Origin of the sequence: Campylobacter sp. IFREMER_LSEM_CL1890, assembly GCF_025772045.1 — a bacterium.
Lineage (GTDB): Bacteria > Campylobacterota > Campylobacteria > Campylobacterales > Campylobacteraceae > Campylobacter_D > Campylobacter_D lari_D.
This window is the reverse complement of sequence record NZ_JAKMRK010000010.1, coordinates 1-57671: the sequence shown is the minus strand read 5'-3', so window position 1 is coordinate 57671 and position 57671 is coordinate 1. Positions and strand designations below refer to the sequence as shown.

Below are 57671 nucleotides of genomic sequence, written 5' to 3'. Positions count from 1 at the left end.
TGCATTGAAGCAGTGAATAATGCCATAGACGGTTTAATTTGTAAAAGCAAAGATAGCAAGGATTTAGCTGAAAAAATAGCAGTTTTACTAGAAGATGAAAAACTAAAAAATACTTTAGCACAAAATGCTTTTCTTAGAGCGCAAAATTATGATGAAAATATCATAGCTTTGAAATATCTTGACTTTTATAGGGGTTTTATAAATGTATAAAAATGGTTTAAAGCGTGTTTTTGACTTTTTTTTGGCTTTGATTTTATTGATTATTTTTTTACCCTTTATAGTGCTTATAGGTATTGTTTTAAAAATCGTTCAAGGAAGTGTGCTTTTTAAACAAGCAAGACCAGGATTAAATGAAAAAATTTTTTATATTTATAAATTTAAAACTATGAGTGATGAAACCGATGAAAATGGAGAATTACTTCCTGATGAATTACGCTTAAAGCCTTTTGGTAAGCTAGTTAGAAGCTTGAGTTTAGATGAATTACCGCAGCTTTTTAATGTATTAAAAGGCGATATGAGCTTCATAGGCCCAAGACCTTTACTTGTAGAATACTTGCCCTTATACAATCAAGAGCAAAAAAAACGCCACGATGTAAGACCAGGCATTACAGGTTGGGCACAGATTAATGGACGCAATGCTATTTCTTGGGAGCAAAAATTTAAATATGATGTAGAATATGTGCAAAATTGCTCTTTTTTATTTGATCTTAAAATCTTTTTTATGACCATTGTTAAAGTTTTAAAAAGAAGCGGGGTTAATAAAAAAGGAGTAGCTACAACGGATAAATTCAATGGACACAACTAAAAGTATTTATATATATGGTTCTAGTGGGCATGGTTTAGTCTGTGCTGATGTAGCTAGAAATTTAGGATATGAAAAAATCATCTTTTTAGATGATAATAAAGGCTTAAAATATCACTCCAATTTAGAAAAACACGATATGTTTATTGCTATTGGCGCAAACTCTATTAGAGAAAAACTTTTCAAAAAAGCAAAAGATGATGGATTTAGATTAGTTAATTTGATACACAAAAGTGCTATTATTAGCCCAAGTGTTTTTTTAGATGATGAGGGTATTCTAATCATGCCAAATGTCGTAGTTAATGCTAAAGCTAGTATTGCAAAAGGTGTGATTTTAAATACTGCTTGTGTGATTGAGCATGAGTGTTTTGTAGATGAGTTTAGCCATATTAGCGTTGGAGCTAAACTAACAGGAAATGTAAAAATAGGAAAGCGTTGTTTTTTAGGAGTTAATTCAAGTGTTATTCCTTGTATAAGTTTAAATGATGATATAACTTTAGGCGCAGGAGCAGTTGTAGTTAAAAACTTAACTTCTAAAGGCATTTATGCTGGAGTTCCTGCTAAAAAAATAAAGGAGGTAAAATGAGATTTTTTCTATCAGCACCACATATGAGTGGAAAAGAATTAGAATACATACACAAAGCTTTTGAAAGTAATTATATAGCACCTTTGGGTGAGTTTGTTAATGCCTTAGAACAAAGTATTAAAGATTATACAAAAAGTTCCAACGCACTTGCTCTAAATGCAGCCACTGCAGCTATTCATTTAGCTTTAAGAGTTTTGGGTATCAAAGAAGGCGATATAGTTCTAGCTTCAAGTTTTACCTTTATTGCTTCAGTAGCACCTATTTCTTACATGAATGCTACGCCTGTATTTATTGATTGTGATGAAACTTATAATTTAGATGTAAATTTATTAAAAAAAGCTATCAAAGAAAGTCCTAAAAAGCCAAAAGCTCTCATTTTAACACACCTTTATGGTAATGCTTCTAAAATGGATGAGATTGTCCAAATTTGTAAAGAAAATGAGATTTTTTTAATCGAAGATGCTGCTGAAGCTTTGGGAAGTTTTTACAAAAATAAAGCCTTAGGTACTTTTGGGGATTTTGGAGTATATTCTTTTAATGGTAATAAAATCATCACAACAGGTGGTGGTGGCATGCTTGTGAGTGAAAATCATGCTAATCTTGAAAAAGCAAGATTTTATAGTACCCAAGCTAGAGAAAATTGTCTTCATTATGAGCATAAAGAATATGGCTATAATTATAGAATGAGCAATATCTTAGGCGCAATCGGTACTGCTCAAATGGAAGTTTTAGAAGAAAGAGTGAGTAAAAAGCGTGAAATTTATAGCTGGTATAAAGAATTTTTAAGTGGAACTTTTACTTTTTTAGATGAGCTTGAAAATACCAAGTCAAATCGCTGGTTAAGCACTGCTTTACTTGATTTTGATTTAAATAAACTTAATACTTATGAAAAACATTGTATATGTGAAAATAAAAATGTTCAAATTCAAGATAAAATTTTAAAAATCATACAAGTTTTAAAAGATAATAAAATCGAAAGCCGTCCACTTTGGAAGCCAATGCATTTGCAAGAACTTTACAAAGGTTGCGATGCTTACTTAAATGGTAATAGTGAGTTTTTCTTTAGTAATGGAATTTGCCTTCCAAGTGCAACTACTATGAGCAAAGCTGATGTAGAGGAAGTTTCTACTTTAATCTTAAACACCTTAAAGGACTAAGATGGATTATAAAAGCAAACGCTTAGGATTTTTTCTAGGCGCTGATATTTTACTTTTTGTTATAAGTATTTATTTGTCTTTTTCTTTACGCTTTAGTGCGGACATCCCAAGTGAATTTTATGAAGGTATGTTTAAAAGTGCTGTGATTTTGATTTTACTTAAAATCATTTTTCTAGCTTTTTTTAAAATTTATCAAGTTGCTTGGAGATTTTTCTCACTTAATGAAGCGCGTAAATTAGTCATCGCTTTAGCTTTGGCTGAGCTTGTATTTTTAGCAATTTATTATTTTTACGATGATTTTTTCAATCCTTTTCCAAGAAGCGTTATAGGAATAGACTTTGTTTTATCTTGTATGCTAATTGGAAGTTTGCGTATAAGCAAAAGAATGATAGTTGATTTTAGAAAGCCAAAATACAACGAAGAACATCCTTGTATAGTAGTTGGCGCCACTTCAAAGGCTTTGCATTTATTAAAAGGAGCTAAAGAAGGGAGCTTAGGACTTTTTCCTGTAGCTGTAGTAGATGAGCGTAAAAATTTAATAGGTACTTATTGTGATAAATTTATAGTTGAAGAAAAAGAAGCAATCAGAAAATATACCGCTGAAGGAATTCATACTGCTATCATTGCTTTAAAACTTGAGCAAGAAGAATTAAAAAAGCTTTTTGACGAACTCATTGCTTATGGGATTAATGATATAAAGCTTTTTTCTTTTACGCAAAATGAAGCAAGAGATATAAGTATCGAAGATTTATTAGCGCGTAAGCCAAAAGATTTGGATAATGCTTGCGTGATTGATTTTATCAAAGATAAAGTAGTTTTAGTTAGTGGAGCTGGTGGAACTATAGGAAGTGAGCTTTGCAAACAATGCATTAAATTTGGTGCAAAACGCTTGATCATGCTTGATCATAGTGAGTATAATTTATATAAAATCAATGAGGAATTAAGCTTACATAAAGAAAAAATCGAACCTATTATGATGAGTATATTAGACAAAGAAGCATTAGAAAAACTTTTACAAGAAAAAAACATAGATTTGATTTTACATGCAGCAGCTTACAAACATGTGCCTTTATGTGAGCAAAATCCACATTCAGCTATTTTAAATAACATCATAGGTACTAAAAATTTAATCGATCTTGCAAAAGCTTATAAGGTTGCTAAATTTGTTATGATAAGCACTGATAAGGCTGTAAGACCGACTAACATCATGGGTTGCACAAAAAGAATTTGTGAACTTTATACATTAAGTTCAAGTTGTGAAAATTTTGAAGTAGCTTGTGTGCGTTTTGGTAATGTTTTAGGGTCAAGTGGAAGTGTAATACCTAAATTTAAAGCTCAAATTGCAGCTAATGAGCCACTTACTCTTACTCATCCTGATATAGTGCGTTATTTTATGTTAGTAGATGAGGCTGTGCAACTTGTTTTACAAGCTGCGGCTATTGCCAAAGGTGGAGAATTATTTGTACTTGATATGGGTGAGCCTGTTAAAATCATGGACTTAGCTCAAAAAATGCTTTTACTTTCTAATAAAAAGTTAGAAATCAAAATCACTGGGCTTAGAAAAGGTGAAAAACTTTACGAAGAGCTTTTAATCCATGAAAATGATTTAAAAACTCAATATGAAAGTATATTTGTTACCACTAGTGATCTTAAAGATTTAAAAATTTTAAATCAAGAAATAGAAAAATTACTCCACAGCACAGATCCTGCAAAAGTTTTAAAGGAGATTGTGCCTGAATTTAATCACAATAAAAACGGAGAGTGATTAAATTCTAATTTTATTTTAAAATGATATAATATAAACTTTTAATTGATTAATAAAAATAAAAACGATACAATTACAGTTTTATGTAATTACATCAAGATAAAGGAAAAAAAGTGAAGTTATTAGTAGTTGATGATAGTTCTACCATGAGAAGAATAATCAAAAATACCCTTGTAAGATTAGGCCACAAGGATGTTTTAGAAGCTGAACACGGGGTTGAAGCTTGGGATTTACTTTCACAAAATGATGATATTAAAATTTTAATTACTGACTGGAATATGCCTGAAATGAATGGCTTGGAATTAGTAAAAAAAGTAAGAGCGGAAGAAAAATATGCTGATATGCCAATTATTATGGTAACTACAGAAGGTGGTAAAGCAGAAGTTATTACCGCCTTAAAAGCAGGCGTAAATAACTATATTGTAAAACCTTTTACTCCTCAAGTGTTAAAAGAAAAACTTGAAGATGTTTTAGGAACAAACGAAGGCTAATTATAAGTTTTTATGCAAACACATTATTACGAACTTTTTTTTCAAACAGACAAGGAATATTTAGATTTATTCCTTGATCTTATCTTTTCTCTAGAGATAGACGCTATAGAAGAAAAAAACAATGGTATTTATATAAGATCAGAAGAAGATATAGAACTCATTAAAATAGCCTTGCATGATTTTCATCAAAAATTATGTCAAAAACTAAATACTCATATTAATTTCCACTCTACCTTAGAAAAAAAAGAAAATAAAAATTGGATAGAAGAGTATAAAAAAGGTATACAAGCTTTGACGATCGATAATATCCACATTCATACCACTTGGCAAGAAGCTAAACAAGATAAAATTAATATCATTATAGATCCTGCTCTAGCTTTTGGCTCAGGACATCATGAGAGTACTTATACTTGTATAGAATTTCTACAAAAATATACAGATAATTCCAAATTTTGCTTAGATGTGGGTTGTGGAAGTGGAATTTTAAGCATTATCATGGCAAAACTTGGAGCCAAAGTACAAGCTTGCGATACAGATGAATTAGCTATAGTTGCAAGTAAAGAAAACGCGAAATTAAATCAAGTTAGCTTTGATGATATTTGGGTAGGTTCTATTAATAAAAGCTTACATAAATATGATATAGTTGTGGCAAATATCATTGCCGATATATTGATCATACTAGAAAAAGATCTTAAAGAAAAAACCAAAGAAGGTGGAATTTTGATCTTATCTGGTATATTAAATAAATATGAAGAAAGGATTAAAAATAAATTCAAAGATTTCACTTTGTTAGAATGCAAACACAAAGGAGAATGGTTGAGTTTAGTTTATAAAAAGGAATTGCAATAATGAATAAAAAACCAAATGATTTAAAAGATAATCAAAACAATAATAACTTTTTTAACAAAAATCCCATTTTTATTTTTGCTATTTTTGCCATTGTGATGATTCTTTTATTTAAAGGATTTTCAGATGATGGTAGCATGGGTATTATGGGCGGAGAAAACACTAAAAAAGTTACTTATTCTGAATTAAAAACTTTAATTGAAAATAATCAAATTGCCCAAGTTAATATAGGTCAAACTACTATAAAAGCTGTATCTAAAGCAGGAAATATGGTATATATTACCAAAAAAGTTCCAAATGATGCTACTTTTGTTCCTTTGCTTGACTCAAAAGGCGTTTCCTATGGTGCTTTTAATGAAAGCAATTGGTTTATAGATATCTTACTTTCTTGGGTTTTGCCAGTATTTATTTTCTTTGGTATATGGATGTTTTTAGCTTCTCGTATGCAAAAAAATATGGGTGGATCTATACTTGGTATAGGAAGTTCTAAAAAACTTGTAAATTCAGAAAAACCGAAGGTTAAATTTAATGATGTTGCAGGTGTTGAAGAAGCAAAAGAAGAAGTTAAAGAAATTGTTGATTTTCTAAAATATCCTGAAAGATACATTAATCTTGGAGCAAAAATTCCAAAAGGACTTTTGCTTGTTGGCCCTCCAGGTACAGGTAAAACTTTGCTTGCAAAAGCAGTAGCAGGCGAAGCTGATGTGCCATTTTTTAGCGTATCAGGTTCATCTTTTATAGAAATGTTTGTTGGTGTTGGTGCTAGCAGGGTTAGAGATTTGTTTGAAAATGCTAAAAAAGAAGCTCCAGCTATTGTATTTATAGATGAAATCGATGCTATAGGTAAATCACGTGCAGCAAGCGGTATGATGGGCGGAAATGATGAAAGAGAGCAAACTTTAAATCAACTTCTAGCTGAAATGGATGGTTTTGGTACCGAAAGCTCACCAGTAATTGTTCTAGCAGCGACAAATCGCCCTGAAGTACTTGATGCAGCACTACTTAGACCGGGGCGTTTTGATAGGCAAGTTTTGGTAGATAAGCCTGATTTTAAAGGTAGATGTGATATTTTAAAAGTCCATATGAAAGATGTTAAAATTTCACCTGAAGTAAAAGTAGAAGATATTGCAAGATTAACAGCAGGTCTTGCGGGTGCTGATTTGGCAAATATCATTAATGAAGCAGCTTTGCTTGCAGGTAGAGATTCTAAAAAACATGTGGAACAAAAAGACTTGGTAGAGGCAGTAGAAAGAGCCATAGCAGGACTTGAGAAAAAATCACGCAGAATTAATGATAAAGAGAAAAAAATCGTAACTTATCATGAGTGCGGCCATGCTTTAATAGCTGAAACTACAAAAGGTGCTAAAAAAGTAAGTAAAGTTTCTGTTATTCCTCGTGGTTTAGCAGCTTTAGGATATACACTCAATACCCCTGAAGAAAATAAATTTTTAATGCAAAAACATGAACTTTTAGCTGAAGTTGATGTGCTTTTAGGAGGACGCGCGGCTGAAGAAATTTTCATTAAAGAAATTTCAACAGGCGCAAGCAATGACCTTGAGCGTGCAACTGATATTATCAAAGCTATGATTTCTATGTATGGTATGAGTGAAATTGCTGGCTTAATGGTACTTGAAAAGCAAAGAAATACTTTCTTAAGTGGTGGGCAAACTGTAAAAGATTATTCTGATAAAATGGCTCAAGATTTAGATGAGTATGTAAAGAAAACATTGGATGAACGCTATGCGGGTGTAAAAGAAATTTTAAAAACCTATAGCGGTGCTATAGAGGTGATGGTACAAGCACTCTATGAAGAAGAAACTATTGATGGTGCCAAAGTAAGAGAGATTATTAAAAACTATGAAGAAGAAAATAATCTTCCAACACGCCTAGAAGAAAAAGAGCAAGAAGCTACTAAGGAAGACTAATGAAAACAAATTTTATTGCAAAAACTGGTTGGAGTTTGCTTATAGTTCTAGCTATAGTTTTTGCAATATTTCAATTTATATGGGGATTTTCTTGGCTTTTATGGTGTATTTTTATATTTTTTATTTATCTTTTTAGAACTAAAAAAATTGATTATATAGCAGATCCAAACACCATTATAGCTCCCATAGAAGGAAAAATCAAATGTATCAAAACAAGCTCATATAAAGAGCTTGGCGAGTGTATAGAAGTGCAAATTATCAATAATATTTTTTCCCAAGGAAATATCATAGCTCCGCTTGATATGAATATAGAAGAAACTAGAATAAGGCATGGACTTTTTTTATGTCCATTTATGAAAAATACAAATTTAATGGGTGAAAGAATGTTATTTTTAGCTAATTCCAAGAGCAAACAATGGGCATTACGCGTTATTTTTGGAGCATTAAATAGAAAAGCTCATATTGATGATTTTGGCCATCATTTAAACCATGGACAAAATATAGGTTTTATGTTTGATGGCAGTGTGAGTTTATTACTTCCAAAAGACACTAGAATTTGCGTAAATGAAAATGATAAAGTACGCATTGGTACATTAATAGGGTATTTAAATCCATGAATTTTAAACTAATTTATATTTTACCTAATCTTTTTACAGCCGCTTCCATATTTTTAGGTATTATTTCAGTGATTGCTTCTATTAATCAAAACTTTGATAAAGCATTAATTTATATCATTTTATCATTAATTTGCGATGGTTTAGATGGACGCGTTGCAAGAGCTACCAACTCTACTTCTAAATTTGGAGTTGAGTTTGACTCACTAGCTGATTTAATAGCCTTTGGTGTAGCACCTGCTATGCTTTTTTATATGAGCATAGGTTATGAATATGGTCGTTTTGGCTCATTAATAGCTGGTTTATTTGTAGTTTTTGGCGCTATACGCTTGGCAAGATTTAATGTCACAACAGGAACTTATGAACCATCGGTTTTTATAGGTCTACCTATACCAACAGCAGCAGTTGTAAGTGCTTTATGGGTAAGTGCTTATTTATATTATGATTTTTTACATGATTTTTCTTTAATAATAATATGTATCCAAATGCTTCTAGCCTTTTTAATGGTAAGCAACATAAGGTATCCAAGTTTTAAGAAAATCGATCTAAAAAGAGCAAATGTTTTGAAGGTGTTAATCCTTTTAGTAATTTTATTTTCTATGCTTTATCTGTATTTTTTAGAAAGTGCATTGATTATTGCTAGTTTATATGTGCTTTATGGGATTGTTCGTAGTTTTTTTACCCTAGCTCGTAAATTTAAAAAATATTAATTTTACTTTCACTTCATTTTCTATCAATATACTTTTAATTATTTTTCAAAAAGGAGTAAAAATGAATAAAAACAAATTATTCAGACAAATTCACATTTACATTAGTTTATTTTTCTTACCACTTGCATTTTTATATGCAATCACAGGTTTTGCTTATATAGCTGGTTTTGATGGAGAAAGTGGAGCTAAAATTCAAAATTACAAAGTTCAAGCTATTATTCAAGAGGGTGCTGAAGCTGAATTTTTAATTGATTTTTTAAAGAAAAACAACTTAAAAATTCCTTCATCTTTGGAACCAAAACTCAACAAAAAAGGCGATGGCATAGAACTTGGGACTATAAATTATATAGCAAGTATTATAAAATTAGATGAGAATGACTATGAAATTACAACAAAAGATAGAAGCTTGCTTGGAAATATGATTTTGCTTCATAAAGATAAAGGTATGTGGTACTTTTCTGTACTTGGGTTAGCTTTTGCACTTGCTATGATAATACTTTATATTTCAGGACTTTTAATCACTATTATAGCTATACGCAAAGATAGAGGTAAACAAATAGCAGTTTTAGGTGCTGGTTTTATTATAACTTTAATCATAGCTTATTTCAGTGTATAAATTTAAGGTATATCTTATAAACAATAAGATATACTTTCCCTTTTAATACGGACAGATGGGTGAGTGGCTGAAACCACACCCCTGCTAAGGGTGCAGATCTTAACGGGTCTCGAGGGTTCAAATCCCTCTCTGTCCGCCACCTTATAAATTTCATTTTATTTCATCTATTTTAGTAATTTTTATTGTTATAATTAATATCATCAAAACTTAATAAATCTAAAGGCAAGCTTCACATACTATGCAAATTTACGCTTCTATTGACTTGAAATCTTTTTACGCTTCAGCTGAATGTGTTTTAAGAAATTTAGATCCTTTAACAACTAATCTTATTGTAGCAGATAAAACAAGAACGGACAAAACCATCATACTAGCAGTTTCACCTGCATTAAAAACTTACAATATACCTGGTAGATTAAGACTTTTTGAGTTTAAACAAAAAATCCATTTAATCAACCAAGAAAGACTAAAACAAGCTCAAAAACACCACTTTAAAGCTAAAAGTTTTAATATATTGGAACTTGAAAATGATTTAAATTTAGAATTAGACTACATTATTGCTAAGCCCAGAATGGCTACTTATATAGAATTTAGCACAAAAATATACAGCATTTATTTGAAGTATTTTGATGCTAAAGATATTCATATATACTCTATTGATGAAGTTTTTATCGATCTTAGTTCTTATCTTGAAAAATACAAACTATCAGCTTATGAGCTACTTACTAAGGTTTTACTTGATATTTCACACACAAGTAAAATCACCGCAACAGCAGGCATAGGCACAAATTTATACTTAGCTAAAATTGCTATGGATATACTTGCTAAAAGACAAAAAGTAGATGAAAATGGCTTGCTTATAGCCTTTTTAGATGAAAAATTATATAGATATAAATTGTGGCAGCATAAACCTTTAAAAGATTTTTGGCGTATAGGTAAAGGTATTGCCTTAAAACTTGCAGATTTAAACATTTATACTATGGGAGATCTTGCAAGATTTTCTTTAAAACATGAAGACTTGCTTTATAAACACTTTGGTGTTAATGCTGAACTTTTGATCGATCATGCATGGGGCGTTGAAACTTGCACAATGAAAGATATTAAAAATTACAAATCACAAAATCACTCTAAAATCATGGCTAAAGTTTTACCTTTTGCATATGATAATAATCAAGCAATAAAGGTTTTAAAAGAACTTGTAGATCATTTAGTACTTGAACTTATACAAAATAACCTTAAAACAAATCATATTACGCTAGATATACAATATGATAAAAGCAATTTAGAAAATTCAAGTTTTTTAGGTTCTTATAAAGGAGCTATCACTAAAGATAATTACGGAAGAGCTATACCTAAAAATGCTCACGGAAGTATGAATTTAGAAAATTTTACCCATTCTTTAAAAATCATCAACAAAAAAACCTTAGAACTTTTTTATAAAATCAGTGATAAAAACTTAAGTATTAGAAAAATCAGCCTAAGTTTAAATAATATCACAGATAAAGCTCAAGAAAATTACCAAGAATTAAATTTATTTAGTGATTTTAATGCAATTTCACAAGAGAAAAATCAACTTGAAAAAGAAGAAAAGCTCCAAAAAGCAAGACTTCAAATCATACAAAAATTTGGTAAAAAAGCTATTTTAAAAGCTTCAAGCTTGGATGATGAGACTAAAGAAATTACTTCTTTAATAGGAGGTCATAATGCATGATGATTATAAAGATATAATAGATATAAAATATCAAAAATCAAAACAATTTCCACCAATGTCAAGAGAAAAAAGAGCGGCACAATTTGCTCCATTTTCAGTACTAAATGGCTTTAGTAAAGCTATTTTAAAAACGCAAAAAGATATGGAAAAAGCATTAGAAAATAGTAAATATCAAGAAGAAAGCTAAGTTCTTCTTGATAAAATTTTATTTTGCATTAGAGTATTTTTCAAACTCTCCACTTTCGTCAATTTCATTGCCATAAAGTTTGTGTAATTCATAGTAGTATTTTACAAATTCTTTACACTCTTCATCAAGTGGTAAAAATACCTCATCTTCTAAAAGACAAAACTCATCTAAATAATTTTTAGCATCTTCTTTTAACATATAATGTCTTGCTAGCTTATAATAATTTTGCATAAACACAGCCTTAAAACTCTCGTAAGCTTCCTCATCAAATTTAATGTTTAATTTCTCATTTGCAAAAGATAACACCCCTGATTTAAACAGCAATGACAAATGAATCAAACCTTCAGTATAATAAGGCTTAACCTCCTCTACTCTTTGCCAAGCAATCAATCCTATAGCCCTTTTAATAAGCTCATAAAATACAGGAAGCTTTAAATCATCTTCTTCATGTAAAAAGAAATTTACAAGCCCGCCCGCAGTAGCTTTAAACTCTTCTATATTTTTAAACACGCCACTTTCATTCATTTTCTTTTCACTATCATTTGCCACAAAGAAAATATGCCCAAACTCATGACCTATGGTAGAAACTTCATAAATTCTTTTCCATAATTTTTCATTGTAAAATAAAATTTCTCTACCATAATCTAAAAATTCTTTTTCAAATACCATAGAAGAAAGCTTCATAAAAGGCTTGGTTTTAGCATTTTCATAAACATAATTTAAAAAAGCAAAGATCTTTTTACCTGCTATATTGCTTACATACTCATCATTTGGCACTACTTGAGCGGAAAAAAGCCCCTTAAGCTCTGCTCCATAAAAAATCATAGGCATACAAATATAAAGCTGAGTTTTTTCAAGATTAAAATTCACTTCATCAAACAAAGCTTCATCTTCTTCATCTAAATTTGCATACACCATCGCAAAGCTTTCTTTGATTTTATCTTTAAACTCGCTCCCATTAAAATCACTCACATCTTCTAAGCGTATATCCCACTCAAGTGCTACTGCATGTGTATAAGAGTCCTCATAGTATTCTAAAGGATGGCCAACTTGTAATGGACATTTTACTTCCATCCACGCAAGCTCTGCTTCTTGCCATTTTTTAACTACTTCATTATTATCTTTTTCACAAAATGCAAATTTTAATTTTTCTATATAATCAATATAAGCATTTTTTTCATCATCTAGCACACAATTTCTTAGTTTTTCTAAAAGTTTATCAAATTCATATTCAAGCTTTAAAACTTCATTTTCAAAAGCTTTTGCATAAGGTAAAAATCTCCAAAGTGTTCCTATTTTAACTAAAGCTCCATAGCTTCTTTCACAAATTTCACTATCTTGATTTAGCTGATAAAGCTCATTTTGTTTTAAAAACTCCAAAGCATCGCTTAAATTTGGAAATTGTCCTTTTAAGATTTTATTATTTGTATCTAAAATTTGCTTGCTCCAAACAAGCTCAAAAGAATTCATAACTACACCTATATTATGCACACCTTGAACTAGAGCCAAATAAAACTCATCAAGTAAATTTTTACTCTTAATCTCATCGATTAAATCTTGATGTTCTACTTCATAAAAGGCTCTTACTAAAGAAAAAACTTTATATTTTATTTGAGAAATTTCTTCTTCATTTAAACCTTTTTTCTCAAGTTCTTGGACTAAATTTTCCTCTTTTAAATCCACCAAACGACGCAACATTGCTAAAACATTGCTTTTTTCATTTTCAAGATTAGCTAGTTCTAAAGCTCTATCTATCAAAGGATGACTTTGATTAGTTTGAAGTATATTATAAAGACTATTGATATTTTGTTTCCTATTTTTCACAATTTTTGCTATTTGCTTAAAATCATTCATTTTTTACCTTTCTTTATTTTTAAAACTTAATTATAATGTTTTTTTTAAAACACAAGGAGAATGTATGAAAGATATGGGAGAACCTAAACTAAGAGTTATAGCTATGCCAAGCAATACAAACCCCGCTGGTAATATCTTTGGTGGTTGGATCATGTCACAAATTGATCTAGCTGGAGCCATTGCAGCAAGGGAGCTTTCTCCGCAAAGAGTAGTAACTGTAGCAGTGGATAAGATCATTTTTAAAGAACCAATTTTCGTAGGTGATTTGGTATCTTGCTATGCAAAAATCATCAAAGCAGGTAATACTTCTATCACCGTAGAAGTAGAAGTAGTTACCCAAAGAGCCAATGATTATGGCCGTGTATATTGCATGCATGTAACTTCAGCTGTGGTAACTTATGTAAGTGTAGATAAAGACGGAAATAAACTTCCTATTGATGCGGATTTAAAAAGATTGCATGGCTTTTGATATGTTTTATTGTATTTTCAAAAAAAATTTTATATCATCACAGAAAACTTTCTAAGGCTTATATATGCGCGGATATAAAATATTTTCTGGTTCAGCAAATGAGGAATTTGCTAAAAAAATCTCAAAATACCTTTCACTGCCTCTAAGCAATGCGGGTGTGAAGCGTTTTAGTGATGGTGAAATTAGCATTCAAATAGATGAAAGCGTGCGTGGTAAAGATGTGTTTATCATTCAAAGTACTTGTGCTCCAACAAATGATAATCTAATGGAACTTTTAATCATGACAGATGCTCTGCGTCGCTCAAGTGCAAGCTCTATCACAGCTATCATCCCTTATTTTGGTTACGCTAGACAAGATAGAAAAGCAAGTCCTAGGGTGCCTATTACTGCAAAATTAGTAGCAAATCTTATAGAATCAGCGGGGGTAGATAGAGTAGCTACCATAGACTTACATGCTGGACAAATTCAAGGCTTTTTTGATATACCCGTGGATAATCTTTATGGAAGTATTATTTTTAATGATTATATTAAAAATAAAAACTATAAAAACCCTATCATCGCAAGTCCTGATATAGGCGGTATAGCAAGAGCTAGGAGCGTAGCAAAAGCTTTAGGACTTGATATAGTTATAGTAGATAAAAGACGCGAAAAGGCTAATGAAAGCGAAGTAATGAATGTCATCGGTGATGTAAAAGATAAAGAAGTTATTTTGGTAGATGATATTATCGATACAGCAGGAACCATAGTAAAAGCTGCTGAAGTATTTAAAAACAAAGGTGCAAAGTCAGTTATAGCTTGCTGTACCCACCCTGTACTTAGTGGCGTAGCTTATGAAAGAATAGCCAAAGATGCACTTGATGAGCTAGTAGTAACTGACACTATACCTTTAAAACAACAAATGGATAAAATCAAAGTCCTAAGCGTAGCACCTATTTTTGGTGAGGTAATACGCAGAGTTTATCATAATGAAAGTGTGAATTCTTTATTTGTATAAATTCTTTGCAAGGATAGCCTTGCAAAGAAAACTTATTTTAACTTAGATGACAAAAGATTATAATCCTTTTTAATATCTTTAAGTTTTAATGAATTTAATATTTTATTTTCAGTTTCGGCTGACCAATATATTTTTAATCTTTTCTTAGCTCTTGTTATAGCTGTATAAAATATATTATGTGTTATTTGTTCTTCTATTTCATCTGAAATAATTATAGAAACATTATCATATTCTAAACCTTGTGCTTTATGTATAGAAATAGCATAAGCTACTTGAAAAGGAATAGCATGCTCTTTTTCATCCTCTTCATCAGAATTTATTTCATCTACTCTAAAAGTAATTTCTGTATATTCATTATTAAATTTTTTAGTAATTTTAAAATCTTTTTCACTCTCTTCGCTTATATTTTTATAAACATTTACCACAAAAAAAGCACATCCTTTTCCTTTCTTTATATCTACTATCGATCCTTTTAAGTTGTTGTGAATGACTTGTCCAAATCTTGAAGAGGATTCATTATTAAACAATATAGGATCGTCTATTTTATAATATAAGCTATTAAATTGAATGTATTGTTTAGGATTATTTTCTTGTAAAAGCCTATTTATATTATTTACACCATATAACCCACCATAATTAAGGCATAAAATAATCTCATCTTCTTTTTGCGTATTAAAATTAAAATTTTCTATTTTTTCAGATATTTTTTTCTTAGAAAGCTTTTCAAGTATATTTTCCCCTAGCTCTCTTACTTCTTTCCATAAATCTTGCAATCTTTCATCATTAGTTCTGTAAATATGTTTTAGCTCTATTTGCTTATCTTTAAAAAAGTTTTGAGCAAATAAAAACCAATTTCCAAAATCAATAGCTTCTATTTGATATACATCTCCAACACAAACCAAAACATCACATTTTACTTTATCTAAAAATTCAAACATATGTTTATTATCAATCGTACTACACTCATCAATAATCACAACATCATATACTTGCTCTTTTCTTTTTTTTACGCAAGAAGATACAACATTAAAACTCCATAATGGATTTTTTATTCTTCTTTTTATATTATCTAATGCTGTGTAAGTATTTGTCAAAAATAATATATTTTTATCTTTAAAAAAATTAGAAATATATTCTATTAATGTGGTTTTACCTGTTCCTGCTGCACCATATATCAATGCTAATTTTGAATCGCAAAACATTTTTTCTAGAAAATTCTGTTTTTCTTCACAATCTAAGTTGTTATTCTTTAGCCATTTTTCTATATCTTTTTGATAATTTTCTATGCCACTTTGGGTAAAATTTTTAAGCTTTAAAATAATATTTTTTATCACTGTTTCATCTTCATTAATATATAAATATTTTTCATATAATATTTCTATATGTCTTTTTGGCTTATGGTCTTTATACTCAATAGAATCATTGTGTTTTCTAACTAGTTCTAAAATACTTTCTTTAGAAATTTGCCCAAAATCCTCAATATCCTTATATAAGTTTCCATGAATTTTAGAGTTATTTTTAATAGTTCTGGCTAATAATTCATGCTTTCTATCTTTCACATCTAAACACTCATATAAGTCAATTAATCTAGGATTATGCCCTGCCAAAGAAGTACAAAAAGGCATATCTTCAAAAGGTATGGAGGAATTTTTTAAATATAAATTTGATAATTTTTCATTAGCAAAATCACCTTTTTGATATTTTATAACAACATTGTTCATACTATTTAATAAATAACTAAGGATATTTTTTCCTTTTTTATTATTTGTAATAATATCCCTTGTCTTATCAAGACATTTAAAAAAATCATTAAATTTATTTTCACTAAATTCATTCTTGATGTTTTGATATTCTATATCATTTAATTTTACAATATCTAGCAAGCTCAATTCATTGTATTTTAAAAATTGCATGATTCTCTCATACTTTGCATTTCTTGTAAAATTAACATTAGCTAATCCAAAAATAGCACAAAAATTCTTTAACTCACAAGGTCTTATGCTTACATTCCAATTGATTATTAATATAATGGGTATCTTAAATGATTTCAACCAAATACTAGTATCATATAGTTTTAATTCAACAGCATAATTATCAGGAATATATTCTTTTGAAAAAGCTATGATTTTATCAAATTTACTTGTATAGTTTTTAGCTAATGCAAATGTTATCTCATAATATATTTTTTTATCTACAACAAATGGCTTGACTTTATGTATATAAAATTTATCAGTTCTTTCTCTTTCAAATACACTTGTATTATTGATTTTATTTACAACTCTTTCATAATATTGCAAACTTAGATTATCAAGCTTAATAGGAAATTCATATATATTTTGCAAGATATCTAAGTTTAAATTATTTTTACAAAATTGCTTTATTTTAATTAAAATAGAAATATATTTTAACATCAATCTTTCTGAAGTTTCCTCATCTGGAGTGTAATGTGAAGATGTTATTTGTAAAAAATTATGCATTTTTCTAATATTTACATATTTAGCTTTATCGCTTATATATACAATTGCAACTTTTATATTATCATAGTGACTACTAAAATTATTATTTGTATCTCTATTGTAAATATACAAAGCAATATGCTCTATTAAATTCCTTAACTCATTAAGTATATTTTGAGATAAAAACCCTCTATCATCCTCATGTTTTTTTATATTTTTATTAAAATTTTGACTAATAACTATAATTTGTTCTAAAACAGATTTATCTTCCATCTTAATTCCTTAATAATGCTATATATTCGCTTTGTTTTTCGTTTAAGACTTTAAAAGTGCTTATCATGTAAGAAAATTCATCATCACTTAAACTATAAAGTTCTTTAACTAATAAATCATTTTTTGCTCTTAAGACATCATAAGCTTTTTTAGTTTTTGGAATTTCATCATCTTTTATGTTAAATTCTTGTTTTAGCTCATCAAAATGATGATTTTTATCATTATAAAGCTGTAAAAGCAAGGCATTTTTAGCTAGGGTTTTATAGATTTCATTGTTTTGAATTTCTTTATCACTTGGTTGAGGCAGAGGAATTCTTTCTAAATAGGTTTTGCTTACATTGATTTGCACCATATTTCTTATGATAAAATCAACCACTAAAGAATTAAACAAAGCCAAAGTAAATAAAATTCTTTCATAAGGCACTACATCTATACAAATTTCATCATCTTTTAAAATATATAGTTTTGGTACATTTGCAAACATACTATGTCCAAAACCACAATTGTTTGGTAATAAAGAAGCTATCAAAGTTCTCTCATCAGTATCTCTTGCAACAGCTCTATAAGTAAGTCTAAAAAATTCTCTATCATATTTTATCAAATCAGGCTTTAGTTCTTTGCCGGTGGCCTTTTTAGCTCTTAAAAGTTCTTTGCTTTTTAAACGCTCATCAAATTTAGCCTTTTCTAAAAAATAAATAGCTTGGCTAAAATTTGCATTAAATTGATGTATCATTTTGCCTTCATATAAGGGTAAAAGTCCTTCCCTAAACTCTTCTATAAACAAATCTTTATCATTTGTCATATCAAGCTCTCTTCTAAAATCTATATAATCAAAAGACAAGGTTTGAAAAGCATTATAAGATTTTCTTAGAATTTCTAAAGCTTGCTTGTCTTTTAGCTCCATTAAGGCTAGGTGAGTTGGGCTTAGCTTTTTGATATCTTCTAAGCTTAGAGTTAAAATTTCATCTTTGTTTTTTAATGAGTTTATATCTGTTTTATAAAACATCGTTTTGATTTTATGGGCATTATTTGCTTGTGTGTTTTTTATTTGCATAAGAGCAAATTTATATCTTGAATCCACATCAGCAAATATAGCTTGTCTATTTTCAAAACTATAAAAATATTCTAAAGTTTTATTTTCTAAAATTTCTTTTCTTAAAGTCAAACTTCCATCTTCAAACATCAAAGCACTAGGAAGCACATAAGCTAAATTTCCATCTTGTTTTAAAAGAGAAAGATTTTTTTCTACAAAAAGACGAAATAAATTTCCATCTCCACTACCTTTATTTAGCGGATAAGCTTTTTTATAATACTCGTTTAAATCATTTATATATGCTTTTTGTTTTTCATAATTTTGCTTTATATAATCTTTCGCTAGCAAATTGTCTTGAATTTCTTTTTTCTTGCTAGCGATTAAGCTTCTATAATCGCTTTTATATTGTGGAAAGAAATCATCATCACTAAATTTAGTTTTATCCCAAGGTGGATTACCTATGATGATATCAAAGCCTTTAAAGACTTGATTTTCTATGATTTCAGGAAATTCTAACTCATAATTAAAGAAGTTAAATTCTTTTTGATATTTGCTAATGATAGCTTTTGCTTGTTTATTTTGGCTTAAATTTTGTATATCATCTTGACTTAGGGCTTTTAGAATTTGTAATTCTTCTTTGTTAGCAAAATGAAGTGAGTTGATATAGTTTAGATATAAATTTAACTTATCAAGTTTTGGTATGATTTCATTTTGATAGATTTGTTTGGATTGTTTGATTTGTTCTTCGTTGGTATCTTGTAGATTATCAAGCTTTTCAAATACTTCTTGTAAAATTTCAAATTCTTGAGTAATGGAATTTGTGAAAATATTTTCTTTATTTTGCTTTATTAAATTTTCAAAATCACTTATACTTGAGCCTACCAAAGCATTGCCGCATTTTATGTGATGTTCTATAAAAGAAAGTGGGGTTCCAAAGATAAAACTATCTATCCAAAGACTAAGCTTAGTAAGCTCTATACTAAATGGATTTAAATCCACTCCATAAATAATGCGTTTTAGCAAAAGTCGTTTTAAAACATCACTTTCATCCAACTCATAATCTTGCGTGAAATCTTTTATATGATTTGCGATATTTTCTTTTTCTTGTTCGTGGAGTTGCTTTAAATTTGTAAAATGTTCAAAATCTGATAAAACAATATGCGTGATAGCATTTAAAACTCCAACTAAAAAATGCCCACTACCGCAAGCATTGTCTAGAATTTTAAATTTCAAAATGTTTTCATTGTTTAGTTTGTCTTTTAAAGCACTTTGGATTAAAAAATTAGCTATGGATTGAGGTGTATAAAAGCTTGCACTTGCTTTTCTTGAGTTGCTAGTATTTTTTAGATAAATTTGTCCTTTTTCATAAAAGGTATATTTTTCTAATTTTTTTGATTTTTCTAAAATTTTAAAGTCATAATTATCAAAATAACACTCTATTTCTTTTGATTTTTCTTTATAGCTTACATAGTAAATATCTTCATTTGCTACTTCAAAAAAGTAAGAAAGCAAACCTTCATAAATCGTGCCTAAATGCTCTATGCTTAAGGTTTTATAATCTCTTTTAAAAGTTAAATTTTTATCTTTGTAGTATAATAATTGTTCTAAAATTTTCTTCAAGTCTTTATCGCTGAAAATCTTTGGTGTGTTTAAAAGAGTGGTTTTGCTCTCATCAAACAACCCACCATTGAAAACAGGCATGTCAAAATTGCCTTTACCTTTATTATAAATTTGAAATATCATTTCTAAATCACCAAAGCCAGCACTTGAGCTTTCATCATCGCTTAAATTTTGCAATAAAGTTTTTATGCTAATTTTGCTTTTGAAGTATTTATGCTTTTCTAAGATATTTTCAAATTTATCTTCAAAATAAGCAATAAATAAAAGCCTAAACACAAAATATAAAGAATTTTCATAGATTAGCTTTAAATCAGCTTTAGTTTTGTTATAAATCTTAGAACCTATAAATTCAAATAAAGATTCATTGCCATTAGTTCCATAGATGATAGATTTTAAATCATCTTCTATTTTTATTTTTGATTCTTTATTAACTTGCAAAGATTTTTCTATGTGTTTTTCTTCTGTATAACTTGCTGAAGCAAAAATACTATAAAAATACGCAAAAGCTTGGTAGTTTTTATCTTTTATGATTTGTTCTAAATTTATCTCATAAAATACCTTGTTTGCACTAAGTGTAGAGTTATCATAAAAACGCCAAAATCTACCATTAGTTAAAAAGCCATAATTTTTCTTAAGATTACTAAGATATCTTAAAATTTGAAAATGGGGATTTTCTTTTACTTTTTTATTATCTATTTGCACATCATAGGCTTTTGACTCCATGATAATAGTGAATTCATTGCTTGATTTTTTTGTTTCTTTGTCTAAATTTTCATAATTTGCTTTTATATTTTCATCACTAAAAAGCAAAAAATCGGGCTTTTCTAATTTACCTTGTATGATCTTTTCATCTTGTCTTATAAATTTCCACCCTAAAATGTCTAACACTTTTGATATAAATTCATCTTCAAATTGATGTTCGTTATAATTTTGAAAATTTCTTTGAGTGGCGTTGTATAGACAGATTATATTATCTAAGGTTGTTTTATATGTGTTTTCATTTTTAGTAAAATTATAAATATTTGGAAAATCCACCTCTAGAGCATAGTTGGTAAAAAGATTATTATCAAGATATTTTTTAATTTCTTCATAAAAATTCATAGAACAGCCTTAGTATTTTTTAAAATGATAACAAAAAGAACTTTTTAAAATGCTAAGAAATACTATCAAGCTTTATAATGAATTTAAATTTAGAATTAATAAAGACCTTACCATCTATCTTAAAAGAAGCCTTCCTTGAAGTCCTATCAATAACAAGAAACCTTTGATGAAATTAAATTATTAAAATACTAAATTCTAATAAATTGATATATGAAAGATTAAATTTGGTGGAGACGAGGGGAATTGAACCCCTGTCCAAAAATAAAACAACCACGGCATCTACATGCTTAGCAAAGGTGAAAATTTCATCTAGCCAAACTCACCTTCCAAAATTTCAAGCTAGACTAAGACTTTAACTTCAATCAAAACTTGTCAAATTTCAATCTACACTATCAAAAATGACCAAATCCTAAGCTAGATAGTATCACTTAAAATTCAGGCTCAACTGAACTTACGCAGCTTTAGCGTAAGCAGGAGCAAATTTAACGTTGTTTGCGTTTAATTTTAATTTGAGCTTTATACGCTTTGCTCAAAGCGACATGCCACCAAGGCCACTCTACTCCTGTCGAAGCCAAGTCGTCCCCATTATTTAGAAATTTTATCAGGAACATTTGCAATTTGAGGGTTAAATACACTTAAAAAAGAAGCATTTTTTTCATAATCACTGCAATATCTATCAAGCTGCTCACCCACTAAAAACATCCAATCCACAAATTCATCGCTAGCAGGCCCATCAAATTTAGCTGCTTCTTGCATAATTTCCTCACAAAATGTACAAAAATTTGCAATCTCATCTAAATTTAATCTTTTAGCAGCCCAAACTACATTGTGGATATTTTGCTCTAAGTCTTTTAAAGCTTCTTTGTATTTTGAGCTATCGCTGCTTAGCTTTACTATCAAAGGCTCTAAAACATCGCAAAGACTTCTAAAAAAATACAAAAAACGCTCGATTTCTTCAAGCTCGTAATCTAACTCTAATTGCTCTAAAATTCCCATAAAAACTTCTATAATCTAAGTTTAAATGTTTATTTTAGCAAATTTTAGATAAAATTAAAATTTCTTAGCAAAATAAAATGGAAAAAATATGGATAGAATCGTAGAGATTGAAAAATTCTCCCCTGATGAAACTTATGAAACAAGCCTTAGACCTTCAAATTTTGATGGCTACATAGGACAAGAAAACATTAAAAAAAATTTAGAAATTTTTATTAAAGCTGCTAAAAAAAGAAATGAATGTCTCGATCATATCCTTTTTAGTGGGCCTGCAGGACTTGGTAAGACAACTTTAGCAAACATTATCTCATATGAAATGAATGCAAATATCAAAACTACCGCTGCACCCATGATAGAAAAAAGCGGAGATTTAGCTGCGATTTTAACTAACCTTAGTGAGGGAGATATTTTATTTATCGATGAAATTCATCGCTTAAGTCCTGCCATAGAAGAAGTGCTTTACCCTGCTATGGAGGATTTTCGTCTTGATATCATCATCGGCAGTGGACCTGCTGCACAAACGATAAAAATCGATTTACCCAAATTTACTTTAATAGGTGCTACTACAAGAGCAGGTATGCTAAGTAATCCTTTACGCGATCGCTTTGGTATGCAATTTCGCTTGGAATTTTATAAAAACGAAGAGCTTGCTATTATTTTAGAAAAAGCAGCTCTAAAGCTTAATAAAACTTGTGAAAAAAAAGCTTCTTTAGAAATAGCCAAACGCAGTCGCTCAACCCCAAGAATAGCATTAAGATTGCTTAAGCGTGTAAGAGACTTTGCTGATGTAAATGATGAAGAAATCATTAGCGAAAAAAGAGCTAAACAAGCACTTGATTCCTTAGGGGTAAATGAGCTTGGTTTTGACGCGATGGATTTGCGGTATTTAGAGCTTTTAACTGAAGCTAAAAGAAAACCTATAGGACTTTCTAGTATAGCCGCAGCATTAAGTGAGGATGAAAATACCATAGAAGATGTGATAGAGCCATATTTACTAGCAAATGGCTATATAGAAAGAACAGCCAAAGGTCGCATTGCAAGCTTAAAAAGCTTTGATGTTTTAAAATTAAAATATAACAAAGGTTTATTTGATGAAAAGTAGTAATTTTTTCTTGATTAGTTTTATTTTGATCATTTTATTTTGGGTACTTTTTTTGTTTAAACCTTTTTTGATGAATATAGCCATAGCAAGTTTAATGGCTGTTTCTACTTCTAATGTTAATGTTAAATTTTTAAGTATTTTTAAAGGTAAAAAAGTCGTTGCTGCAGCAGCTACTACTGCTTTTATGCTAGCTTTATTTTTTATCCCTTTTGTATATGCTATTATAGAACTAGCAAAGGCTGCAAAAGGTTTTGATATAAGCTATTTTCACAATACCATAGAATATTTTAAAAATTATTCTTTACACCTACCTGAATCTTTAAGCTTTATAGAACCTAAAATCAAAGAAGCATTAGCAAGTATTGACTTAAATTCTATCTCTAAAAATGTTTTAACCTATCTTTCAAGCGCAACTAAATTTGGCACTAAATTTCTAACTGATATGGTATTAATTTGTGTGTTTTATTTCTTTGCTAATCTTTATGGAGCCCAACTCATTGGCTATATAAAAAGCATAGTGCCTATGAAAAAAGAAGAAACTCAAGGCATTTTAAGTGAAGTGAGTAATGTAATGTCTGTGGTGTTTTATTCTATGGTGCTAAATGCCATTTTACAAGGGGTGCTTTTTGCTATCATTACTAAATTTTATGGTTATGATGCGATTTTAATGGGAATATTATTTTGCTTTAGCTCTTTAATCCCTGTGGTAGGTGGGGCCTTAGTTTATGTGCCTGTCTCTTTATATGAATTTGCAAATAATAATCTAAGCGGTGCTTTAGTGATTTTCATTTATAGCGTGGTAATGATATCTTTTATCGCAGATACTTTAGTAAAACCCTATATCATTAAATGGATCAATGAAAAACTTGTTCAAATTCCAACACAAATTAACGAACTTTTAATTTTCTTTGCGATGATAGCAGGAATTTCAAGTTTTGGCTTTTGGGGTATTATCCTTGGACCTGCTATTTTAACTTTCTTTATTTCTACTTTAAAATTATATGTGATTTTAAAAGAAAAGCATTTTGTATAAAAGCGATTATTTTTCAATAATCGCTAAAATTTCTTCTTCGCTTGTAAGTTTTTTATTGTATTTAATCACTAAAAATTTAGAGTTTTTATACACATCTAAAACTCCATTTATGCCTTTAATCATATTTAAATCATGTTTTGTTTCTAAAGATAAATAGACATTTTTAAAATCTGCTGGACTTTGTAAAAACAAAAGCAATACAAACCAAATTACAGACAAAGCTATCAAAATAAAAGCAAGAGCAACTAAACTAAAATGATGTAAAAAATACCCTCCAACGACACCACCTAAAAAGCTTCCAAAATAGCCAAAAGCATTAAACACACCCAAAGCTGCACCTTTTTCATTTACCTTAGCAAATTTACTCGCACAGCTTTGCATAATAGGCTCATGTAGATTAAATCCTATAAAAAACACTACAACACCCACCATAAACACTAAAGCATTATGCGAAAAAGCAAATATAATATAAGCAATGATAAAAAACGCCACACCTAAAAGCAATATCTCTTTACTTAAGCCTCTTTTTTCTCCCAAAGATCCTGATAAACCCATAGCTAAAAACCCAAACACCATAGAGCTAACATAAACATGCCATAAATTCTCACTTGGATAATTAAACTCATGTACCAAAACCAAAGGAATACTTAAAAACGCAATACTCATAAGCATTTTTTGCATACAATTAGTAAGATTCATCAAAGCTAAGTTTTTTTCTTTTAGAAGTTTTTTTAATGGAGTTTTAGTATTTTCATGCACTATTGTGTGTTCTTTTGGCACAACGCTAAATAAAAGCACGATACAAATTAGACTTAAAATGGCACTTAAATCAAACAAACTAGAAAGTCCAAATTTAGCACTCATTAAAGGAGAAAGCACTAAAGAAGCTGCAAAAGAAAGTCCTATAAATGAACCCATGATAGCCATAGCCTTGCCACGATTTTCTTCATTGATAAAATCACTTATCATAGCAGTAGCTACTGCTCCTATGGCTCCTGCACCTTGTAAAAGCCTTCCAAACATCATCGTATAAATATCATCAGCATATGAACACACCAAAGAACCTATGATAAACACCACAAGTCCTATTATCATAGTTTTTTTACGCCCTATTTTATCTGAAATCATACCAAAAGGAACTTGCAATGCCATTTGAGTTAGAGCATACACACCTACTAAAAGCCCTACTAAAAACTCATTGGCTCCTTTTAAATTTAAAGCATATAAACTTAAAACTGGCAAAACTATAAACAATCCAAAAAATCTAGTTCCTACAATAAAAGACAAAGGTAAAACAGTTTTTAACATCTTTTCTCCTTATAAAGGATAATTTTACTATGATTTTGATAAACTTTTTTTAAAGTCAAAACAAAAAGAGTAATTTATGAAGAAAAAATTAAAAATCATTCTAGCAACTTCTAATGCACACAAAGTAGAAGAAATCAAAAAAATTTTAACTTCTTATGAAATTTATGCCTTAAATGAAATCATCACTCCTTTTGAAATCATCGAAGATGGCATAAGTTTTAAAGAAAATGCTTTGATAAAATCTAAAGCTATTTTTAATGCTTTAGGCAAAAAACAAAATGAATTTATCACCTTAAGTGATGATAGTGGCATAAGCGTAGAGGCTTTAGACAATGCACCAGGGATTTTTTCTGCAAGATACTCTCAAGAAGGCACTGATGAGGCCAATAGAAACAAGCTCATCCAAGCTTTACATGAAAAAAATCTACATCAAAGCAAAGCTTTTTACACTGCAGCCATAGCCATAAGCTCAAAATATGGACATTTTAGCACGCATGGATATATGCATGGCCTTACTATTGATACTCCAAGAGGTAATAATGGCTTTGGATATGATCCTTTATTTATCCCAAAAGGTTTTGATAAAACCTTAGGTGAATTAGATGAGCAAGTAAAATTAAAAATTTCACACCGCTCACAAGCGCTAATGTTTGCTACTTATATCTTAAGAGCATTAGAAAAAATGGAGTATTAATGAAACAATTTATAAAATATATGCTTATTGCTTTTGGTGTTTATGTGATTTGGATTTTACTTTATTTTAATTTTGTTTTAAAATAATGATAAGTTAAAATAAAACTTGGTAATAAAAAAAGCGAACCAAATAAAAGCAAACTCATAGCCAAAACCGTAAGTAAACCAAAATAAATCGTCGGGATAAAATTACTGCTAATCATCACTAAAAAACCTAGAATAATCGTAACACTAGTATAATAAATCGCACTTCCTATACCTATATGTGAAGCTTTTATAGCCTCTTCTAAGCTTTTATGTTTTAATTCTTCTTTAAAACGATGAATATAATGAATCATATCATCAACTCCTATTCCTATACAAATAGCAGCTATGGTAATACTCATAATATCAAGTGGTATATTTAAAACACCCATTAAGCCAAACACCAAAGCTAAAGGTATGAGATTGGCCAAAATTGCCACAAAAGCATAAACAAAACTTCTAAAAATCACCACAAACAAAGCAAAAATCACAAGTACCACAAAGGCTAAAGTGTCAAATTGTGATGAAAAAAGACTTTGAAGCATATTATTATACAAAGGCATAATACCACTGATTTTAATCTCTACATTATCATTTTGCAAAAGCTCATTTAAGTCTTTTTCAAGCTGTTTTAAAAAAGCATCGCGTCTTAAATTTGGATCACTATCTAGCATACGCACGCTAAATCGCAACTCATTATTTTCTACACTAACAAAAGGGGTTAAAACTTGCTTTTTAAAATTCTCATCTAAATTTTCATATAAAAACGCTAGAGCAAAATCATCTAAAGTCTTACCATCATTAATGCTTTTTCCAAGCTCTAGCAAACTTTGCAAGCTAAGCACAGAGCCTACATATTTTTGCTTACTTAAAAACTCATGAACCTTAGCAGCTATTCTTGTTTTTTCACTACTAAAAAAATACCTATCATCTTTGGCTAAATCATCAAATTCTTGTTCAAACTCATCTAAGCTTTCATTTTGTTTTGGATTTTGCTTAAATTTGACAATCACATCTAAAGGCATAGTTCCACCTAGCTCTTTATCTATAATCAACAAACCTTGTTTAATCCTAGAACTATCTTTAAAATAACTCACAAAACTATTTTCTACTTTAATTTGCAAAATTCCATACAAAGCAAAAGCCACACAAAATAAACTTATACCATAGATAAATTTTCTATGTTGTAAACTTACATTTGCACAAAAACTTAAAAATTTCAACGAATTTTGATTAAGCTCTTTAAAATTTAAACGCGGCATTAATACCAAAATACTTGCAAAATAAATATAAGCTAAAATCAAACTCACACTGATGCCAAGGCTCATCATAATACCGAGTTTGATAATAGGCTCAATATCTGAAAAAACAAAACTTAAAAACCCAACAACCGTGGTTAAAATAGCAAAAAAACTAGGACTTGCTTTATCAAGTAAGGTTGAGAGCAAAAGCTTATAAACGCTAGCTTTTGGGTGTTTGTGTAAATTTTCTATAAAATGCACGATTAAGTGTATCACAACAGAAACAGTGATAATGAGTACCAAAGCTACATAGTTTGAAGACACCACAGTAATATCAAAACCCAAAAGCGCGAAAATCCCGCTTGAAGTAAAAAGCGAAACCACACAAATTCCCAAAGCCAAAAACACCAAGCGCAAAGAGCCAAAAAACCACCAAAGCGCTATAAATAAAAGCCCTATTAAACTAAGACCATAAATTTTTAAATCACTTTTTACATAATTAATCATATCATTAGCGATCATTTCTACACCGCCAAGGTGTAAAAAGTCTCCATTTTGACTATATTTAGATACTATTTTAGTAATTTCTTCTAATCTTTTTGCACTAAATTCTCTTGAGTTTTCTTGGTGTTTTTTAATCAAGGCTCTAAAATACTCTTTTTCATTTTCATTTTGCGCATTATCCCTTGAATTAATCAAGTCATTATAAACAAGATCAGGTGCTAGATAAATCAAAATTCCTGTTGTTTTTCCATCTTTTGAGATGATATTATTTTTATAAAAGGGTTGATTTAAAATTTCTTTTTTAGCTAGATTAATATCCACATCTTGACTAAAAATATTAGGTATATTTTGGATAAGCTCTTTTAATTCTTTACCTTTAGAACTTGCAAGTAAAGGCGCATTAGTGATAGAAAATACCTTTTGCACTCCATTGATTTTTTCTAAATCAAGGGTTAAGTTTTTGATAGTTTCTAAATTTTCTTTAGCAAAAATATCTTTATTTTTAGGAGCAAAAGCAAGCATTAAAAAATTATCATTGCCGTAACGCGCTGAAACTTCTCTATATAGTTTCAAACCCTCATCATGCTCTAAAAGCAAGCTTTCAGCACTTGCATCAACACTTAAATTTTTAGCAAAAAAACTAAAAAATATACAAAAGATTAAAGTAATCCCCAAAGTTAGCTTTGGGAAATTAAGAAAGATTTTTAAAATTTTACTTAGCATTATTTAGAAAAATCAACACTAGAAAGCTTTTCAAGCAAGGTTTTAAAATCACCATTTTGTAAGACATCTTTAAATTGTGAGCGATAAGTTTGTATAATACTTATACCAAAAATATCCACATCATAAATTTGCCAGTCATTATTTTTATCATAAAATTTAAAGATTACAAAATTTTCTTTACCATCTACTATCATAGAAGTTTTTAAAAAGGCTCTTTTATTTTTTTCTTCTAAATTAATCACTTTTAATTTTTGAGAATCATACAAAGCAAGCTTATCTGTGAAACTTTTTTTAAGGTTTTTTTCAAAAGCTTTGTTAAATTCATTTTTTTCATTTTCACTTAATTTTTCATATCTTGTAGAAAGACTAAGTTTAGCCATAAGTTCATAATCAAAAACACCATCAAATAAAGCAAAGATTTTTTCCGCTGCTTTAGCTTTATCGTTTTTATTTTGATCTAGAATTTTTAAGCTCTCATCAATTTTTTCTTGCATGGTTTTAGAAATATCTTGCAAATTTAAAGCAAAAGCAAATACTACGCTAAAAAATAAAGCTATGATTTTTTTCATTTTATCTCCTTATTTGATGAGTTCTTGGCGTCTTTGTTCATACGCATCGCGTATAAAAATGTAATAATCTACACTATTTTGGTAAATATCATCTATTTTTTCATACTCAAAACTTAATTCATTGAGTTTTAATACAGCATTTACACCCACACCAACCCAAAAATTCTCAATATACCCCTCAGGCACCATAAACCAATTTACAGGCAAAGCTAAAGCATCTCTTACATTATAAGGACCTAAAAGTGGAAGCACTAAGTGTGGTCCACTACCTACTCCCCATTTACCCAAAGTCGTTCCAAAATCAGCTTCATAACTTTTTAAAGGAGTTTTACTCGCACTATCTAACAAACCAAATCCAAAAATCACATTCACACAAAATCTTCCAAATTCCTCACCAGCTTTTCTAAATTCTAAACTTAAAAGATGATTAATAAATCTAAAAGGTGATCTTGTGGTATCAAAAGCATTTTTTACACCTGTTCTTATAAAGCTTGGAGTAATGCTTTTATAAGAAAGCACAACCGGTCTTAAAAAATAAGTATAAAGATCATAATTAAATTTACTCATAGCTTTATTATAGGTATAAAAGCTATCTTTGACTTCTTTTTTTTGATATTCTTGTTCAAAATCTTCAAAGTCATTTGCTAAAATCAAAGTGTTAAAAAATAAACACAAAGTTAGTATGTATTTTAACAAGCTTTTTCCTTTTAAAATTTCATAAATTGAAATCTTATATTATACAAAAATTAAAATAAATTTTTACATTAAAAATATTCTTTAAAAAAAATTAGTAATTTTTATTTGCTTATGAAATAAGTCTTAGAAAATATGCAAAAAACACAAATTTATTTTTGCTTTTAAAAATAAGCTATAATTTTTTCAAAATTTACTACTAAAAGGATAAAAAATGAAAAAAATTTTCACCCTACTTTTTTTGTGTATTTTTGGCTATAGTGCTGATGTAAATATCGCTGCAGCTGCAAATGTAGCTTACGCTTTTAAAGCCTTGCAAAAAGAATTTCAAAAAGAAAACCCTGATATTAGTATCAATGTAAGCTTAGGCGCTAGTGGAAATTTAGTCTCACAAATTAAAAATGGTGCGCCATTTGATATATTTATGGCTGCAAATATGAAATTTGCACAAAGCTTGTATGATGATAATTTTACTAGCACAAAACCTGTTATTTATGCTCAAGGAGCTTTAGCTTTACTCAGTGTTAGAATGGATTTAAGCAAAGGATTAGACACACTTAAAGAAGAAAAAGTAAAAATCATCACCATAGCTAATCCCAAAGCTGCTCCTTATGGTCAAGCTAGCATAGAAACTTTACAAAATGCTAAAATTTATGAGCAAACAAAAGCTAAAATCATCGAGGCAAAATCTATAGGAGAAGCACTTACTCAAACATTAAAAGCAGCCGATGTGGGTTTTATAGCAGCAAGTGCTTTATATGAAGATACGCTAAAATCTTATAAACTCCAAGAAGGAAAAAATTATATTTTAATTGATCCAAAGCTTTATGAACCAATCAATCAAGGCATTGTTATCACTTCTTATGGTAAAGATAATGCTAAAGCTAAGAAATTTTATGATTTTATTTTAAGCAAAAAGGCTAAGGAAATTTTCAAAGCTTATGGCTATAATATCCCATGATTAAAGCTAAAATAAATATTATAAAAAATCATGAAAATATAAACTGGGTAGAATTTCTTATAAATAAACATAAATTATTTATGCTTGCTTTAGAACTTGATGAAAAAGCAAGCATTGATCAAGAAGTTTTACTAGCTTTTAAAAGTAGCGAGTGCTTGCTTAGTAAAAAAAATTTAGAAAATTCATTTTTAAATACCTTTTATGCAAAAATCATTGATATTTTTCAAGGACAAATCATCACTATCGTAAGATTAGAAAATGAAATTTGCACTTTCGAAGCTCAAATTAGCACCCATGAGTTTTTAGAGCAAAATTATCAAAAAAATGATTTTGTATTTGCTTATGTACATCCTAGTGCTTTATTTATCAAAGAGTATTTATGCTAAAACTTGACTTTGAAAAAATCTTTAAAAATAAAGAAAAAGAATTTAAACTTAAGGTTAAATTTGAAGTTAAAGAAGGAGAATTTTGTGCTATTTTTGGAAAAAGTGGTAGTGGCAAAACTACGCTTTTGAGAATTTTAGCAGGTTTTGAAAAAGCACAAGGAATTTGCACTTTTAATAATACGATATTTTTTGATGATAAAAACTTTCTAAGCCCACAAAAAAGAAAACTTGGCTTTGTTTTTCAAGATTATGCTTTATTTGAAAATATGAATGTAGAGCAAAACTTACTTTTTGCCAAAAAAGATCTAAAATTTGCTAATGAACTTTTAGAACTTTTAGATTTAAGCAAACACAAAAAAAGTCATATTTTAGAACTAAGCGGGGGACAAAAACAACGCGTAGCTTTAGCAAGAGCCATTATGCAAAAACCCAAACTTTTACTTTTAGATGAGCCATTTAGCGCCTTAGATAATGAGATAAAACTACACTTGCATGATTATCTTTTAAATATACATAAAACTTATAAAATCACTACTATTTTAATCAGCCATGATGTAAGTGAAGTTTATAAACTAGCTAATAAAGTCATCATTTTAGAAAATGGAGCCATCATCAAAGAAGGCTCGCCTAATGAAGTTTTTTTAAAGACACAAGGCTCGCAAAAATTTGCCATAAAAGCACGCATTTTAAAACTACAAAAACAAGATAGCATATTTATAGCCATACTTGCCATAGGTAATCAAATCAGCCAAGTAACACTAAGTCCTTTAGAAGCTAAAGATTTTAAAGAAAACGATGAAGTGCTTTTGAGCCAAAAAGCTTTTGCGCTAAATTTAAGCAAAGTATAAAAACTATAATTTAAATTAACTTGTATATTAAAAAATTATATAAAATTTTTAATACAAGCTAAAACTTAGTGCTTAAGCCTTTTGGCTTAAAGCACATTCATACTTTGTATCATTACTTTTGCTTTACATTCAGCACAGCAATATAGTGTTTTTATCTTAGCTTCATCACCCATAAATCTTGGCTTCATAATGCTAGCGATTTTTTCAATGGCCTTTTTAGTAGCGAATTCTTTTCCACACTCTACACAAGCAAAAAGTTCATCTTGAGCTAAAACCATAAAAGAAAAATACTCTTTTTCCAAATCTATCCCACTTCTTTGAAGCATTAAAGTATCTTTTTCAGCACAACTTGCCTCACAATACCCACAGGTAGTACATAAACTTGCGTTAAATTTCAAAGAATTATCTTTAGTATCAGCCACTAAAGCTCCTACATTACAAGCTCCCACACAAGAAAGACATAAAGTACAGGTGTCTGCATTAATGGTGATTTTTCCATAGCGTATCCATTCTTTGCTTGGGATATTGCCTAAATTTTCTTCCTTTATAAGCTCTCTTAATCTTATAGCAAAATCTTCTCTTTTTAAAAGCGCAGGATTATAAGAAATAAATTTGAGATTTTCTATAAAATGAGCTTGATTTATAGCCTCTAAAAGTTCTTTTTCATCTTTAGCTAGAAAAATTGCATTTTGTTTAAATTTTCTTTGAAAAATTTCATTCATCAAAGCTATCACTTCTAAAGCACCTTGCGATAAGCCATCACTATAAAAAATCACACTCGCACCACTTGTTTGAAGCATAGCTAAAAAATGTGCTTGATCAAGATAGTTTTCGCCTTTAATCATAAAAGGCATTACATCTTCTTTTAAAGTGATATTTAAATTTTCTATAGACATTTTCTCAGGGATTATTAAAATGATTTTATCTTCATAAAATTTTAAAATTTCATAAAAGCTATTGCGTGGCATAGGTGCATAATCAAGCGCTCCACTAGGACAAATCCCCACACAATCACCACAGCTTAAACAATCCACATGAGAAAATTCTAATTTTCTTTGCTCATCATCTTTTAAAATAGCCACACTAGGACAAATTTCAGCACATTTTCCACAATGAATACTTCTTCTTTCATGGTATTGACAAATGCTATCATCATAACTAATATAATTTCTAAATTTATATTTTGGAGAATTAGAATTTAAAAGTTTTATAAGTTCTTCTTGACTTAAAGTAGTTAAATCATAGCAACCACTTTGTTGATCAAAACTTTCTTTTTTTACATCATATAAGAAAAAATCACAATCAATCTCTACTTGCTCATTATCTTTTAAAGCTATCACGCAAAGCTCACCTACACAACCCAAAACACCCAAACATTGCTCATTACTTAGTTTTAAAACCTTGTATTCTTGTTTTTTTAAGCTTTCAATAAGCTCATTTTGATCCTCATTGCTTACAATAATTACATTTTTACCCACTTCTTTGGTATATTCTAAATCAAGCCCTAAATCATAAACTTTAGATCTAATCTTATATAAGGACTCAATAGTTTTGGCTTTTTTAAGCACATCATCTTGTGAGTTTTTAAGGTAAAAATTAATCTCAGGTGCATAAACTTCAGGATTTAAAAGCTTTGAATTTCCTATAAAAACTTCTTCATTACAGGCTTTTTGAACTATGCTAATATCATCACTTAAAGGAATTAAATCTTCATTTTCTAAAAATACAAAATCTTTCATAACACTCTCTTTTAATTTTTTTAATCTTAATTATATAAATTTCATTATAAAAAAGTTATAATTTTACTAATTTATTCTTAAGGTTTAAGATGAACAAATTTAGAAATTTTCCACCCATAAACACACTCATAAACGATGAAAACTTGGCTAACTACCCTTTGTATTTAAGATCTCATTTTGCAAAAATAGTTGTTTCAAATTGTAAAAAAGAACTGAGTAAAAATGAAAATTTAAATTTTAGCTTGCAAGATTTGCTAAGTAAAATTGCCCAAAGTATTGATGAGTTTTTAAACATGCAAAGTCAAAGTTTGATCAATGCTAGTGGAGTTATCATACATACTAATCTTGGTCGTAGCATTATTGATGAGAGTATTTTTGAAAGAACTAAAGAAATCATCTGTTCTTATTCAAATTTAGAGTTTAACATGCAAAGTGGTAAAAGAGGCTCAAGGTATAACGCACTTAGTGCAAATTTAAAAATATTATTTGATTGTGAAGATTGCTTGATTGTTAATAATAACGCTTCAGCTGTATTTTTAATCTTAAATACCTTAGCAAAAAATGAGGAAGTTATTACTTCAAGAAGTGAGCTAGTTGAGATTGGGGGAAATTTTAGAATTCCTGAAGTTATGCTAGCAGCTGGAGTTAAACTAAAAGAAATAGGCACGACTAATAAAACTCATTTATATGATTATGAAAAAGCTATCAATGAAAATACTAAGATGATTTTAAAAACTCATCGTTCTAATTTTGCTTTTAAAGGATTTTTCGAAGAAGTAAGCTTAAGTGAAATTCATGCTTTAGCAAAAAAGAAAAAACTCATATCTTATTATGATTTGGGCGCTGGATGGTGTGAAAAGATTAATAAACAACTTAGTAAAAATGAGCCAAGTGTAAAAGAGCTTTTAAAACATTGTGATATTTTAAGTTTTAGTGGCGATAAGCTTTTTGGCTCTACTCAAGCAGGCATTATACTTGGAAAGAAAAAATACATTCAACAATTAAAGAAAAATCAACTTCTAAGAATGCTAAGGGTTGATAAAATCACTCTAGCTTTTTTAAATGAAACTGCTAAAGCATACTTAGAAAAAGAATATGAAAAAATCCCTACACTAAAACTTTTAAATGATGATTTAAAAACCGTAGAAAAAAAGGCTCTCTTTGTCAAAGAAAAAATTCCTATAAAATGTGAGTTAAAAGCTTCTAAAAGTTTAGTAGGTGGTGGCTCTATGCCTGATAAAAGCTTAGATACTTTTGTGTTAAGTTTTGATGAGAAAGCTTTGCTTTTACAAGAAAAATTTAGAAAAAAAGGCGTAATCGGCCGTGTTGAAAATGGGCATTTTGTGCTAGATTTTAGAAGTATTTTAGAAAAAGATTTAAACAAAATAATAAGCATTATTAAAGAGGTATTTCATGCATAGTATCATCATAGGCACTGCTGGGCATATTGACCATGGTAAAACTTCGCTTATTAAAGCTTTAAATGGTTTTGAAGGTGATAATTTAAAAGAAGAGCAAGAAAAAGGCATTACGATTAATCTTAGTTTTTCAAATTTAAAAAGTGAAAATTTAAATATTGCTTTTATCGATGTGCCTGGGCATGAAAGTTTAATTAAAACTATGATAAGTGGTGCTTTTGGCTTTAGAGTGTGTATGTTTGTCATAGATATAAACGAGGGTTTAAAGGCTCAAAGTATAGAGCATTTAAGGGTTTTGGAATTTTTAGGCGTAAAAGATGTAGTGCTTATTTTGAGTAAGGTTGATTTATGCAAGGATTTAGTACAAAAGCAAGCAGAGCTTTTAAAAGAATTAAAAGCCTTTAAAATCAATATCTTAAAAGTTTTTCCAACTAGCATTTATGATGAGCAAAGTATATTAAATTTAAAAAACTATCTACTTAGTTTAAAGCCTAAAGAAAATGATGAAAATTTGATTTTTAGATACTACATTGATAGGGTTTTTTCTCTAAAAGGTATAGGAACGGTAGTAACAGGGAGTTTAAATGAAGGAAAAATAAGCAAAAATGAAAAAATATTTTGCCTTGAAAATCAAAAAGATATCATTGTAAAAAACATACAAATTCATGAAGAAAATGTTTTAGAAGCAAAAGCTTATAATAGAGTTGCTTTGAGTTTAAATTGTGATTATCATGAGTTAAAAAAAGGCTATATATTAAGTAAAAAAGGTGTTTTTAAAAGTTTTAAAAGTATCGATGGAGTTGTTTTTAATACAGAGATTAAACACGGGAGTATTTTAGAATTTTGTAGTGGCTCAAAAAAGCTTAATGCAAAAATTAGTGTAATCAAAGAATTTGAAGATAGAACTTATATTAGCTTAGAGTTTGATAAAAACCTACCTTTGTGTTTTGATGATAAATTCATCTTGCTTGAAAATGGGCGTATTAAAAGCGGTGGTGTGGTTCTTAATGCGGTAAGTGAGCCTTTAAAAAAAGATATAAAAGCTAAGTATTTAGCACTTTTAGAACAAAAAGATTTAAAAAAGGTATTTAAGTTTTTAAAACAAACTCACAAACTTGGCTTTGGATTACTTTCAAGCTATCAACGCTTTAAACTCACTCATGAGCAAGCCCTAAACCTAGCAAAAAGCTTAAATCATGTTTTTGTCGATGAGCAAGCTTTAAATGTATATGATTTAAATGCTATGCAAACTTTGAAAGAATTTATTGATTTTATTTTCTCTAAAAATCCTTATGCTTTAATCTCGCCTCATTCTATCGCCTTAAGGCTTAGCTGGGCAAGTGAGAGCTTTTGCGCTTATACACTCAAGCAAATGCAAGAAAAATTAGATTTTAAAGATGGCATATGGTTTTTAAAAGGACAAGATTTTGAAAAATTACAAGAAAAGGCTCATTGTGAGCTTTATGAAATTTTAAAAAAAGAAGGTATAAAACCTACTGCACCTTATAATCTTTATGAATATTTAGAGCTTGATAGGAAAAATGGGGATCTTATCTTAAAAAAACTCACCAAAGAAAATAAAGTCAAAAGATTAGCACATAATCTTTTTATAGAAAAAAATACTCTTGAAAATCTCATGCAAGAGTTTTTAAAACTTTTGCAAAATCATCATTTAGATGTAGCTTTTGTTAAAAATCATTTTCAAATTTCAAGAAAATATGCCATAGCTTATTTAGAATATCTTGATAAAAACTATCCTCAAGTTAAAAAAATAGAGGAAAAAAGAATATTAAAAATCTAAGTGTTAAAGATTACATTTTATAATGTGCAAAAATTTTAAAACAAAGGAAAATGATGAAAAAATCTTTAGCTCTCTTAACCCTTGCTAGCTCTTTATTTGCTGCAAGCAATGAAGAAATTATTAATTTTTTTAAGAAAAATCCAAATTTATCAAATGCAAACATTAGTGTTTCTAGTAGAGAAAAAATTCCTGATACTAACTTTGAAGCTGTGATAGTTAATTTTGAAATTAGTGGTAAAAATTTCCAAGAAATCGTTTTCACTCAAGATAATATCATCACAACTGAAGTAATTGATGTAAAAAAAGGTGAATTTTACTCTCAAGTTTATCAAGCAAAACTCATGGAAAAACAACAAGCTGAATTTTCAAAAAAAGCTCTAGTTGAACTTAAAAAAGAAAAAATGTTTATTTCTTTAGGCGATAAAAACAAACCTTTACTTTATGTTTTTAGCGATCCTGAATGTCCATATTGTAGAATGCATTTAGATAAAATAGAAGAAACACTAAAAACTCATCAGGTTAAATTTATCTTAACCCCTATCCATGATACTAGTGCTTTTGAAAAATCTGCATTAATTTACAAAAAAAGTAAAAATGCTAAAGATGATGCACAAAAAATCGCTATCATGAAAAAATATTATGATAAAAATTTAAAAGATTATAAAAAACCTAGTGAAGCTGAGGTTAAAGCAGTAAGAGAAACTTTCGCAAAATACTCTAAACTTGGTCTTCGTGCTGTGCCAACTATAATCGATGCTCAAAAATAATTTTTTCTTGCTTGTGTTTGCACTATTTTTAAGTGCTTGCACAGGCCCTATGCAAACTTTTATCCAAACAAATAATGAAGGTATTTTCCTGCATGCTAATAAAAATCAAAGTTTTTCTTTACACATCAATAATCCTTCAAAATTAAACACAAATTTAGAAGCCAAGCTCGCTCAAAAATTACAAAATTTAGGCTTAGTTTTAAATAATGTTCAAAGTGATTATAAAATTTATATCAATATAGTAGATTTTAAGAAATTTTCTTACGCACAAAGATTACGCGCTTCTAATGCGAGATTTTTTTATAATGACTTTGATAAAATAGATGATGTTTTTGAAATGGAAGTAGAAAATTACTATCTTTTGCAAGTTAATTTACAAATTAGCTCCAAAAACTCTACTCAAAGCACCTCGCTTTTAGCAAGAACTGCCTATCTTGGTAATATAGACAGAGCCAAAGAGTCTTTAGAAGAAAAAATCGCTAATCAAATAACAAGCTTTTTTTATATACACTAAAGATGGCATTTAAGCCATCTTTTTAAATATAACCATGATCAATCATCGCATCAGCTACTTTTTTAAAGCCTGCTATGTTTGAACCTACTACTAAATTTCCTTCATGATTATAAGCTTTTGCACACTCGTATGAATTTTCAAAAATATTTTTCATAATCTTATGTAATTTTGCATCAACCTCCTCAAAGCTCCATTGACACATACTTGCATTTTGTTGCATTTCAAGTTGAGAAGTCGCTACACCACCTGCATTAGCAGCCTTAGCTGGCGCAAATAAAAAGTCTTTTTGATTTAACATAAAATCGATCGCTTCAAGTGTGCTTGGCATATTAGCTCCCTCTGCTACCATACGACAACCATTGTGATATAAGGTTTTAATATCTTCTAAATTTAATTCATTTTGCGTAGCACTTGGAAAAGCTATATCACAAGGTATACTCCATACTCCATTACAACCTTGTTTATACGCGCTTTTTGGAGTAAAAACAGCACCTTTTTTAAGCGCTGCATAATCACTCACTCTAGCTCTTTTTACTTCTTTAATTTCTTTTAATAAATCTAAATCTATCCCATCTTTATCATAAACAAATCCATCGCTATCGCTTATTGTGATTGCTTTTGCACCAAGTTGATGTAATTTTTCTATGGTATAAATTGCCACATTTCCACTACCTGAAACTACACACTCTTTTCCTTCTAATGCATTGTTGTATTTTGCTAGCATTTCTTGAGTAAAATACACGCAGCCATACCCTGTTGCTTCTGTTCTTACTAAACTTCCACCCCATGGAATTTTCTTTCCCGTTAAAGTTCCATCAAAATTAGAGCTAATTTTCTTATAAGCTCCAAACATATATCCAATTTCTCTAGCACCAACCCCTATATCGCCTGCTGGCACATCAGTGCTTGCACCTATGATTTTTGAAAGCTCGGCCATAAAAGCTTGACAAAAACGCATAATTTCTGCTTCGCTTTTGCCTTTAGGGTCAAAATTTGCTCCTCCTTTAGCTCCCCCTATCATTAAACCTGTTAGAGAATTTTTGAAAATTTGTTCAAAACCTAAAAATTTCAAAACATCTAAATCTACACTAGGATGAAATCTGATCCCACCTTTATAAGGTCCTAAACTAGAATTAAACTGTACTCTATAACCAAAATGCGTTTGAGCTTTACCTGCATCATCAATATATACTACTCTAAAAATAGTCGTTTTTTCAGGCATAACAATACGCTCTAATATAGCATGATCTTGATAAGTTTTGTTAGATTCAAGTAAAGGTTCTAAAGAATTTAACACCTCAGTTGCTGCTTGAAAAAAGATAGGTTGTCTTGGGGAAGTTGCTTGAATTTTTTCTAAGGTTTCATTGATATATTGTTTAGCTATACTCATAAATTGTCCTTTTTATAGTATCTTGCTGTTTGCATTGGCTAAAAATTTTTTTAGCGCCTTTTGCTCCTTTGTTCCTATTTTGTAGTAAATTAGCTTTAAATATGCACTAATTTCTTTTTGAGAAAGATTTCTTGACTTAGAATAATCTAGCAAAATATATTGCGGAATGAAAATTTTACTTTTTGTGAAATTTTTCATCATTTTTTTATAAATAGAAAAATTTTTAATACAAGAAAATCGAGCAAAAACAAAAGGTAGTTTTGTCTTTTCATACCATAATTCGCATAAATCAATATAATCTTTTGGATTTTGCAAATAAAGTTTTAAAGCCTTATCACCGATGATAACCTCCCCTTTTTGCTTTAAAACTTTTGCAAGAGCATTAGAAGTTGCAGAGCTTGCATCTTCTTTGCTTTCAGATTGTTTTTTCACTAAAACGCTTTTTACCTTTTTGCTTGCGCAAATCCCCACATTTAAGGTTTTGTATTTTTTTCTACGACTTTCAACACTTGAGATAATCGCTGCATCAATGCGTCTAAAATACAAATGGCGATTTAGCTTACTAGGAACCCCTTTTTTGTATTCTGTAGTTTGCTTAACATAGCTAGGAAAAGCTGATTTTTTAAGATAGATATGTAAAGGGAGTAAATTAAGATAATCTATCTTACCAAAAATCATCTCGACCTTTCTATGATTAAGTAAAAATATCCTATTAAAAAATATCTTAAATATAAATTAATTTTATTAAAAACACTAGTAATATCAAATTTATATAATTTAAAAAGAAAAAAAGTAACATTTAAAACATATTTTTTAAATGATTTTTAAAAAATATGTTTTTATAACTCATATAAACAATAAAAAATAGATAAAATTAAGTTTTATAATAAAAAATTATTTTAAATAAAACTTAATTTATAAAAAATTATTTTAAACTATCAAAATATCTCTGATAATCAAAATTATTTATCAAAGCTACTCCATCTTCAACCGCAGCTTTTGCTACCGCAGCACTAACTACAGCTTTTACTCTGCTATCAAATGGTTTTGGTATCACATAATCTCTACCAAAACTAAGCTCTTCTACTCCATAAGCTTGTTTTACCTCATCAGTTACTTCAAGCTTAGCTAAATCAGCCAAAGCTTTTGCGGCTGCTATTTTCATATTTTCAGTAATTTTAGTTGCCTTTACATCTAAAGCTCCTCTAAAGATAAAAGGAAAACCTAAAACATTATTAATTTGATTTGGATAATCACTTCTACCTGTTCCAACTATAGCATCGTTCCTAACTCTTTTAACATCTTCTGGCATTACTTCAGGTACAGGATTAGCTAATGCAAAAATCACGGGATCTTTTGCCATACTTAAAATCATCTCGTCATCTAAAATCTTAGGTGCACTCAAACCCAAAAATACATCAGCACCTTTTAAAGCTTCTCTTAAAGTGCTATCTTTGGTATCGCTTACAAATTCTAGTTTGTATTTATTTAAATCATCTCTTTGAGTATTAATCACACCTTTACTATCTACTAAAACGATATTTTTAACCCCTAAATTTCTATACATTCTAGCACTTGCAATACCTGCTGCACCTGCACCACTTACCACTACTTTAATATCTTCAAATTTTTTACCACTAATTTCCATAGCATTCATTAATCCTGCTGTAGAAATGATCGCAGTTCCATGTTGATCATCATGCATTACAGGAATTCCAAGATCTTGCAAAGCGGCTTCTATTTCAAAACATTTTGGTGCTGAAATATCTTCTAAATTAATTCCTCCAAAAGTAGGTGCTATAGCTTTACAAAAGGTAACAATTTCATCTATACTATGAGCATTAATTTCTAAATCATAAGCATTAACATTAGCAAATTTTTTAAACAAACAAGCTTTTCCTTCCATAACAGGTTTGCTTGCACTCGCTCCTATATTGCCAAGCCCTAAAACTGCACTACCATCGCTTACTATAGCAACTAAATTAGCTTTATTAGTGTATTTATAAGCTAAAGTTTCATCTTTTGCTATCTCAATACAAGGTTCAGCAACCCCAGGAGAATACGCCAAAGATAAATCATGTGCACTATCCATAGGCTTTCTAGCAACAATATCTACTTTACCACCTAAGTGATATTCTAAAGCCTCTTCTTTTAAATTCATTATTTTTCCTTCATATAATTTAGTAAATTTTTTATCCTAAGTTTAGCCTTTTGCACTCCTAAAAATTCCAATACTTCAAATATACTAGGACTAACCGAGTTTCCTGTGAGTGCGATGCGTATAGCTTGAGCTAGGTCTTTTAACTTAAGATTATTTTCTTCTAAGAATTGATTAGTTAATTCTTCAAATTCACAAGCATTTTTTTGCTCATTTAAAACCATAGCGTATTTTTCCAAATAAGTTAAATTTGTAACATTGAGAAATTTATCTACAGCCTTTTGATCATATTCTTTTGGGTCATTTAGTAACACTTTAGCCCCACTAATAATATCATGTAAGGTTTTAGCTCTCTCTCTTAACATATCTAGTAAAAAGCCTGCTTTTTTATACTGACTTAAATCAAATCCTAAATCTTTTAATTGTCTATTGATTTCTTCAAAAGGTAAAGTTTTAATATAATGAGCATTAAGCCATTCTAATTTTTTAAAATTATAGCAAGAAGCACTTTTGTTAATATGATTTGGATCAAAAAGCTCTTGCATACTTTCTAAAGAAAAAATTTCATCATCGCCATGACTCCAACCAAGACGCACTAAGAAATTAAGCAGGGCTTGAGGTAAAATCCCCATATTTTTATATTCCATCACATCAGTTGCTCCATGACGCTTAGAAAGTTTCTTACCATCTTCACCATGTATCATAGCTACATGATAAAATTTAGGTATTTTAAAGCCTAGTGCTTCATAAAGGACAATTTGTTTTGGAGTATTTGATAAATGATCATCTCCTCTTATAACATCACTCACACCCATTAGTGCATCATCAATTACAACGGTTAAATTATAAATTGGGCTACCATCGCTTCTTGCAATTACAAAATCATCTAAAATATCTTCAGCCTTAAAACTAACCTCGCCTTTAATGCCATCTATAAATTTAATCTCTCCACTTTGTGGTGCTTTTACACGCACCACAGGCTCAATACCACTTGGGGGAGTTCCTTTAAAATCTCTATATCTACCATCATATTTTGGACGCTCTTTAGCTACTTCTTGCTTAGCTCTTAACTCATCAAGCTCTTCTTTGCTCATATAACAATAATAAGCCTTGCCCTCATCTAGTAATTTTTGAATGTATTTTTTATAAATATCAAATCTTTGGGATTGATACTCAATCGTCCCATCATAATCAAGCCCACACCATTTAAATGCTTCTATAATAGCTTGCGTAGCTTCTTGTGAATTTCTTTTTAAATCCGTATCTTCAATACGCAATAAAAATTTACCCTTATTTTTTCTTGCATAAAGATAATTATATAAAGCTGTTCTAAGCCCTCCTATGTGCAAATATCCTGTTGGAGAAGGAGCAAAACGCGTTGTGATTTCTTGCATATTTTTACCTTTTTTAAATTTTTATTGTTATAATGCTATATTTACACTTAAATAAAGGTTTTATATGAGAAAATTTTTAATATCTTGTTGTTTTGCTGCAAATATTTTATATGCTCAAACCCTTGGTGGTGTAGCAATGGTAGTAGAAAATCAACCTATTACTCTTTATGATATAGAACAAACTATGAAAGAATTAAAAACTAATGACAAACAAAAAGCTATAGCATTTTTAGTAGATGATAAAGTTCAACAAAGTGAAGCTAAAAAGCTAGGAATTTATGTAAGCACTTTTGAACTTAATGAAAAATTAGCCCAAATAGCAAAAGGCAATAAAACTGACATTAATGGTTTGCAAGCAAAGATAGAAAAAGATGGTTTAAGTTTTGAAGTTTTTAAAAACAAAGTTAGAAAAGATCTTGAAAGAGAAAAACTTTATAGAAGCATAATGCAAAATGCAAAAATCAATATTGATGATGAAACACTAAAACATTTTTATGAAAGCAATCTTGATAAATTTAGCACTTTTTCAAATATAGACTTAGTTGTTTATAATTCTACTAATCCTGAACTTTTACAACAGCTTGCACAAAATCCTATGTATAAAAATTCTCAAATTAAATCAAAAGCCATTAGTTTAAACGCAGCTAGTTTAGATCCAAGATTACTTGCTTTGTTAAATAATACAAAAATAGGAGAATTTACTCCAGTGTTAAATGGCGAAAACGCTTATATAGTGTATTTTGTAAAAGAAAAATATGGTAAAAATCCTATCGAATTTGATTTAATCAAAGATCAAGTTAGCAATGTCTATACCCTAACTCAAAAAGAACAAGCCTTAAAAAATCATCTTGATAAAATAAGAGCAAATGCCCATATAGAAGAATTAAGATAGGTTAAAACCTATCTTCAATTAATGTCTTGAAAGATAATTTGTATCATAATTATTATTGATAAAATCTGCATTATCCATCATTGCTAAATGAAAATCTTTGGTTGTTTTTATCCCACCTACGATAAGCTCTTGCAAGGCTATTTTCATTTTAGCTATAGCTGTGTTTCTATCTTCTCCCCAAACGACTAATTTTCCAATCATAGAATCATAATATGGAGGCACACTATAATCTTGATAACAATGGCTTTCCATTCTTACATTGCGTCCTGCAGGAGCTACATATTTTGTGATTTTACCTGGGCAAGGTAAGAAAGTTTTAGAATCTTCAGCAGTAATTCTACATTCTATAGAATGACCCTTAAGTTTAATTTCTTCTTGTTTTGGTAAAGGATACCCTTCTGCTACTTTAATCATAAGCTCGATAATATCTACCCCGCTTACCATCTCACTCACACAATGCTCAACTTGCAAACGCGTATTCATTTCAATAAAATAAAAATCTAAATTTTTATCCACTAAAAACTCAAAAGTTCCCGCACCCTCATAATCAATAGCCTTAGCAGCTTTAACTGCTGTTTCATGAAGTCTTGCTCTTGTTTTTTCATCTAGTAAAATTGCAGGAGATTCTTCTATAAGTTTTTGATGGCGTCTTTGCATAGAGCAATCTCTCTCACCCAAATGTATCACATTTCCAAAGCTATCTCCTATGATTTGCACTTCTATATGGCGTGGGTTTTGGATGTATTTTTCCATATACATAGTTCCATCGCCAAAAGCACTCATCGCTTCACTTTCTGCTGACCAGTAAGCTTTTTCTAAATCTTTTTCATCTTCAACTACACGCATACCACGGCCGCCACCACCTGCTGCTGCCTTTAAAATCACAGGATAGCCTATTTCTTTAGCAAGTTTTTTTGCTGCTTCAACCCCACCTAAAGCCCCATCGCTTCCTGGGATTACAGGCACACCTGCTCTTTGCATTACTTGTTTTGCTTTACTTTTATCACTCATTAGTGCCATAGCAGCTACTGAAGGGCCTATGAATTTGATATTATGTTTTGCACAAATTTCAACAAAATTTTGATTTTCACTTAAAAATCCATATCCTGGAAAAATCGCATCCGCTTCGCTAATTTCAGCTGCACTAATAATAGCTGGGATATTTAAATAGCTTTCTGAACTTCTAGCATTTCCTATGCAAATACTCGCATCAGCATATTTTAAATACAAAGCATCTTTATCTGCAGTAGAATACACACAAATTGCTTTTTTTCCCATTTCTTTTACAGTTCTTAAAGCTCTTAATGCAATTTCTCCACGATTTGCTATTAAAACTTTTTTAATTTCCATTTTATAATTTCTCCACCACAAATAAAGGCATACCAAATTCTACAGGCTGACCATCTGCAACTAATACTTCTACTATCCTACAATCATATTCGGCTTCGATTTCATTCATAATTTTCATCGCTTCAATAATTGCTATAGTACTTCCTTTTTTAATAGTTTGTCCTGCTTTAGCAAAAGGTGCTGCACCCGGGCTTGGAGCTTGATAAAAAGTACCTACCATAGGGCTGTTGATAGTTGGTTTATTAGAAGAGTTTGAGCTTGCTTTAGTTTCATTAACTACATTTACATTAATTGGCTGTGGAGCTGGAGCAACAGGAGCTGGAGCTGGTAATTCACAACACATATCTCTTTCAAGTTCTATTTCAAATCCATCTTGTTCTTTTATTTTAATCTTGCTTATATTTGCTTCTGCAAAAAGTTGCATTAGTTCTTTGATTTCTTCTTTTGTCATATATTCTCCTTAATTTATAAGACTTAATTTATAATTATATATAAAAATACTAAAAATAACTTCAATTATTTATTTTTTACTTTTATTTTAAGATATAATTTAAAAATTCACTTTAATTATAAAGGACAAAAATGGGCTTAAAAGCAGATAATTGGATCAAAAAAATGGCATTAGAGCACAATATGATAGAGCCATTTTGTGAAGCAAATATAGGTAAAGGTATAGTTAGTTATGGGCTTTCAAGCTATGGATATGATATAAGAGTTGGAAGAGAATTTAAGATTTTCACTAATGTAAATTCCACTGTTGTAGATCCTAAAAATTTTGTAGAAGAAAATGTAGTAGATTTTGTAGGCGATGTATGTATAGTACCTGCAAATTCTTTCGCGCTTGCAAGAACAGTTGAGTATTTTAAAATGCCAAATGATGTTTTGGCTATTTGTCTTGGCAAAAGCACTTATGCAAGATGTGGCATTATAGTAAATGTAACTCCTTTTGAGCCAGGTTTTGAAGGACATATCACTATAGAAATTTCAAACACAACCCCACTACCTGCTAAAATTTATGCTAATGAGGGTATAGCTCAAGTTTTATTTTTACAAGGAGATGAACCTTGTGATGTAACATATGCTGATAAGAAGGGTAAATACCAAGCTCAAACAGGTATAACTTTACCAAGAATTTTAAAATAATTTTATTTTCAACCGATATAAAAATTTAGTCAAGTAATAGGAAAATATATATGTTTAATGGAAAAAGCATTTTAATCACCGGTGGCACAGGAAGTTTTGGAAAAACTTATACTAAAACTTTACTTCAAAAATACAAACCTAAAAAAATCATCATTTATTCAAGAGATGAGTTAAAACAATTTGAAATGGCAAGAGAATTTAATGATGATTGTATGCGTTATTTTATAGGCGATGTAAGAGATAAAGAAAGATTGAGCATAGCAATGAAGGATGTTGATTTTGTCATTCATGCAGCTGCTATGAAACATGTGCCAATTGCAGAATATAATCCAATGGAATGTATAAAAACTAATATCCATGGAGCACAAAATGTAATCGATGCGTGTTTGGAAAATAATGTAGAAAAATGTATCGCTCTTTCAACCGATAAAGCATGCAATCCTATTAATTTATATGGAGCTACAAAGCTTGCAAGTGATAAGCTTTTTGTAGCAGCAAACAACATCGCAGGAAATTCTCATACTAAATTTAGCGTTACAAGATATGGTAATGTAGTGGGCTCAAGAGGATCTGTCATACCATTTTTTAAAAAACTAATCAATGAAGGCGCTAAAGAACTTCCTATCACAGATGAGAGAATGACAAGATTTTGGATATCCTTAGAAGATGGAGTTAATTTCGTGCTGAATAATTTTGCCTATATGCATGGAGGGGAAATTTTCGTACCAAAAATTCCTTCTATGAAAATCGTTGATTTAGCTAAAACTATGGCTCCTAATTTAGCTCATAAAATCATAGGTATAAGAGCAGGTGAAAAACTACATGAAATTATGATTTCAAGTGATGATAGTCATTTAACTTATGAATTTGAAAATTATTATGCCATTAGCCCAAGTATTCAATTTAATAACACTAATGTTGATTTTAGTATAAATGCAAAAGGACAAAAGGGTAAAAAAGTTTCTAATGGCTTTTCTTATAGCTCTGATAATAATCCATCATGGATTAGCCAAGAAGAGCTTTTAAATATAATAAATCATACAGAGCTTGAAAAATGATAACTTATTCTCATCAAAATATTGACGAACAAGACATACAAGTAGTTTGTGAGGCTTTAAAAGATGATTTTTTAACCGGTGGAAAAAAGGTTGAAGAATTTGAACAAGCCCTTTGTGAATATGTAGGTGTAAAATATGCTTGCGTGCTAAATTCAGCTACTTCTGCTTTACACCTTGCATATTTATCTTTAAATATAAAAGATAAAATTGTCTTAACAACCCCCATTACCTTTGCTGCAACTGCAAATGCAGCTTTAATGGCAGGTGCTAGGGTTGAGTTTATAGATGTAAAAAGCGATGGAAATATTGATGAGAAAAAACTTGCTTTAAGATTAAGCCAAGATAGCTCTAATATAGGAGCAATTTGCGTGGTTGATTTTGCGGGAAATAGTGTAGAAATGGATGAAATTTTAGCCTTAGCCAAACGATACAACATCCCACTAATTGATGATGCAAGTCATGCTCTAGGTGCTATTTATAAAGATCAAAAAGTAGGTTCTATGGGAGATTTGAGCATATTTTCTTTTCATCCGGTTAAACCTATTACAACCTTTGAGGGTGGTGCGGTTGTTAGCAATGATGAGGAATTAATCTCAAAAATCAAGCTTTTAAGAAGTCATGGTATAGTCAAAAAAAGGCTTTGGGATAGTGATATGATTGAACTAGGCTATAATTATCGTTTAAGCGATGTAGCTTGTGCTTTAGGTATAAATCAACTAAAAAAACTTGATAATATACTAGAAAAAAGAGAAATCATCACAAGTTTTTACGATAAAGAATTTGAAAAAAATCCTTATTTTAGCACTATAAAAATCAAAGATTATAAAAAAAGCTCAAGACATTTATATCCTATTTTGCTTTTTCCTGAGTTTTATTGCCAAAAAGAGATTATTTTTGAAAAATTATTAAATTTGGGCATAGGTATACAAGTGCATTATAAGCCTACTTATGAGTTTAGTTATTATAAAAACTTATATGGAAATTTATTCTTAGAAAATGCGGATAATTTTTATAAAGCTGAACTTAGCATACCTGCTCATCAAGAAATGAGTTTAAAAGAAGCACAATTTATTAAAGATAGTTTATTTAAGATTTTAGAAGAAACTAAAAAGGCTTGTTGTGAGTAAAAGTATGTATGAGCTAGCTTGTGAGCTTTTTCCTATATGCAGAAGTATTACCGGGAAAGGCTTTAGACAAAGCTTAAAAATGCTTGATGAAGCTATGGGGGGGGGTATATTAAAAATTCACTCTATAGCAAGCGGGAGTAAAATATTTGATTGGGAAGTACCTGCTGAATGGGAGATAAACGATGCTTATATCATCACTCCAGATGGAGAAAAAATTTGTGATTTTAAGCAAAATAATCTTCATGTGTTAAACTATAGCACAGGCATAGACACAGAGCTTGATCTAGCAAGCTTACAAGAGCATCTTTACTCTATGGAAGAAATGCCTGATGCTATACCTTATGTGACAAGCTATTATAAAAGGCGTTGGGGTTTTTGCATAAAACATGAAGATAGAATTAAACTAAAAGAAGGAAAATATAAAGTTTTCATAGATGCAAAGCACCATGAAAATGGGGTTTTAAACTATGCTGATTTACTCATACCTAGCACGCAAGAAACAAAAGATGAAATTTTAATTTCCACTTACCTTTGTCATCCATCTATGGCAAATAACGAGTTAAGTGGTCCTGCGGTAGCTACATTTTTAGCTAAATGGCTTTTAGAACTTAAAGAGAGAAAATATAATTATCGTTTTGTTTTTTCTCCTGAAACTATAGGAAGTATAGTTTATCTTAGTAAACATTTAAAGTATTTGCAAAAACACACTAAAGCAGGATTTGTACTCTCTTGCATAGGTGATGATAATGCTTACTCACTCATTCACACTCCAAGTGAAAATACCCTAGCAGATAAAGTAGCTTTGCATACCTTAAAAGAAAAAAATAATTTTAAAGAATTTAGCTTTTTAGATAGAGGAAGCGATGAGAGACAATACTGCTCTCCTTTAGTAAATTTACCCGTAGTCGGAATTTGTAGAAGTAAGTATCTAGAGTATAAAGAATATCATACTAGCAAGGATGACTTAAATTTCATCAGTGAAGAGGGATTGCAAGGTGGCTTAAAAGCTATGCAAGAAATCATTATGAATTTAGAGGTTAATGAAATTTATCAAAATACGATATTTTGCGAACCTAATTTAGGTAAAAGAGGCTTATACCATACTATCAATACTTCTTCAACCAATGATATACCAATATCATGTAATTTTTTAGCATATTGTGATGGTAAAAACGATGTTTTAGATATAGCCTCAAAACTAAACATGCAAGCTTATGAATTAAAAGATTTAATAGAAAAATTAAAATTTCACGGATTGATAAAATGAAATATTTTTTAGAATACAATGATAAAAAATACTCTAATGTAGATTTAATAGAAGCTTTTAAAAAACTTGGTATTAAAAAAGGCGATATTTTGTGTGTGCATAGTGAACTTTTTAATTTTGGCACACCCTTGCTTCCTAGAAATGAATTTTTACAAACTATATTAGATTGTTTTTTTGAAGTTATAGGTAAAGAAGGTACTTTAATCATGCCTACATTTACTTATAGTTTTTGCAAAAATGAAGTTTATGATAAATTAAATTCTCCTACAAAAATAGGTGCTTTAAATGAATATTTTCGCAAACAAATAGGAGTAAAACGCACTAATGATCCTATATTTTCCTTTGCTGTAAAAGGAGCTAAAGAAGGATTATTTGATACTCAAAATTTATCTTGTTTTGGAGAAAATTCTGGATATGACATTTTAACAAAAAACAACGGCAAAATAATTTATTTTGGATTAGATTGGGCTCATACTTTTATACACTATATAGAAGAAAAATTTAAAGTAGATTATAGATACTTTAAAATATTTCAAGGAATAATAAAAGATGAAAAAAAAGAATACAAAAAAGAAATACAATACTATGTAAGATATCTTGATAGACAATCGGAATTAAATTTAGAAAAAATAAATATAATTTTAAATAATGCTAATATATTCTCCAAAATTCAATTTGGAGGTGGTATTATTTCATATATCAATACAAATGATTTTGAAAGAATAATTATAAGCGAACTAAAAAAAGATAAAAATATATTAGTAAACTAAGTTTATATAGGAAAAATTATGCTAGAAAATACAAAAGAATTATTTAAGCTAATAGAAGAAAAAAATCCACTACACAAAAAATGTTTAGATGGATTACAACTCTCTAAAGAAGAATATGAAGATTTAGAAAAGCTTATTGTTTATTACAAAGATACACTAAATATTACTTTAGAAGAACAAGCTCAAAGCTATATAGTTGTATTAAATGATACTTTAGAAGAAACTAGATATTTTATAGAATTTGGAAAATATAGATATAGCACCTTAGCAGAAGTAGAAAATATGGTGTATTTTAATGAAAACTATATGAAGCAATACATGGTGGGTCTTGCCATATCTTCTTTTATATGGAATGCTCATGTTGAGGTTAGAAGATATTTTGCTAAGTATATAGATGAAAAACAAAATCAAGAAAATACCTATCTTGAAATAGGACCAGGGCATGGTGAGTTTTTTGTTAAAGCCCTAAGAAGTCAAAAATTTAAAGAATATTTTGGTATTGATATATCTCCTATAAGTTGTCAAATGAGCAAGGATATGGTAGAAAATCAGTTTGGCAAAATAAATACTAAATGCGAATTTATATGTAAAGATTTTACCAAATGTGAGTTTAACAACAAAGCTGATTTGGTAGTAATAGGAGAGGTTTTAGAACATGTTGAACAACCTTTACAATTTATGAAAGATGTAAAAGCCTTATTAAATGATAATGGAGAAATCTTTGCGACTATACCTATCAATGCTCCTGCAATTGATCATATTTATTTATTTTCTCATCCTGATGAAGTTAAAGAATTACTTAATAAAGCAGGATTGAAAATCAAAGAATGTGAATATTTTATGGCGAATAATTATTCTTTAGAAAAAGCACTAAAAACAAAAAACGCAATAATCATGACAGTAATACTTACAATAAAATAAAGGGAAATATATGGAGCAAAAAATTTATGAGATACTATCTAATATATTAGAGATTGAAGTAAATAATAAAACAAAATTTAGTATGCAAAATTGTGAAAATTGGACCTCGCTATCACATATTGACATCATAATGAGTTTAGAGGAGGAATTTGAAGTTAAATTTGATAAAGACATTCTTGTTAAATTAAATTCGCAAGAAGAGATTATTAAGGAAATAAAAAAAATAAAAAATGCATAAAGTCGACCAAAGATATTTAGAAATTTTTTCATATACTAGTGGAGATTTTAACCCTATACATCTTGATGAAGAATTTGCAAAAAATTCGTATTTTAATGGTCAAATTGTATATGGAATATACCAATTATTCCTAACTATAGAATTTTTTTTAAAAAAAGAACGCAAACATACAATTAAAATAAAAATAATTAAATCAAATTTTATAAATCCACTTTTTAAAAATCAAAAATTTAAAATTATCAAAAAATACCAAAAAAACAATGTGTTAAAATACGAAATCATTGATAAAAATCAAATTTTCTCAAAAATAGAATTTGAGATTGAAAATGAAACTAAAATAGAAAGTATTTTTTTAAAACATATAAAATTTAAAAAAAATAAACCAAATAATATCAAGTTACTACAAAATAAAAATTATGGCGAGGAATTAGATTACAACAAAGAACTTTTCAAGAAACTTTTTCCGCTGTGCTCTGCGTATTTAAATTCTAGAAATATAGCTGTTTTAATAGCTAGCACGCGCTTAATTGGAATGAAAATTCCAGGTTTAGATAGTATTTATTCTAGTTTAAATTTAGACTTTTCAGAATGTGACACAAATAACAAACTATTATTTAATTTCAAAAAACATCACAACATAGAATGTTACATGATAAACATTTTAAGTCCCTGCAAAGGAAGCATTAAAGCATTTATCAGACCTCAATTAATAAAAAACACAACTTATTCGTCATTAAAAGTCAAATATTCTAATTTGCAAAAAACAAATTTTTTCACAAATCAAAAAGCTTTAATTATAGGTGCAAGTAGTGGTTTTGGAAATGTATGCGCCAAATTATTAGCTCTTGGAGGCGCTACTATTATAGCTACCTATAATTCAAACCATCCAAGCGAAACAATTCCAAATTGCACTTTTATACCACTTGATATTTTAAATGTTAACAAAAATTTTATAGACACTATTAAAAAATTCAATCCTACTCATATATATTATTTTGCTACACCTAAAATTTCTTCTCAAAATAGTCAATTTAATAAAAAAATGTTATATAATTTTATGCAATATTATATTTTTGCATTAGATAAAATCTTAAAATATATTAATCCAATTTTAATTTTTACTTCTTCTTCTTCTTCTTTTGTTGATGATTTACCTTTAGATATGAAAGAATACAGTATGGCAAAAGCTGCAATGGAAGTGTTTATAAAATACATTGAAAAAACTAAAAACATACAAGTCATAATGCCAAGATTTCCAAGAGCAAAAACAAATCAAACTTTAAGTTTGATACCTCAAGATTTAAAAGAAGTGGATGAGCTTTTATATCCTGAATTGCTTAAAATAAGGAGCTAAAATGAATCTTTTTTCACCAAATTTAAAAAGAAATGATCTCATAAAACTTAGTAAGGAAAATCATCATAAAAAAATTACTATTAATGTTTTTAGAAATCACTCTTTTGAAGTCATTTCAAGCATACTAAATGCATTTTTAGCCTTTAGTAAATTAAAGGCTGAATTTAACATAAGCTCTTATGATGATAGTTTAAGTTATGATAATTTTCAAAAAGCAGATTTAAACATCATATTTATAGATTTAAACAATTATAAAAAAAATGTAGATGATTTTATCAAAGAAAAAATACAAGAGCTATCAAGTATTAGCAACGCTCCTATCATCACACTTTTACTTGGCGATACAAGCTTAAAAGAATATAGTATTTGCAAAATACTAAAGCCCTTTTTAGATGAAAATCTCATCATAGATGATAGTAATTTTGAAATAAATGCAAGCAGACTTAGTAATAAAGCTTGTGTAAAATTAGCCCAATTTCTAGGACTAAAAATCCTACCTAGCCTTTTACAACCAACTTTAAAAGCAATCATCATAGATCTTGATAATACCTTATACCAAGGAATTTTAGGCGAAGATGGCATTGAAAATCTTACTTTATCTAGCAATCATAAAGCCTTGCAAAGTGAGCTTTTAAATTTAAAAAATCAAGGTTTTTTACTCGCCATTGCTTCAAAAAATGAAGAAGAAGATGTAAAAAAACTTTTTTCACAAAGAAAAGACTTTTTATTACAACTTGATGATTTTAGTATGATCAAGGCTAATTGGAAAAGTAAAGACGAAAATATTAAAGAAATTGTAAATTTTTTTAATATAGCTTTTGATAGTGTGCTATTTATTGATGATAATATAGCCGAAATTGAAAATGTATCACACCTTTATATTAACACCTTACTAGCTGATGAAAATAGTGCTTATAGTTTAAAGCTCTATCCTAGACTTTTAAAAACAAGCTTTAGTAAAGAAGATGAGTTAAGAAGTGCTGATATTAAAGCAAATTTACAAAGACAAGAGCTTGGCAAGCTTAGCCCTAAAGAGTATTTTGAAAAATTACAAATTTGTTTGAAATTTCATATCAACCACGCAGATGAACTTGAAAGAATTTCACAACTACTTAATAAAACTAATCAATTTATATCAAATTACTTAAGATTAAGCTTAAAAGAGTGTGAAGAATTTATGCAAAAACATGCTATTTTGACTATAAGCATGAGTGATAAATTAAGTGATAGTGGCATTATAGCAATTTTTTTAGCTTATAAAGATGAAACAAATTTAATCATAAAAGATCTTTGCATAAGTTGCAGAGCCTTAGGAAGAAAGCTTGAAAAAATTATGCTATATAAGGCTATAGAGTTATTACATGTGCATTTTAATACAAAAGAATGTATTTTATACTTTCAAAAGGGCGAAAGAAATATGCCATTTTTAGAATTTTTATATAGTTTAAATGCAAATATAAAAGAAAATTTTACTCTAATCCAAAAAGAAATAATAAATTACGAAGGACTTATAATTGAAAGCTAGTTTTAATAAAGCCAAAATAGCAGGTATAAGCGTTTGCGTGCCTAATAAATGCATAAATATAGATGATTGCCTAGAAGATGTTTTTCAAAATGATGTCAAAATGCTAAAAAGAATGAAAAAAATTTCAGGCATACAAGAAAGATTTATCGCTGATGAAAATATTAGCACAACAGATTTAGCCTATGAAGCAAGTATAAATTTATTTAAAATGCTCGATTTTGATAAAAATAAGCTTGATATGGTGATTTTTGTTACACAAACTCCTGATTTTTTTATGCCATCATGCGCAAACTATCTTCACAAACGATTAAATTTAAAACCTCAAACCATAGCTTTTGATGTAAATCAAGCGTGTTCGGGGTATTTATACGGCTTATTTATAGCTTTTTCTTTTTTAGAAAATCAAAATGCAAAAAATATTTTATTAATTTGTGGTGATACTTTAAGCAAAACCATAAACCCTTTAAATGCAAATTTAGCTCCAATTTTTGGCGATGGAGTAAGTGCAACACTCATAAGCAGTGCAAATGAAAAATCGTTTTTTAAGCTTTATTCTAATGGAGAAGGTTTTGATAAACTCATCATACCCAATAGAGCTTTTGCTAAACTTGATGAGAGTAAAAGCTCCAATAAAGAAATATTTCAAACCAATAAGCATAGGAGCTTAGATAATCTTTACATGGATGGGGCTGAAATTTTTAACCAAGCACTTAATCTTGAGAGTCAAAGCATAAAAGAAATGCTTGATTTTTGTGAAAAAAGTAAAGATAAAGTGGATTATTTTTTATTACATCAATCCAATCAATTTTTAGTTGATTCTATTATAAATGACTTGGGTATTGATAGCTCTAAAGCACCAAATTTTTTGATGTCAAAATATGCTAATTTAAGTGCTTGCTCTTTACCTGCTTTACTTTGTGAAATACAAAAAAATGATTTTAATGCCATTTTAAGTGCTTTTGGTGCTGGATATGCCTGGGGGAGTGCTTATATAAATTTTGATAAAAACTTTAAAACTGATACAATTTCAATTTATAAAGGAGAAAAAAATGACTAAAGAAGAATTATTAGAAGCTATTAGCGAAGCTATGCATATGGATGAAACACTAAAAGAAGATATGATTTTAGATGATATTGATGAATGGGATAGCTTAGCTTTTGTATCTATCATGGTATTATTTAAAAACTCACTTGGCAGGCAAATTAGCGGTGATGATCTTAAAAAATGTGAAAAAGTAAGCGATCTTTTAACTTTAGCTGGTGTTTAAGGTGAAAAGCCTTAAACAATCTCTAAAACAAATTTATCATTTTCATCTTTAAAGGTAAAAACTTTATTTTTATAAGGATAAGATATACTATCTTTTTTCATACTAAATGTTTTATCTTTTAATTTTTCAAGCATAATAGGTAATTCTTTATTAAATAATGCCTTATCAGGAATTCCACAGCCATGAGTTAAATTTTTAATAAATTTGCCATCTATATCTTTTTCATCTATTAGATGAAAATCTACTTCATAGTTTAAGGCTTTTAAAATTTCTATCATAGAAATTTTATGATCAGCTGGAGTTAAGTCATCTTTAGCGCTATGATAACTTGTATAAATAATATTTTTATTCTTTTGAGCTTGTAAAATCAAATGATCTTTATTAAGTAAAGCTCTTATTAAATAATTTTCATCAGCAAAATAATAAGGTGAGTTTGGGTTTTTGCGTGTCCAATAAGTTTCCACATAACAATGAACTTTACTATTTAACTCATCTTCGTTTAAAATAGCATCACCTTTATTTAAATCCCTTCCTATGATATATCTTAACGGAGGCAATGCAGCACCTGAATTATCTATCACTCCATCAACATACCAAGGAGCTATTTTAGCACACATTAATGCCACTAAGCCACCGTATGACCCCCCCCGTAAATTTTAGGTAAAGATTTAAATTGAGGATAATTTTTCATTATATCTTTTAAAGCATTGATATGATCGATAGCAGACATAATGGCAAAATTATTATACTCATTGTTAGGCGGGATAAAAGTCACAGATAACTCAACCTTATAGTCTTGATTTAAAATTCCTTGTTCTTTTAATATACTCATTTTTTGATCAAGAATTTGATAATATTTTTCTATATTTTTTGTATTATCTAGCACTTCAAATTCTATTTCAAAATCCCTGAAAGCCTTTTCAAATGTTCTTATATCGTCTAATAAAAAAGTCATTTCAGCACTATATTTGTCCACATCAGAAACTCTTTGGCAAAAACAATGATAAAATACATTTACAGCTACTACATCAAATTTTTTAGCTATAAAATTTCTATAACTTTCTAGAAAATATATATTTGCATTTGCTCCATATCCACCTATGATAAAAACAATAGCTTTCATTTGCTTACTATCATCATAAGCGATTCTATATTCTAATTTACTTTCTCTTTTTATATTTAATTCCACATCATCACAAGAGTCTATGAAATAAGTTTCATTTATGAGCATATTTTTCTTTCTTGATATTATAATTTATATGCTATTATAACTAAAAAAATCAAGGAAGCTC

52 protein-coding genes, 1 tRNA gene, 1 other RNA gene and 1 pseudogene (1 of these 55 running past the window's edge) are annotated in these 57671 nt (G+C 29.2%); 38 read left to right on the top strand and 17 right to left on the bottom strand.

What is annotated here, in order from left to right; translation table 11 throughout:
- The 14 genes from pglA to L8W57_RS06160 all read left to right on the top strand — a co-directional run.
- Positions 1 to 210, top strand: the end of a protein-coding gene (gene pglA, locus L8W57_RS06225) for a N,N'-diacetylbacillosaminyl-diphospho-undecaprenol alpha-1,3-N-acetylgalactosaminyltransferase (RefSeq protein WP_263661252.1). 918 nt of this gene lie to the left of the window's left edge; 210 of the gene's 1128 nt are visible here — the last part of the coding sequence; its start codon lies off the left edge, out of view; it ends in the stop codon at positions 208 to 210.
- On the top strand, positions 203 to 805 hold the full coding sequence (gene pglC, locus L8W57_RS06220; RefSeq protein WP_220567224.1) for an undecaprenyl phosphate N,N'-diacetylbacillosamine 1-phosphate transferase: 603 nt from the start codon (positions 203 to 205) through the stop codon (positions 803 to 805). The genes pglA and pglC overlap by 8 nt, the downstream gene beginning before the upstream one ends.
- Positions 792 to 1388 (top strand): UDP-N-acetylbacillosamine N-acetyltransferase, encoded by a 597-nt coding sequence (pglD, locus tag L8W57_RS06215; protein ID WP_263662220.1) that lies wholly within the window; start codon positions 792 to 794, stop codon positions 1386 to 1388. The genes pglC and pglD overlap by 14 nt, the downstream gene beginning before the upstream one ends.
- Positions 1385 to 2545: a UDP-N-acetylbacillosamine transaminase gene (gene pglE / locus L8W57_RS06210; RefSeq protein WP_133319738.1), complete on the top strand. Its 1161-nt coding sequence runs from the start codon at positions 1385 to 1387 to the stop codon at positions 2543 to 2545. Before pglD ends, pglE begins: the two co-directional genes overlap by 4 nt.
- Before the next feature lies 1 nt (position 2546).
- Positions 2547 to 4310 (top strand): UDP-N-acetylglucosamine 4,6-dehydratase (configuration-retaining), encoded by a 1764-nt coding sequence (gene pglF, locus L8W57_RS06205; RefSeq protein ID WP_133319739.1) that lies wholly within the window; start codon positions 2547 to 2549, stop codon positions 4308 to 4310.
- 113 nt (positions 4311 to 4423) lie between these two features.
- Complete coding sequence (locus L8W57_RS06200) at positions 4424 to 4801, top strand: chemotaxis response regulator CheY (protein WP_039619063.1); 378 nt, start codon at positions 4424 to 4426, stop codon at positions 4799 to 4801.
- Between the two features lie 12 nt (positions 4802 to 4813).
- Positions 4814 to 5650: a 50S ribosomal protein L11 methyltransferase gene (locus L8W57_RS06195; RefSeq protein ID WP_133319740.1), complete on the top strand. Its 837-nt coding sequence runs from the start codon at positions 4814 to 4816 to the stop codon at positions 5648 to 5650.
- On the top strand, positions 5650 to 7572 hold the full coding sequence (gene ftsH / locus L8W57_RS06190) for an ATP-dependent zinc metalloprotease FtsH (RefSeq protein ID WP_133319741.1): 1923 nt from the start codon (positions 5650 to 5652) through the stop codon (positions 7570 to 7572). The genes L8W57_RS06195 and ftsH overlap by 1 nt, the downstream gene beginning before the upstream one ends.
- Positions 7572 to 8189: a phosphatidylserine decarboxylase gene (locus L8W57_RS06185; RefSeq protein WP_133319742.1), complete on the top strand. Its 618-nt coding sequence runs from the start codon at positions 7572 to 7574 to the stop codon at positions 8187 to 8189. Before ftsH ends, L8W57_RS06185 begins: the two co-directional genes overlap by 1 nt.
- Positions 8186 to 8896 carry a CDP-diacylglycerol--serine O-phosphatidyltransferase gene (pssA, locus tag L8W57_RS06180; RefSeq protein WP_133319743.1) on the top strand — a complete coding sequence of 237 codons (711 nt, stop codon included), beginning with the start codon at positions 8186 to 8188 and terminating at the stop codon, positions 8894 to 8896. Before L8W57_RS06185 ends, pssA begins: the two co-directional genes overlap by 4 nt.
- A 61-nt stretch (positions 8897 to 8957) precedes the next feature.
- Positions 8958 to 9512 carry a hypothetical protein gene (locus L8W57_RS06175; RefSeq protein WP_133319744.1) on the top strand — a complete coding sequence of 185 codons (555 nt, stop codon included), beginning with the start codon at positions 8958 to 8960 and terminating at the stop codon, positions 9510 to 9512.
- 49 nt (positions 9513 to 9561) lie between these two features.
- Positions 9562 to 9651 (top strand) — tRNA-Ser (locus tag L8W57_RS06170).
- Between the two features lie 99 nt (positions 9652 to 9750).
- The gene (locus L8W57_RS06165; RefSeq protein ID WP_263662219.1) at positions 9751 to 11220 is read left to right on the top strand and encodes a DNA methylase; all 1470 of its coding nucleotides are present in this window, start codon (positions 9751 to 9753) and stop codon (positions 11218 to 11220) included.
- Positions 11213 to 11407: a hypothetical protein gene (locus L8W57_RS06160; protein ID WP_039668753.1), complete on the top strand. Its 195-nt coding sequence runs from the start codon at positions 11213 to 11215 to the stop codon at positions 11405 to 11407. Before L8W57_RS06165 ends, L8W57_RS06160 begins: the two co-directional genes overlap by 8 nt.
- A gap of 18 nt (positions 11408 to 11425) precedes the next feature.
- Here the strand turns inward: L8W57_RS06160 and ciaB are convergent, their stop codons facing one another.
- Positions 11426 to 13261, bottom strand: coding sequence for an invasion protein CiaB (ciaB, locus tag L8W57_RS06155; RefSeq protein WP_263662218.1), 1836 nt, complete (start codon positions 13259 to 13261; stop codon positions 11426 to 11428).
- A gap of 64 nt (positions 13262 to 13325) precedes the next feature.
- Here ciaB and L8W57_RS06150 point away from each other — a divergent pair, with 64 nt between their 5' ends.
- Together L8W57_RS06150 and L8W57_RS06145 are read left to right on the top strand one after the other, a co-directional pair.
- Positions 13326 to 13730, top strand: coding sequence for an acyl-CoA thioesterase (locus L8W57_RS06150; protein WP_133319755.1), 405 nt, complete (start codon positions 13326 to 13328; stop codon positions 13728 to 13730).
- A 64-nt stretch (positions 13731 to 13794) separates the two neighbouring features.
- The gene (locus L8W57_RS06145; RefSeq protein WP_139470980.1) at positions 13795 to 14724 is read left to right on the top strand and encodes a ribose-phosphate pyrophosphokinase; all 930 of its coding nucleotides are present in this window, start codon (positions 13795 to 13797) and stop codon (positions 14722 to 14724) included.
- Between the two features lie 32 nt (positions 14725 to 14756).
- On the opposite strand, the gene L8W57_RS06140 is transcribed toward L8W57_RS06145, so the two are convergent.
- The 4 genes from L8W57_RS06140 to L8W57_RS06125 all read right to left on the bottom strand — a co-directional run bounded on the left by L8W57_RS06140 (position 14757) and on the right by L8W57_RS06125 (position 22203).
- On the bottom strand, positions 14757 to 17453 hold the full coding sequence (locus L8W57_RS06140; protein ID WP_263662217.1) for an AAA family ATPase: 2697 nt from the start codon (positions 17451 to 17453) through the stop codon (positions 14757 to 14759).
- 1 nt (position 17454) lies between these two features.
- Positions 17455 to 21207: a class I SAM-dependent DNA methyltransferase gene (locus L8W57_RS06135; protein ID WP_263662216.1), complete on the bottom strand. Its 3753-nt coding sequence runs from the start codon at positions 21205 to 21207 to the stop codon at positions 17455 to 17457.
- Positions 21208 to 21432: 225 nt separating this feature from the next.
- Positions 21433 to 21791, bottom strand: a transfer-messenger RNA (tmRNA) gene (ssrA, locus tag L8W57_RS06130).
- 1 nt (position 21792) lies between these two features.
- Positions 21793 to 22203: a hypothetical protein gene (locus L8W57_RS06125; RefSeq protein ID WP_039619086.1), complete on the bottom strand. Its 411-nt coding sequence runs from the start codon at positions 22201 to 22203 to the stop codon at positions 21793 to 21795.
- Positions 22204 to 22291: 88 nt separating this feature from the next.
- Here L8W57_RS06125 and ruvB point away from each other — a divergent pair, with 88 nt between their 5' ends.
- Together ruvB and L8W57_RS06115 are read left to right on the top strand one after the other, a co-directional pair.
- Complete coding sequence (ruvB, locus tag L8W57_RS06120) at positions 22292 to 23302, top strand: Holliday junction branch migration DNA helicase RuvB (protein ID WP_220566281.1); 1011 nt, start codon at positions 22292 to 22294, stop codon at positions 23300 to 23302.
- Positions 23292 to 24335 (top strand): AI-2E family transporter, encoded by a 1044-nt coding sequence (locus tag L8W57_RS06115; protein ID WP_133319757.1) that lies wholly within the window; start codon positions 23292 to 23294, stop codon positions 24333 to 24335. Before ruvB ends, L8W57_RS06115 begins: the two co-directional genes overlap by 11 nt.
- A gap of 6 nt (positions 24336 to 24341) precedes the next feature.
- Here the strand turns inward: L8W57_RS06115 and L8W57_RS06110 are convergent, their stop codons facing one another.
- Positions 24342 to 25643: an MFS transporter gene (locus L8W57_RS06110; RefSeq protein WP_263662215.1), complete on the bottom strand. Its 1302-nt coding sequence runs from the start codon at positions 25641 to 25643 to the stop codon at positions 24342 to 24344.
- Positions 25644 to 25719: 76 nt separating this feature from the next.
- On the opposite strand from L8W57_RS06110, the gene rdgB reads away from it, so the two are divergent.
- Positions 25720 to 26337 carry an RdgB/HAM1 family non-canonical purine NTP pyrophosphatase gene (gene rdgB, locus L8W57_RS06105; protein ID WP_133319759.1) on the top strand — a complete coding sequence of 206 codons (618 nt, stop codon included), beginning with the start codon at positions 25720 to 25722 and terminating at the stop codon, positions 26335 to 26337.
- Between the two features lie 61 nt (positions 26338 to 26398).
- Here the strand turns inward: rdgB and L8W57_RS06100 are convergent, their stop codons facing one another.
- From L8W57_RS06100 to L8W57_RS06090, 3 genes are read right to left on the bottom strand one after another with little or no spacing between them, the layout of a single operon-like run.
- Positions 26399 to 28828: an efflux RND transporter permease subunit gene (locus tag L8W57_RS06100; RefSeq protein WP_263662214.1), complete on the bottom strand. Its 2430-nt coding sequence runs from the start codon at positions 28826 to 28828 to the stop codon at positions 26399 to 26401.
- On the bottom strand, positions 28828 to 29397 hold the full coding sequence (locus L8W57_RS06095) for an ABC transporter substrate-binding protein (RefSeq protein WP_258108135.1): 570 nt from the start codon (positions 29395 to 29397) through the stop codon (positions 28828 to 28830). The genes L8W57_RS06100 and L8W57_RS06095 overlap by 1 nt, the downstream gene beginning before the upstream one ends.
- Before the next feature lie 9 nt (positions 29398 to 29406).
- Positions 29407 to 30093: a VacJ family lipoprotein gene (locus L8W57_RS06090; protein ID WP_263662213.1), complete on the bottom strand. Its 687-nt coding sequence runs from the start codon at positions 30091 to 30093 to the stop codon at positions 29407 to 29409.
- A gap of 211 nt (positions 30094 to 30304) precedes the next feature.
- Between L8W57_RS06090 and modA the strand changes: the two genes are divergently transcribed.
- The 3 genes from modA to L8W57_RS06075 are packed head-to-tail and all read left to right on the top strand — an operon-like array spanning position 30305 to position 32285.
- Positions 30305 to 31051 (top strand): molybdate ABC transporter substrate-binding protein, encoded by a 747-nt coding sequence (gene modA / locus L8W57_RS06085; RefSeq protein WP_263662212.1) that lies wholly within the window; start codon positions 30305 to 30307, stop codon positions 31049 to 31051.
- Positions 31048 to 31437, top strand: coding sequence for a hypothetical protein (locus L8W57_RS06080; RefSeq protein WP_263662211.1), 390 nt, complete (start codon positions 31048 to 31050; stop codon positions 31435 to 31437). Before modA ends, L8W57_RS06080 begins: the two co-directional genes overlap by 4 nt.
- Positions 31431 to 32285, top strand: coding sequence for an ABC transporter ATP-binding protein (locus tag L8W57_RS06075; RefSeq protein WP_263662210.1), 855 nt, complete (start codon positions 31431 to 31433; stop codon positions 32283 to 32285). The genes L8W57_RS06080 and L8W57_RS06075 overlap by 7 nt, the downstream gene beginning before the upstream one ends.
- An 86-nt stretch (positions 32286 to 32371) precedes the next feature.
- On the opposite strand, the gene L8W57_RS06070 is transcribed toward L8W57_RS06075, so the two are convergent.
- Positions 32372 to 34024, bottom strand: a complete 1653-nt coding sequence (locus L8W57_RS06070; RefSeq protein ID WP_133319766.1) for a 4Fe-4S dicluster domain-containing protein — start codon at positions 34022 to 34024, stop codon at positions 32372 to 32374.
- 89 nt (positions 34025 to 34113) lie between these two features.
- On the opposite strand from L8W57_RS06070, the gene selA reads away from it, so the two are divergent.
- The 4 genes from selA to L8W57_RS06050 are packed head-to-tail and all read left to right on the top strand — an operon-like array spanning position 34114 to position 38524.
- Positions 34114 to 35445, top strand: a complete 1332-nt coding sequence (selA, locus tag L8W57_RS06065) for an L-seryl-tRNA(Sec) selenium transferase (RefSeq protein WP_133319767.1) — start codon at positions 34114 to 34116, stop codon at positions 35443 to 35445.
- Positions 35438 to 37243 (top strand): selenocysteine-specific translation elongation factor, encoded by a 1806-nt coding sequence (selB, locus tag L8W57_RS06060; protein ID WP_263662209.1) that lies wholly within the window; start codon positions 35438 to 35440, stop codon positions 37241 to 37243. Before selA ends, selB begins: the two co-directional genes overlap by 8 nt.
- Before the next feature lie 53 nt (positions 37244 to 37296).
- Entirely contained in the window at positions 37297 to 38010 is a 714-nt protein-coding gene (locus tag L8W57_RS06055; RefSeq protein ID WP_133319769.1) for a thioredoxin fold domain-containing protein, read from the top strand.
- On the top strand, positions 37997 to 38524 hold the full coding sequence (locus L8W57_RS06050; RefSeq protein ID WP_133319770.1) for a hypothetical protein: 528 nt from the start codon (positions 37997 to 37999) through the stop codon (positions 38522 to 38524). The genes L8W57_RS06055 and L8W57_RS06050 overlap by 14 nt, the downstream gene beginning before the upstream one ends.
- Positions 38525 to 38546: 22 nt before the next feature.
- Here the strand turns inward: L8W57_RS06050 and gdhA are convergent, their stop codons facing one another.
- The 4 genes from gdhA to gltX form a co-directional block, all read right to left on the bottom strand.
- Positions 38547 to 39914: an NADP-specific glutamate dehydrogenase gene (gdhA, locus tag L8W57_RS06045; protein WP_133319771.1), complete on the bottom strand. Its 1368-nt coding sequence runs from the start codon at positions 39912 to 39914 to the stop codon at positions 38547 to 38549.
- Between the two features lie 12 nt (positions 39915 to 39926).
- Positions 39927 to 40592 (bottom strand): MqnA/MqnD/SBP family protein, encoded by a 666-nt coding sequence (locus tag L8W57_RS06040; RefSeq protein ID WP_133319772.1) that lies wholly within the window; start codon positions 40590 to 40592, stop codon positions 39927 to 39929.
- 247 nt (positions 40593 to 40839) lie between these two features.
- Entirely contained in the window at positions 40840 to 42075 is a 1236-nt protein-coding gene (locus tag L8W57_RS06035) for a malic enzyme-like NAD(P)-binding protein (protein WP_133319773.1), read from the bottom strand.
- Positions 42075 to 43466 carry a glutamate--tRNA ligase gene (gene gltX, locus L8W57_RS06030; protein ID WP_263662208.1) on the bottom strand — a complete coding sequence of 464 codons (1392 nt, stop codon included), beginning with the start codon at positions 43464 to 43466 and terminating at the stop codon, positions 42075 to 42077. Before gltX ends, L8W57_RS06035 begins: the two co-directional genes overlap by 1 nt.
- 64 nt (positions 43467 to 43530) lie before the next feature.
- On the opposite strand from gltX, the gene L8W57_RS06025 reads away from it, so the two are divergent.
- Positions 43531 to 44358: a peptidylprolyl isomerase gene (locus tag L8W57_RS06025; protein WP_263660169.1), complete on the top strand. Its 828-nt coding sequence runs from the start codon at positions 43531 to 43533 to the stop codon at positions 44356 to 44358.
- Positions 44359 to 44376: 18 nt separating this feature from the next.
- On the opposite strand, the gene L8W57_RS06020 is transcribed toward L8W57_RS06025, so the two are convergent.
- Positions 44377 to 45708, bottom strand: a complete 1332-nt coding sequence (locus tag L8W57_RS06020; protein WP_039619123.1) for an acetyl-CoA carboxylase biotin carboxylase subunit — start codon at positions 45706 to 45708, stop codon at positions 44377 to 44379.
- Between the two features lies 1 nt (position 45709).
- Positions 45710 to 46159, bottom strand: a complete 450-nt coding sequence (gene accB, locus L8W57_RS06015) for an acetyl-CoA carboxylase biotin carboxyl carrier protein (protein WP_039626958.1) — start codon at positions 46157 to 46159, stop codon at positions 45710 to 45712.
- 131 nt (positions 46160 to 46290) lie between these two features.
- Between accB and dcd the strand changes: the two genes are divergently transcribed.
- Genes dcd through L8W57_RS05960 form a run of 11 tightly spaced genes read left to right on the top strand, consistent with a single transcriptional unit; the run spans position 46291 to position 56379 of the window.
- Positions 46291 to 46851, top strand: coding sequence for a dCTP deaminase (gene dcd, locus L8W57_RS06010; protein ID WP_012661997.1), 561 nt, complete (start codon positions 46291 to 46293; stop codon positions 46849 to 46851).
- 50 nt (positions 46852 to 46901) lie between these two features.
- Positions 46902 to 47909: a UDP-N-acetylglucosamine 4,6-dehydratase (inverting) gene (gene pseB / locus L8W57_RS06005; protein WP_133319776.1), complete on the top strand. Its 1008-nt coding sequence runs from the start codon at positions 46902 to 46904 to the stop codon at positions 47907 to 47909.
- Positions 47906 to 49036, top strand: coding sequence for a UDP-4-amino-4,6-dideoxy-N-acetyl-beta-L-altrosamine transaminase (pseC, locus tag L8W57_RS06000; protein ID WP_133319777.1), 1131 nt, complete (start codon positions 47906 to 47908; stop codon positions 49034 to 49036). Before pseB ends, pseC begins: the two co-directional genes overlap by 4 nt.
- Before the next feature lie 4 nt (positions 49037 to 49040).
- Positions 49041 to 50303: a DUF4910 domain-containing protein gene (locus tag L8W57_RS05995; RefSeq protein WP_133319789.1), complete on the top strand. Its 1263-nt coding sequence runs from the start codon at positions 49041 to 49043 to the stop codon at positions 50301 to 50303.
- Positions 50300 to 51073, top strand: a complete 774-nt coding sequence (locus tag L8W57_RS05990; RefSeq protein ID WP_133319778.1) for an AAC(3) family N-acetyltransferase — start codon at positions 50300 to 50302, stop codon at positions 51071 to 51073. The genes L8W57_RS05995 and L8W57_RS05990 overlap by 4 nt, the downstream gene beginning before the upstream one ends.
- Before the next feature lie 18 nt (positions 51074 to 51091).
- Positions 51092 to 51994, top strand: coding sequence for a class I SAM-dependent methyltransferase (locus L8W57_RS05985; protein WP_133319779.1), 903 nt, complete (start codon positions 51092 to 51094; stop codon positions 51992 to 51994).
- A gap of 10 nt (positions 51995 to 52004) precedes the next feature.
- Positions 52005 to 52232 carry an acyl carrier protein gene (locus L8W57_RS05980; RefSeq protein ID WP_133319780.1) on the top strand — a complete coding sequence of 76 codons (228 nt, stop codon included), beginning with the start codon at positions 52005 to 52007 and terminating at the stop codon, positions 52230 to 52232.
- Entirely contained in the window at positions 52225 to 53586 is a 1362-nt protein-coding gene (locus L8W57_RS05975) for a MaoC/PaaZ C-terminal domain-containing protein (protein ID WP_165955279.1), read from the top strand. Before L8W57_RS05980 ends, L8W57_RS05975 begins: the two co-directional genes overlap by 8 nt.
- A 1-nt stretch (position 53587) precedes the next feature.
- On the top strand, positions 53588 to 55111 hold the full coding sequence (locus L8W57_RS05970) for an HAD-IIIC family phosphatase (protein WP_133319781.1): 1524 nt from the start codon (positions 53588 to 53590) through the stop codon (positions 55109 to 55111).
- Positions 55101 to 56168, top strand: coding sequence for a beta-ketoacyl-ACP synthase III (locus L8W57_RS05965; RefSeq protein ID WP_263662207.1), 1068 nt, complete (start codon positions 55101 to 55103; stop codon positions 56166 to 56168). The genes L8W57_RS05970 and L8W57_RS05965 overlap by 11 nt, the downstream gene beginning before the upstream one ends.
- Positions 56161 to 56379, top strand: a complete 219-nt coding sequence (locus L8W57_RS05960; protein WP_133319783.1) for an acyl carrier protein — start codon at positions 56161 to 56163, stop codon at positions 56377 to 56379. The genes L8W57_RS05965 and L8W57_RS05960 overlap by 8 nt, the downstream gene beginning before the upstream one ends.
- Positions 56380 to 56390: 11 nt before the next feature.
- On the opposite strand, the pseudogene L8W57_RS05955 reads toward L8W57_RS05960, so the two are convergent.
- Positions 56391 to 57610: pseudogene (locus L8W57_RS05955) on the bottom strand (DUF2920 family protein).
- Positions 57611 to 57671: the final 61 nt, after the last annotated feature.

Excerpts from the sequence above, each read along its gene's own strand:
- pglC (WP_220567224.1), top strand. The coding sequence starts at position 203 with ATGTATAAAAATGGTTTAAAGCGTGTTTTTGACTTTTTTTTGGCTTTG.
- pglD (WP_263662220.1), top strand. The coding sequence starts at position 792 with ATGGACACAACTAAAAGTATTTATATATATGGTTCTAGTGGGCATGGT.
- pglE (WP_133319738.1), top strand. The coding sequence starts at position 1,385 with ATGAGATTTTTTCTATCAGCACCACATATGAGTGGAAAAGAATTAGAA.
- pglF (WP_133319739.1), top strand. The coding sequence starts at position 2,547 with ATGGATTATAAAAGCAAACGCTTAGGATTTTTTCTAGGCGCTGATATT.
- L8W57_RS06195 (WP_133319740.1), top strand. The coding sequence starts at position 4,814 with ATGCAAACACATTATTACGAACTTTTTTTTCAAACAGACAAGGAATAT.
- ftsH (WP_133319741.1), top strand. The coding sequence starts at position 5,650 with ATGAATAAAAAACCAAATGATTTAAAAGATAATCAAAACAATAATAAC.
- L8W57_RS06185 (WP_133319742.1), top strand. The coding sequence starts at position 7,572 with ATGAAAACAAATTTTATTGCAAAAACTGGTTGGAGTTTGCTTATAGTT.
- pssA (WP_133319743.1), top strand. The coding sequence starts at position 8,186 with ATGAATTTTAAACTAATTTATATTTTACCTAATCTTTTTACAGCCGCT.
- L8W57_RS06175 (WP_133319744.1), top strand. The coding sequence starts at position 8,958 with ATGAATAAAAACAAATTATTCAGACAAATTCACATTTACATTAGTTTA.
- L8W57_RS06165 (WP_263662219.1), top strand. The coding sequence starts at position 9,751 with ATGCAAATTTACGCTTCTATTGACTTGAAATCTTTTTACGCTTCAGCT.
- L8W57_RS06160 (WP_039668753.1), top strand. The coding sequence starts at position 11,213 with ATGCATGATGATTATAAAGATATAATAGATATAAAATATCAAAAATCA.
- ciaB (WP_263662218.1), bottom strand. The coding sequence starts at position 13,261 with ATGAATGATTTTAAGCAAATAGCAAAAATTGTGAAAAATAGGAAACAA.
- L8W57_RS06150 (WP_133319755.1), top strand. The coding sequence starts at position 13,326 with ATGAAAGATATGGGAGAACCTAAACTAAGAGTTATAGCTATGCCAAGC.
- L8W57_RS06145 (WP_139470980.1), top strand. The coding sequence starts at position 13,795 with ATGCGCGGATATAAAATATTTTCTGGTTCAGCAAATGAGGAATTTGCT.
- L8W57_RS06140 (WP_263662217.1), bottom strand. The coding sequence starts at position 17,453 with ATGGAAGATAAATCTGTTTTAGAACAAATTATAGTTATTAGTCAAAAT.
- L8W57_RS06135 (WP_263662216.1), bottom strand. The coding sequence starts at position 21,207 with ATGAATTTTTATGAAGAAATTAAAAAATATCTTGATAATAATCTTTTT.
- L8W57_RS06125 (WP_039619086.1), bottom strand. The coding sequence starts at position 22,203 with ATGGGAATTTTAGAGCAATTAGAGTTAGATTACGAGCTTGAAGAAATC.
- ruvB (WP_220566281.1), top strand. The coding sequence starts at position 22,292 with ATGGATAGAATCGTAGAGATTGAAAAATTCTCCCCTGATGAAACTTAT.
- L8W57_RS06115 (WP_133319757.1), top strand. The coding sequence starts at position 23,292 with ATGAAAAGTAGTAATTTTTTCTTGATTAGTTTTATTTTGATCATTTTA.
- L8W57_RS06110 (WP_263662215.1), bottom strand. The coding sequence starts at position 25,643 with ATGTTAAAAACTGTTTTACCTTTGTCTTTTATTGTAGGAACTAGATTT.
- rdgB (WP_133319759.1), top strand. The coding sequence starts at position 25,720 with ATGAAGAAAAAATTAAAAATCATTCTAGCAACTTCTAATGCACACAAA.
- L8W57_RS06100 (WP_263662214.1), bottom strand. The coding sequence starts at position 28,828 with ATGCTAAGTAAAATTTTAAAAATCTTTCTTAATTTCCCAAAGCTAACT.
- L8W57_RS06095 (WP_258108135.1), bottom strand. The coding sequence starts at position 29,397 with ATGAAAAAAATCATAGCTTTATTTTTTAGCGTAGTATTTGCTTTTGCT.
- modA (WP_263662212.1), top strand. The coding sequence starts at position 30,305 with ATGAAAAAAATTTTCACCCTACTTTTTTTGTGTATTTTTGGCTATAGT.
- L8W57_RS06080 (WP_263662211.1), top strand. The coding sequence starts at position 31,048 with ATGATTAAAGCTAAAATAAATATTATAAAAAATCATGAAAATATAAAC.
- L8W57_RS06075 (WP_263662210.1), top strand. The coding sequence starts at position 31,431 with ATGCTAAAACTTGACTTTGAAAAAATCTTTAAAAATAAAGAAAAAGAA.
- L8W57_RS06070 (WP_133319766.1), bottom strand. The coding sequence starts at position 34,024 with ATGAAAGATTTTGTATTTTTAGAAAATGAAGATTTAATTCCTTTAAGT.
- selA (WP_133319767.1), top strand. The coding sequence starts at position 34,114 with ATGAACAAATTTAGAAATTTTCCACCCATAAACACACTCATAAACGAT.
- selB (WP_263662209.1), top strand. The coding sequence starts at position 35,438 with ATGCATAGTATCATCATAGGCACTGCTGGGCATATTGACCATGGTAAA.
- L8W57_RS06055 (WP_133319769.1), top strand. The coding sequence starts at position 37,297 with ATGAAAAAATCTTTAGCTCTCTTAACCCTTGCTAGCTCTTTATTTGCT.
- L8W57_RS06050 (WP_133319770.1), top strand. The coding sequence starts at position 37,997 with ATGCTCAAAAATAATTTTTTCTTGCTTGTGTTTGCACTATTTTTAAGT.
- gdhA (WP_133319771.1), bottom strand. The coding sequence starts at position 39,914 with ATGAGTATAGCTAAACAATATATCAATGAAACCTTAGAAAAAATTCAA.
- L8W57_RS06040 (WP_133319772.1), bottom strand. The coding sequence starts at position 40,592 with ATGATTTTTGGTAAGATAGATTATCTTAATTTACTCCCTTTACATATC.
- L8W57_RS06035 (WP_133319773.1), bottom strand. The coding sequence starts at position 42,075 with ATGAATTTAAAAGAAGAGGCTTTAGAATATCACTTAGGTGGTAAAGTA.
- gltX (WP_263662208.1), bottom strand. The coding sequence starts at position 43,466 with ATGCAAGAAATCACAACGCGTTTTGCTCCTTCTCCAACAGGATATTTG.
- L8W57_RS06025 (WP_263660169.1), top strand. The coding sequence starts at position 43,531 with ATGAGAAAATTTTTAATATCTTGTTGTTTTGCTGCAAATATTTTATAT.
- L8W57_RS06020 (WP_039619123.1), bottom strand. The coding sequence starts at position 45,708 with ATGGAAATTAAAAAAGTTTTAATAGCAAATCGTGGAGAAATTGCATTA.
- accB (WP_039626958.1), bottom strand. The coding sequence starts at position 46,159 with ATGACAAAAGAAGAAATCAAAGAACTAATGCAACTTTTTGCAGAAGCA.
- dcd (WP_012661997.1), top strand. The coding sequence starts at position 46,291 with ATGGGCTTAAAAGCAGATAATTGGATCAAAAAAATGGCATTAGAGCAC.
- pseB (WP_133319776.1), top strand. The coding sequence starts at position 46,902 with ATGTTTAATGGAAAAAGCATTTTAATCACCGGTGGCACAGGAAGTTTT.
- pseC (WP_133319777.1), top strand. The coding sequence starts at position 47,906 with ATGATAACTTATTCTCATCAAAATATTGACGAACAAGACATACAAGTA.
- L8W57_RS05995 (WP_133319789.1), top strand. The coding sequence starts at position 49,041 with ATGTATGAGCTAGCTTGTGAGCTTTTTCCTATATGCAGAAGTATTACC.
- L8W57_RS05990 (WP_133319778.1), top strand. The coding sequence starts at position 50,300 with ATGAAATATTTTTTAGAATACAATGATAAAAAATACTCTAATGTAGAT.
- L8W57_RS05985 (WP_133319779.1), top strand. The coding sequence starts at position 51,092 with ATGCTAGAAAATACAAAAGAATTATTTAAGCTAATAGAAGAAAAAAAT.
- L8W57_RS05980 (WP_133319780.1), top strand. The coding sequence starts at position 52,005 with ATGGAGCAAAAAATTTATGAGATACTATCTAATATATTAGAGATTGAA.
- L8W57_RS05975 (WP_165955279.1), top strand. The coding sequence starts at position 52,225 with ATGCATAAAGTCGACCAAAGATATTTAGAAATTTTTTCATATACTAGT.
- L8W57_RS05970 (WP_133319781.1), top strand. The coding sequence starts at position 53,588 with ATGAATCTTTTTTCACCAAATTTAAAAAGAAATGATCTCATAAAACTT.
- L8W57_RS05960 (WP_133319783.1), top strand. The coding sequence starts at position 56,161 with ATGACTAAAGAAGAATTATTAGAAGCTATTAGCGAAGCTATGCATATG.